Genomic DNA, 57,671 nt, shown 5'->3' with positions numbered 1-57,671 from the left:
TAATGGTGACAGCTACATCGTTTATGTTTTTTTCTCTTCAAAAGTTTGACCTAGTAGATATTTATGTAGTTTTCTTTACAGCCCCATTAATCGTTGCTTTACTTTCTGCTTATTTTTTAAAAGATATTTTGACTTTTAAAGGAATTCTTTTGATGCTTCTTAGTTTCAGTTCAATTGTTTATTCTTTAAGTCCTAGCATGAAAATATTTAGTGTAGATTTAATTTTTCCAATCGTTCCACCTATATGTTGGGCGCTTTACCAATTTTTTACAAAAGTTGTATCAAGTGATAACGATCCATTTGCAGCAATATTTTATACTTCTATTTTAGGAGCAATAATATTTAGTATTTATATTTTTTTTAACTGGGAACCATTAAGTAATAATATTTTTTGGTTATACTTAGCACTGCTTGGTATTGCAGGCTTTGTGAGCCACTCTTTAATTATATATGCAATTCAATTATCAAATTTATCTTTTGTAACAAATTTTCAATATTCTCAATTAGTTTGGTCTACAATTTTTAATTTTTTCATTTTTGGTGTACCTTTTGATGTAAATAAGATTGTGGGTGTTGTAGGTGTAATAATATTTGGTTTATTATTTATAAGAACTGAAGGTAAAAAAAGTTAAATTAGGAGGTTGGATGAAAAATATTGGTTTTATTGGTGTTGGTTATATGGGTTATGGAATTGCTAAAAACATCATTAAGCACAAAAATAATCTTTTTGTAATTGCTAACAAAAATCGTAAACCTATTGAAAAGATAGTAAGTGAGGGAGCTGAAGAAGTTAAGTCATTTGAAGATTTTGCGTCTAAAAATTTAGATGCTTTATTTATGTGTGTCACCAACACACCTATTGCAAAATCTATTTCAGAAAAATTATCTGATATATTAAATGATAAAACAATTGTGATTGATATTACTACTCACAATAAAACTGGCTCTATTGAAACTGAGGCAATTTTTAAATCAAATAATATTAACTATGTTGAATGCCCAGTAATGGGAGGGCCTGTTCAAGCAGAAGAAGGTGTTTTAGGAGGTATTGTCGGAGCGTCAGATGAGAATTTTAAAATAGCAGAGCCTTATTTTAATATATTTTGTAAAGATTATTTTCATTTTGGTCCAGTAGGTATGGGTGCAAAATCAAAACTTTTAAATAATTTTTTATCTTTAGGAAATGGAGCATTAGTAAATCATTTAGCTAAATGCGCTACAGGATTAGGATTAGATCTAAAAAAAGTCTTTGATGTTGCAAAGCTAGGATCTGGAAACTCTGCGGCTCTGAACAGAGTTTTTGATAATTTACTTAAAGGTGATTACACAGGATTTAAATTTACTGCAAGTAACTCTGTTAAAGATTTAACTTACATTCAGGATCTTTTAAAAGATTTTCCTGAAGCTGAAAAAGTTGCTGAACTAAATAAAAATTATTTTCAAAAAGCTGTTGATGATGGTTATGGAGAAAACTTTATTAGTGAATTAATTAATAAAAAATAATTGAAGGAAGTTAAATAAGATATCGGGAATCTACTAAAGCAGTAGGTTGTATTCAACTTATATATTTGCACTAAATGCAAATAAATTTATTGAAAATAATTTTGATATAATTACCTTTTTATATGAAGGAGGTTTATGTTAAAATTGCTACCACCTGATACTTAGCTGAAGATCTTTAGATATAAAAAAACTTAAAATAATAAAATCCGTTTGGATTTAATGCCAAAGAGGCGATAAAAAGGGAGCTCTTTAGGTATCAACTAAAGAGCGAACCCTTAAAAAAATTAATTTTTAGACTTTAATATTTCTAGCGGAAGTGGTGCTTCTGGATATTTTTTTTCACACAACTTTTCATAATTTTCACAAAATTTAAAAATTGTTTTTACAACTTCATTTTCATCTCTTGAGTTTAATTTTGTAATTAGTTTATCTCGATCTTTTTCTAACTCTTTAATTTGCTCACCTGAAAAAAATTCTCCAGTTTCTATTTCCCAGTAAGTATCCTCTAATTCCACTTCACTTAATTCCTTTAATTTTTTTTGTAAAATTATAATTGTTTCATCATCAGTTTCTGTATTTCTCATAGGAGAATTTTTTAATTTGCCCAAACATTTGTCTCTTAAACCATCAATAAAATGATCGTAAGGTTTTCCTAAACTTAATTCTTTAAAATGATTACTAACAAAATATTTTTTGATTGCTGAGTCTGTAGAAATTTTTTCTTTACCCTTAATTATTGCAACTTGAACATATATCTCTTGAGAAACGTATTCCTCTATATGATCTGTTACTGATACTGGAAGCATGGTTTATTTTAAGACTTTAGCCTATCGTTATTTGAATCAAAAGCAGGTTCGTCAATAACTTTTGATTTAACATCTTTTCCTTGGATTTTAATCAAAAACTCATTTCCAACTTTTGCAAATTTAGTTTCAACATATCCAAAGGCTAAACTTTTGTTTACTCTATACCCATAAGCTCCTGATGTTGTAAGACCAACTATATTGTTATTAGAGTAAATTGGTTCATTTCCATGAGCATCTGCATCTACAGCATCAACTTCCATATAAACTAGTTTAATTTTTGGGCCATTTTTTATTAAATTTGATACAATTTTTGACCCTTTAAATTCAGATTTTTTTTCAATATTAAAAAATCTTTCCAAGCCTGCTTCAACTACACTAATTTCTGGAGTTAATTCTGACCCCCAACCTCTGTATCCCTTCTCAATTCTCATAGAATTCATTGCATGAGCTCCAAAATCTATAATATCAAATTCCTTACCAGCATCACTTAATAACTCATATAGTTTTTCCATGTCTTTAAAGTCATGATGCAGTTCCCAACCTAGTTCACCCATATAGTTTACTCTTAAAGCTCCTACAGTAATGTTACCTAAACTTATTTCCTTACTTTTTAACCAAGGGAAATTTTCATTTCCTAAATCTGTATCTGTTAATTTTTGTAAAACCATTCTAGATTTTGGTCCTATAATACCAATTACACCTTTGTCTAAAGTTATATTTTTAATTTCAACTTTTTCGTTTTCTTTTTTATTCTGATTTAGCCAATCCAAATCTCTAATTTCTGATACTGCACCTGATAATGCGTAATAATGGTTATCTTTTAATTTAGTTAAAGTTAGTTCAGTTTGAATTCTTCCAATATCATTTAAAAGATGAGTTAAAACAATACTTCCATCTTTTTTTGGAACTCTATTAACACAAAGTCTTTCTAAAAAGTTATAACTATCTTCTCCAGTAATTTCATATTTTGAAAAAGTTGATAGATCTATCAAGCCTACATTGTTATGAACATGCAGACATTCTTTTTGAATTATAGGAAATAAATTATTTCTTTTATAACTTAATTCTTCTTTAATATTATCTTTATTAAACCAAGCTGGTTTTTCCCATCCATATAACTCAAAATATTCAGCACCTTTTTCTTTCAACTTTTGATAAATTGGTGTTGTTTTCATTGGTCTTCCAACCTCTACAACATCATTAGGCATCGGAGTTACATACATTCTTCGATATTGCTCTTTTGATTTTTCAACTGAATAATTTTTATCAACCCAACTCATGTATCTTCTTGGTTCAAATTCCATCATATTTATTTCTGAGTCACCATGCACAATCCACTGAGCCATATATTTTCCAGCTCCCCCTCCATGAGCAATTCCAATACTTGCTGCACAAAACATCCAAAAATTTTTAAGTCCAGGTGCAGGACCAGCTAAAAAATTATCATCAGGAGTATGTGTAATAGGACCACATATAATTCTTTTAATACCTACATCTTTAAACTGTGGAATACGATCCATTCCTTTTTCTAAATGTTCTGCAATTCTATCAAGATCTGGATCCAACAACTCCATATCAAATTTCCAATCCATTCCATCTAAAGCCCAAGCTGCCACATCTTTTTCATAAGGACCAATTAAAAGTCCTTTGCCCTCTTGTCTTAGATAAGAAGAAGAGTCTGGATCCCTTACAACTGGTAATTCTTTACTTAATTTTTCTATTTCAGGATGAGCTTCTGTAACTAAGTATTGATGGATCATATTTATACTTGGAACATTTTTTAAACCAACCATCTGTGCTACTTCTGGACAAAAACTTCCTGCAGCATTAACAACATGCTCACAAACAATATCACCCTTTTCAGTAATTACTTTCCACTCTCCTGAAGGCAATTGTTCAATATCAGTTACTCTATTTTTTCTATAAATTTTGGCTCCACCATTTCTTGCTCCTTTAGCCATTGCATTTGTTGTGCTAGTTGGGTCTGTGTAGCCATCTTCTGGAGTTAAAAAAGCACCTTTAATTCCATCTAACTTTATAAAAGGATGATATTGATGAATTTCTTCTGTTGATATAATTGAACATGGAGAACCAGCTATATCTAAAATTCCTTTAGTATAATCAAACCACTCGAGATCCTCTTTGGTATATGCTAACCTTAAACTTCCCGTTTCGTGAAATCCTGTTGGTTGTTCAGTTTCTTTTTCTAGTGACTTATAAAGGTTAGTTGAATGAAGATGAATTTTTGCAAGATTTAAACTCGTTAACATATGAGGACATTGACCTGCAGCATGCCAAGTTGATCCAGAAGTAAGTTCGCTTTTTTCAATTAAAACTACATCACTCCATCCTTCTTTTGTAAGATGATAGAGTAAACTAACTCCCATTATACCACCGCCAACAATTACAAGCTTTGCATGAGACTGAATTTTATCCATAAAAAAAAGAAACTACTTAGATTTTAAATTAATTAAACAAAATTAATTTTAGTTAACCAAAATGGGTATATGAATTTATTAATGTTGTTTTCTATATTTGGAATGACAGGCCTTACAATTCGCCCACATTAATTTTCCTAGAGTTCCTCTGATATCATCTGCATCTTCTATAATAGAAGTGAGTTTAATCATATCATCAGCAGATTTTTGCATTAATGCGTTGAAAGTATCTTTTTCTTCCCAAATTATAGGTAGTGCTTCTGTTTTAAATCCTTCTTTAGAATTTTCTGGAAATAGATCTAACAAAGTAATGTAATTTTCATTCATTTCTTTCATTAGTTCTATCGCTTCATCAAAATCTCCATTTGAAGAAAAAGATTGTACCCTCTTAGCAGTACTATAATTCTTACTAAATAGTGCTTTTCTACTTTTAATAATATCTTCTACTGACAACTCTGCATTAGCTAATGCGCCAGAAAACACCATAATTAAAGATAATATTATTGTACCAAAGATCTTCTTGGTATGTTTTAATAAGTTATGCATGTTAAGAACACCTTAACAGAATATGGACTGATTTCAAAGTTAATGCACTGGTTAAGTGCAATCTTGCTATTAATTCAAATTCCTCTTGGCTTTTATTTAGTTGGTTTAGATTTTGGTGAAGAAAGAATAACTATTGAAAATATTCATGTATTAATTGGTCTTGGGATATTTTATGTTATTATTTTTAGGTTACTAAATAATTTAATTAATCCTGTTCCAAAGTTAGGGCCTGCTACTTTTATGGGACAAAGGTTTATAGCTAAACTAAATCACTTATTGTTATACATCACAATCTTATCAATAACTATTTCAGGAATATTGAAGAAACTATTTAATGGTGAAACTTTAGCGATTTTTTTAAAAGAAATAAAAATAAAAGACAATTTTGAACTTGCTGATCAATTTTATAACATTCATATAATATCAAACTATGTACTTATTGGTTTAGTTGCTTTACATGTAAGTGCTGTAATAATTCATAAATTATTCTTTAAAGAAAATTTATTAAAAAAAATATTATAATAATTAATCATCAGACATGGAAAAATCATCTATTGGATATATCTTAAAATTATCTATTCCAATTTTTTTTGCTAACCTTGCAATTCCATTAGTGGCAATTATTGATACGTCTTTAATGGGTAACTTAGGTAATGTTTCTTATTTATCTGCAACTTCTGTTGCAGCAAATTTATTTTCAATGATTTTTTGGAGTTTTGGATTTCTAAGAATGGGAACTGTCGGTATGGTCTCTCAAGCTAATGGAGCTGAAAACTACAAAGAAATAATTAATATTATTTTAAGAAATTTGTTATTTGTAATTATCTTTTCTATTGTCTTATTTTTCGCTCAGAATTTAATTCTTAAGATAAGTCTACAAATATTTGATCTAAATTTGCAAACTACTATTTTTTATGAGAAATATTTTAAAATTAGAATTTATTCAGCTCCAGGGGAACTTACTCTTTATATTATAACAGGTCTCTTTGTTGGATTACAAAAAACTAAAATTTCAAGTATTGCTGTAGGATTTTTCTCAATATTAAATATTATATTGAGTATAATTCTCGTAACTCAATACAATTTAAATATTAAAGGTGTTGCATATGGAACTCTTTTTTCTGGGATAATTACCTCTACTGCTTTTTTAATTTATACTTTTTTTTATTTAAACAAGCTCACAAAAATTAATTTTATAATAAAAGAAATTATTGATCTAAATAAATTAAAAAATATTTTTAATATTAATTTTAATATTTTTATTCGAACTATATTGCTTACTTTTTCTTTTTTGTGGTTCACATACCTTGGATCAAAAATTGGAGAAGAGTATATTGCTGCTAACGCGATATTAATTAATCTTGTCTTTCTATCAGCATTCATTTTAGATGCTTATGCATTTTCAACTGAGGGAATTATTGGTTACTCTTTGGGCAAGAAAGATAAAAATTTATTCAGCTCTATTGTTAAAAATTCTTTTATTTTAAGTTCAGTTACAGGATTGGGTATTTCTGTTGTTTATTATTTTATTCATAAGAATGTGATTTATATGATGTCTGATATTGATTTAATAAGATCTTTAAGTTTAGATTATTCAATTTGGATGATTATCTTGCCTTTTTTTGCGTCTTTTTGTTATCAATTTGACGGTATTTTCATTGGGGCCTCTCAAACAAAAGAAATTAGAAATGCTATGTTTTTTTCGGTATCTTTATATTTGTTAATTTCTTTAGTTCTTACAAATTATATTTCAAATGATGGGGTATGGATATCTCTTACGATATTTATGATTTTGAGAGCTTTGTCTTTATATTATTATTTAAACAGGATTTATTTAAGATTTAATGACAGTTAATACCATATTTTTTTAATCTCCAATAATTATAGGGCCACGGAGTTAAAAAACCTACTATCAGCATAATTGGAATAACCCACCAAGTTAAAATGGCACCACCTGTTAAAACAAAGTCAGTCAAATTCATCATCACTTCCATGCTAATCATTGAAATCAAACTCATTCCAGAAGCTGTCTTCAAAGCATTATTAAATACAAAACCTTGTCTCATTAGGATTATTGTTTCTAATATTATACTTGTAATTAAACCGTTTATTATTGCTAGAATCATTATACCTAATACTGGAAAAGGAATTTGTGTAAGTTGAAAAAATAAAATTGTTCCAAAATCTCCGATGGCACAACCTAATAGACACCATGCTGTATTCTTTGCACTTCTTCTCCAAGTATGTTTACAAGACCAATGAAAAGTTGATGCTGTCATTAGTTAATTTCTAATCCTTTTTTTTTCCATTTTTCTAGCCCACCAATTAAGTGAAAGCAGTTACCAAAATTATATGATTTAGAAATCTGAACTGCCAAAGTAGATCTGTGTCCATGAGCACAGTAAAAAAGAATTTTTTTATTTTTTAAGCTATCTTTATTTTTTTCAATGTAATCATGCATGGAAGGAAATGGGACTATATTACTATTATCTAGTTTACCTTCTTTATCTATTTCATTTTGTTCTCTTAAATCTATCAGAACTGTGTCCTCCTCTTTTTTAATCTTGTTAAACTCCTCTGGCTCAATTCCATTGTTTACTTTTTGACGGTTTAAATCAATGCCCAGCTTAAGATTGCTTGGAACTGCAACATCCATCATTTTGGGATCTGGTAAATTTAAATTATTCATAATATCCACGTACTCTTCTACTGATTTTACCTGTAATCTTGGATTAAATTGTCTCTCTTCTAAAATGGTGCTTACCATTTCTCCTTTATAATCATGTGCTGGATATACTAGAGTTTGATCAGGTAGTTTTAATAATTTGTTAAATATTGAATTATAAGAGTCTTTAGGATCTCCGTTTTGAAAATCTGTTCTACCTGTGCCTCTAATTAACAATGTATCTCCTGTAAAAACTCTATCACCCATCAAAAAACTAAAGCTCTCAGAAGTATGACCAGGAGTATATAAAGCTTGTAGATCAATTCCATCTATTTTGATTATCTCTTCATCTGATACTCTCATTGCAACTACATCGGCAGGAGTTTTATTACCCATAACAGTTACACAATTAGTTTTATCTCTTAGTTCAGCAATTCCAGAGATATGATCTGCGTGAATATGGGTATCTATCACCTTTACTAATTTTAAATCTAATTGATTTAACAAATTAATATACTGATCAACTTTTTCTAAGACTGGGTCTATTATTAAAGCTTCACGTCCCCTTCCAGATGCAATTAAATAAGTATAAGTGCTAGAAACACTATCGAATATTTGTCTAAAGATCATTTTAGATAAATATCAAAAACCAATAAGAAATTAAACCAGACAAAATAGTTGCGATTATATTTCTTGAAAAATAACCAACAATTACAGCAATAATTGCAGCAAATATTTTAGGGTCATCCATTTCAATGAACTGACCGTAGTCATTTATAAAAATTCCTGGAAATATTATTGCAGGAAACACGGCTGATGGAACATAAGCTAACACAGCTTTTATTTTATCTCCCAACATGTCTCGACTTACTAGAGCTACCATCGTCATTCTAGTAAAGTAAGTTAATATTCCTGCAATAATAATTGATAACCAGGTCATTTTATTTTTTTAACCTCAATATTAAAGCCGCAACAAACAAAGCAAGTATAGGTGAAATAATTATATAAGATCTAAATGGAGCATCATAAAATAATAACGAACTCAATCCACATACAATCATTACAATTAAGTGATCAAGTTTTTTTAAATCTTGTATTACAATGGCTATAAAAGTAAGTGGTATTGCAAATTTTAATCCAAGTTCCTCTGGAACAAATGAACCTAAAATGATTCCTGATAATGTAGCAATTTGCCAACAAACCCACATCGTGCAACCTGTGCCAATCAAATGATAATGTAAGTATTGCTCTGATTTGTTTTTTTTAAAAAATTTATTAGACTCTGCAAAACCTTGATCGACAATAATATAAGAGATTAATAATTTTTTTATTAATGATAATTTTTCTAGGTACTCTGATAAAACTGCTCCATACAAAAGATGTCTTGAATTAATAACACCGACAGATGTTGCTGCTACCAATCCAGATGCACCACCTGATAATAATTGTAAAAAAACAATTTGTGATGCACCACCAAAAATAATAATAGACATCGCATAAACTAATAATGGGTCAAATCCCAATTCAACACCGATAGCTCCACAAATTATTCCAAATGGGATCACAGACAACATATGTGGAGAAATATCCAGCATACCCCTAGTAAATAATTGTTTTTTTGTAAGCATTTATTTGGGTTCTATTAAAAACAAACTATGTGATCAATATTTATCGGACGTTTAATCCCAAATTTTTCATCAATTTCATGTTGGTGGACGTGATGCGAATGAACAAAAACAGGAATTAATAAATCACTACTAGTTTTTAGAGTATATATAAAATTTGTCCCCCTAAACTTTCTATCAACCACTTCTAATTTTAAATTGCTTTTATCATCATGTTCTAGATCTTCTGGCTGTAACAATAACTGTACTTTAGATCCTTTTGGATAATGTTTTGTAAAATTACCTTTGATTGTACCTAAATCATCATTTTCTAAAGTATTTTCATCTGTAACTTTTGCTGGAATTAATATTCCTCTGTTTAAAAAATTAACTACATCAACAGAATTTGGGAAGTGATAAACATTATAGGGATCATCAAATTGTTTGAGTTCTCCGTCTAAAATAATTCCACATTTGTTACCTAAATAGAATGCTTCGTAAGAGTCGTGAGTAACAATTATTGTTGTAATTTTTAAGTCTTTTAAGATTTGCTTTAACTTTACCTGTATTTCTTCTTTGAAACTTTGATCTATATTCGACAAAGGTTCATCTAGTAGTAACAAATCAGGATTTGATAACAAAGATCTAGCTAAGGAGGCTCTTTGAGCTTCTCCAGAGCTAATTTCATGAGGATATTTTTCTAAGATTTTTTCTAAATGAAGAAATTTAACTATTTCTTTAAAATTTAGACCTTTCTTCTTTTTTTTATTTCTCTCAGCTCCAAAATTAATATTTTCCAAAACATTGTAATGAGGAAATAGAGAGTTGTCTTGAAAAGCCAAAGATATATTTCTATCCTCAGGTTCAACATGGCTTTCTTTAGATGAAATAATTTTATTTTTTAAAATAATTTTACCAGACTGAATTTTTTCAAGGCCAGCTATTGTCCTTAATATTGTAGTTTTTCCAATACCAGAGGGACCTAGCAAACAAACTATGTCTCCTTCATTTTCAATATTAAATGAAACATTGGTTACTTTATTTTTCGAGCTTGCAGCAAAAGTAACATTCTCAATTTCTAAAAAATTATTTCCCATTTTATTTATCTTTGAACATATACTTAGATGTAATTAAAATAAAAATACTTGCAATCATAATTAATAATAATGAAGGTGCGGCGGCAGCTTCTAGTAAATCTTGTGAAGCAAATATATAGGCCTGGGTGGCAAATGTTTCAAAATTAAAAGGACGCATAATTAATGTAATTGGTAATTCTTTGATTATTTCGATTGATAGCAATATAGCAATTAATAAGACCGAGTTTTTAAGATAAGGGATATGAATATTTAAAAAAGTTTTTAATTTTGAATAACCTAGCAGATATGCACTTTCATCAATTGAGTAATTAATTTTCAAATATCCAGATTTAATGCCGTTGTTAGCTAAAGAATAAAATCTTACAAAATAAACAATTACTAAACCAAGTATAGATCCAATAAAAATTTGTTTTATATCAAAAAAATAAAAAATATTTTCATCAAACCAAGAAATAAAAGTTATGAAGGCCACAGCCAATATTATTCCTGGTACTGCATAACCAGTAATTGAAAAAGTTGTTAGTATATTTAATAACTTATTTTTGCTAATTCTATTTCCATAATTTGATACGAAAGATAAAAAAATCAAAAGAAAGCCCGATAAGAAGACTAATATCAATGTGTTTGATAATAATTCTATAATATTTAAATCTATAAAATGTTTTGGAAATTTGATTGTCCAGTAAAGCATTTGCAAAACTGGGAATATAAAGCTTGCAAGAAAAACAAATGAGCAAAATATTATTGCCATTAAAGATTTATAACCATTTAATTGTTTCAAAGTTTTAGTCTTAAAATTTCCTTTGGTAGGAGAATGGTATTGTGCTTTTTTTCTAGATAAGTTCTCTAAATAAAATAATCCAAATATAAAAATGAGGAGAAAAAAAGATATTCTGTTTGCTAAAGCCAAATCATCAAAAGATATCCACGCATCATAAATTCCAGTAGTTAAAGTCGATATCCCAAAAAAAGATACTGCACCAAAATCTGATAAAGTCTCCATAGCAACTAAAGATAATCCAGCAATAATTGCTGGTCTTGCTGATGGTAAAATAATATTAAAAAATGTTTTTTTTGTTGAAAAACCTAGGTTTTTACCGAGTTCTAGCAAATTTTGAGACTGATAATGAAATGAAGTTCTTGTTAAAACATAAACATAACCAAATAGTGAAAATGAAATTGAAATTATAGCTCCTAGCATTCCGTCGAATTTAGGTAAAAAAAAATTATAATTTCCACCACCGAATAAGCTTTTCATAATTGAAAAAGCTGTTCCATAATTTTCAAAAAAAGCAGTTAATGAATATGCATAGATATAAGCTGGAACTGCAAAAGATAAAATTAAAACCCATTTAAAAAAATTAACTCCAGGAAATTTGTAAAATGAAACTAAATAAGCAGATCCTACACCGATTACAAAAGTTGTAATTAAAACTCCAATTACAAGAATTATTGAATTAGAAATGTATTCATACAAAAATGTATTTTTAACAATTGATAAATAGTCACTTGTTGGTTCAAAAAAACTACTAAATACAGTTACAATTGGTATTGCAACTATCATAGAAATGAGCAAAGAGCTCAAAAACCAAATATTAATTTTATTATCCATTTTAACGAAGTACTAATGGTATAAATTTGGGTAATAAACTTTATACCAAAAGTACTTTGTGTTAACCTCTTTTATTTCCAACCGGACGTCAACATTACCTCTAACGCATCAGCCTGATTTTTTTTATAGTCTCCAACTTTTGTTTTTAAATCCTGTTTAAAATTTTCACCCATTTTTTTTATAAGATGGTGTGGTTCAACACCTTCTATCATTGGATATTCAAATGTATTGTTTACTATATGTTGTTGCGCTTCCTTTGTTAAAAGAAATTCTAGTAATTTTTTTGCATTTTCGGGATTAGGAGAATTTTTTAAAATACCTCCACCACTTATGTTCATATGAGTCCCTCTATCATTTTGATTTGGGAAATAAGGTAATACCTTTTGAGTAGCTTCTTTTTGGTCTTCTCCTTTTTGACCAGATAACATCAAAGCATAATAATAAGTGTTTGCTATAGCTAAATCAGCTTCACCAGCGGCAACAGCTAAAATTTGAGCTCTATCATTTCCTTTAGGATTTCTTGCAAAATTTGAAACTAATTTTTTTGCCCATTCTAAAGTTTGTTCTTTACCATTATTTTTAATTAATGATGCAACAAGAGATTGATTGTAAATATTATTAGATTTTCTAATTACAATTTTCCCTTTCCATTTTGAATCTGACAAACTTTCATAAGTTATCCCTTTTAAATCTTTTGAACTTACTCTTTCTGGTGAATAATAAATAATTCTTGCTCTTTTAGCGATACCTGTCCAATTATCAGATCTAAAGTTTGCTGGTACTGAAGCTTCAATCTGCGCTGACATAGAGTTCTGAAACATTCCTTTTTCGTCAAATGCACCTAGTCTTCCGGCATCTGCTGTAATATATAAATCAGCTTTAGAATCTTTTCCTTCTTCAGTAATTCTTTTTTGTAATGCTTTGTCTTTACCTGAAACTACGTTAACTTTTATACCTGTTTTATTAGTAAACTTTTCATACAACTGAATGTCAGAGTCGTAATGTCTTGCACTAAAAACATTTACTTCACCTGCTAAGCTCATTTTGGCAAAGAAAAATAAAATTAATGCTAATAATGTTATTTTTTTCATTTGTATCCTTTTCTTTACCTTAATTTATTTGCGAATGAGAATTATTCTCAATGCGAATGATTATCAATCGCATATATTGACGCATATATCAATAATTTTTTTTACAATTGCTAAATGTAGGAAATTTTTATTTCCAGTCGCCGATTTTGCTAAATAAGAAATTTCTAAATGCTTGGACTCTAGCAGTATTTTTTAATGACTGAGGATATACAAAGTGTGCTTCTGTTATAGGCCCTTCTACTTTCGGAAGTACTTTAATTACGTTGTTTGAATTTGTTACTAAATATTCAGGAAGTGCTGCCAATCCTACCCCAGATTCTACAGCTAACAAAAGACCCATTACACTATTTACCTTCATGATTGATTTTCTTTTTTTACCGTCATGCATTCCAATTTTTAATGCCCAATCTGGATTATAAACTGGAGAAGGTGCTCCTTTTCCAAACGAAATAAATTTATGTTTATTTAGATCATTTATTGTCTTTGGCATTCCATTTTTTTCTAAGTACTTATTTGATCCATAAATATAATATTTAATATCAACTAGCTTTTTTTGAATATAATTAAGCTGTTTTGGTCTTCTCATGAAAATTCCAATATCAGCCTGTCTTGTGCTTAAATCTAATTCTTTATCATCAAAGACTAATTCAATCTCAATCTCTGGATTAAGTCTCATAAATTCTTGAATTCTAGGCGTTAACCAGTGAGTACCGAAACTTCTTACTGTTGTTATAGTTAATTTTCCTGTTGGTTTATTTTTTTGATCACCTAGAGATGTTTCGACTTCTTTTAACTTGCTTATTACTTCATGTGCAGTTTTAAAAACATATTCACCGTTTTCTGTAAGTGTTAATCCTCTTGCATGTCTTTCAAATAGTTGTACTTTCAAATCTTGTTCTAGGGACTGTATCTGTCTACTGATTGCAGATTGGCTAAGGTTTAAATTTACAGTAGCATTTGTAAAACTTCCAGCTTCTGCGACTGCATGAAAAATTTTTAATTTATCCCAATCCATTATTTATTTACATCCACTAATACTCTTCCAGAAATTTCACCTTTTAAAATTTTAGGATAAGTTTCAATTAGCTCCTCTAAACCTACTGTTAAAACTGATTTTTCAAGCAATTCAAAATCAATTAATTTTGATGCTTCACCCCACATAAATTCTCTTCTTTTTATACTGCAATTTGCAGAATCCATTCCCCAAACCTTAATACCTCGTAACATAAAAGGAAGTAAATTAGTGTTAAGTTCATTACTATTTGCATTTCCACATACAGCTATAATTCCATTAGGCTTTGTTTGTGCAATTGCGTTTGCTAAAATTTTTCCTCCAACGGTATCTACTACTCCATCCCATAAACCTTTATCTATTGGTCTTGGGTCTTTATCAAATTCAGCTCTATTTATAATGTTTTTTGCACCTAAAGATTTTAAATAATCTGACTTACTTTCTTTTCCAGATACCGCAGTTACATTGTAACCTAATTTTGTTAAAGCCATTATTGCAACACTGCCAACTCCTCCAGTCGCTCCTGTTACCAAAACATCATTAACTTTTTCTCCAAGCAAAATACTTTCTCTTGCTTGAATTGCAAAAGCACTCATTAAAGAAGTTAAGCCTGCTGTCCCTAAAATCATTGCCTGCTTGCTGCTTAAGTTATCAGGTTTTTTTACTAGGAAATCTGCATTGACTTTTGCTATCTGAGAATAACCACCAAAAAATACTTCTCCAACTCTAAAACCAGTTAATATTACTTCGTCTCCTGATTTAAATTTTGAATTTTCACTTTCAATTACTTTTCCTGAAAAATCTATTCCTGGTATGTGCGGATACTCTTTTACTAGTCTTCCACCATTCTTTAGAATCATTCCATCTTTAAAATTTAAATCAGAATATTCTACCTGAACAGTTACATCCCCATGTTTTAAAAAACTTTTATCTAAAGATTTTACTTCTCTAGAAAAATTCTCACCTTCTTGATTAAGAACTATTGCTTTGAATTGATCAGACACTTTAATCTTTTAGCGTAGTGCTAATAAATCGTAAATATCTATTTTGAAAACTTAAATCTTCTTTAAATTGACCTAAATAATAATTTGTTACTGTAGTTGCTTGTTCTTTTTTAATTCCTCTCATAGTCATACACTGATGAGTTGAATCTATTGTTACTGCAACACCTTTTGCATCTAATGATTCCATTAAAGTATTTGCAATTTGCATTGTAAGTCTCTCTTGAGTTTGAAGTCTTTTAGAGAATACCTCAACTACTCTTGCAAGTTTACTTAAGCCTACAACTCTTTCTTTTGGGATATAAGCAACATGAGCTTTTCCAATAATTGGTGCCATATGATGTTCGCAATGACTTTGAACAGAAATATTTTTTTGGACAACCATGTCATCATATCCCTCTACATCACCAAAAGTTTTATCTAAAATTTTATCTGGATCTTCTTTATAACCTTTAAAATATTCTTTAAATGCTTTAATAACTCTTTTTGGAGTTTCTAATAAACCTTCTCGATTTGGGTCTTCTCCCATCCATGTTAAAATTGTTTTAAAAGCTTCTTCAGCATCTTTGTCTGAAACTTGCTTGTTTTCATTTAACTTATCGTCAGTGTCTTTTACTAGTTTCATAGCGCCTTTTTATACAGTAATTACCTAATTTTAAAATATTTAATATATCTATATATGTGCTACATAATCACATTCTATGTTCAAAAAAAGAGAAAATATCTACGATATTGAGGAAGGAAATCTTCTTTCTCCTAAATTTGATAATGATGGCTTAATACCTGTCATTACCATGTGTTCAAAAACCAAAGATATTTTAATGCACGGCTATATGAATGTTGAAGCATTAAAAAAAACAATTGAAACCAAAGAAGCTCACTACTTTAGTAGATCTAGAAAAGCAATCTGGCACAAAGGTAAAACAAGTGGCTTTACCCAAAAAGTCACTGAAATAAGAATTGATGACGATCAAGACTCAATTTGGTTAACAGTTGATATAGGAGACGGCGCTAGTTGCCATGTTGGATACAGATCATGCTTTTATAGATCTATTCCTATGGGACCAATTGATAATGGACGTAAAGTAGAAATGGAATTTCTTGAAAAAGAAAAAAAATTTGATCCCGAAGTAGTTTATAAAGGAGAACCAAACCCAACTAAAATTTAATTGTTATGGAATTGAAATATCAAAATATAAAAGTGTTTGGTCCACCAGTGTTTAGAGTAAAAATTCCTATGGAAATTTTGGATAAACTAAACAAATATATAGACGATGTCGTAAAAGATAAAAGTCAATCTAAGAACCTAAATTATGGTGAGTCTTTGGTTGGAGATGTTACTCAGGAATTTGTTTTGGAAAAAGAATTTGCAAAATCCTCAGGTTGGTTAGATTTTTTAGCAAACTGTACTAAATCATACATAGAAATTAACGAGAGAAAAAAAATATCAAAATTTGCATTAATTGAAACTTGGATTGTGAGACAGTTTGAAAATGAATACAATCCTACTCATTGGCATTCAGGACATGTTTCTGGTGCTGGATTTTTAAAAGTTCCAAAAAATCTTGGGAAACATGTTCAAGACAAAAAATCAAAAAAATATAGAGGAGGAGATCTTCAGTTGATACATGGCTCAAAAATGTTTATGTCTGCTTCAACACTTAATATCATACCAGAAATAGGAGACTTTTATATTTTTCCAAACTATTTAATGCATACTGTTTTTCCTTTTAAAGAAACTGATGAAGAAAGAAGATCTATTTCTTTTAATGCATTAATTGATGAAGAAATCTATAATGTTTATGGGAAATAAGTTTCAAAAATTCTTAGGATAAAAAGTATTTGATCCTAGATAAGCTTATGAAATAAAATAAGAAAAAAATTTAAATTATTTTATGAAAGATATCCAGGCAAATATTATAAGACCATTTGGACCTTCAATATTAAAAGTAACTATACCAGAAAAAATTGTAAAAGATTTAAACACTTACATTGATAAAATTGTTGAAAACGAAAAAAAATCAAAGGAACTTGATTTTGGAAAACAATTAATTGGAGATGTGACACAAGAATTCAAGCTTGAAAAAGAATTTGTGAACGAAATAGGATGGCTTCAATTTTTAGCCAACTGCAGTGCCAAATGGATTGAGATGGAGACAAGAAAAAAAATTCAAAATTTTAATCTTTTAGAGTCATGGATAGTCAGGCAATTTAAGAACGAATATAATCCTGCTCATTATCACAATGGTCATATTTCAGGAGCTGGTTTTTTAAAGCTTCCAAAAACTTTTGGTAAACATGTACAAAATAAAGATAAAGAAAAAGATTATTTTGGAGGTACTCTAAATTTAATTCATGGATCTAGAGCATTTATATCTGAATCAATTTTCACAATAAAACCAAAAGTAGGCGATTTTTATTTTTTTCCACATTATTTAATGCATACTGTTTATCCTTTTAAAGAAAGCGATGAAGAAAGAAGATCTATTTCTTTTAATGCATTAATTGATAGAGAAATCTTTGAAAAAATATAATTTTAAAATTAAATTAGCCATGTAATGAAAAATATTAACAAACAGAAAAATGTTTTAGGTGAAAACTTAGAAGAATGCTCCAATGACCCATTAACAGGTTGGTTCAGAGATGGGTGTTGTAATACAGATGAAAATGACCACGGTTTACATACTGTTTGTGCAAAAGTTACAACTGAATGCTTAGAGTGGATGAAAGAAGCAGGTAATGATTTAATTACTCCACATCCTGAATTTGGATTTCCAGGTTTAAAAGATGGAGATGGATGGTGTCTGTGTGCTAGTTGGTATGCAAGAGCAGTTGAAGCCGGTAAAGGATGTCCAATATTTTTGAAAAGAACTCACGAAAACACTCTTAAATATGTGTCTATTGAAACTTTAAAAAAGTTTGCAATAGATTTGTCCTAATTTACATATTTCCATATCTTGGTCCGCCACCACCTTCTGGTGTCACCCAAGTTATGTTTTGTGAAGGCTCTTTAATATCACAAGTTTTACAATGAATACAATTTTGCGAATTAATTACAAACTTATTAACATCATTTTCTTTCTGCACTTCATATACTCCAGCAGGACAATACCTTTGTGCAGGTTCATCAAATTTTTCTAAAGTATATTTAATTGGTAAATCAGGATCTTTAAGTTGTAAGTGGACAGGTTGATTGTCAGCATGGTTAGTTCCTGTAAGATAAACTGAACTAGTTTTATCAAAAGTTATTACATTATCGTACTTTGGATAATCAATTTTGGGCATTTGACTTGCAGGTTTTAATGTTTCATGATCTGCATGTTTGTGTTTAAGAGTGAACGGAAGCTTTCCTCTAAACAATATTTGATCAATACCCGTAAAGATAATACCCAAAATTAATCCCCAACTAAAACTTGGTTTTACATTTCGAGCCTCAAATAACTCTCTATATAACCAGCTATTTTTAAATTTATCCTCATAAATTGATAAATCCTTATTTTCTTTAAAATGTTCATTAATAGTTTCAGCTGCAATCATTCCACTTTTCATTGCAGTATGAGAGCCTTTAATTTTAGGCATATTTAATGTACCAGCATCACATCCTACTATTAAGGCACCTGGCATAAACATTTTAGGTAAACTTTGAAATCCTCCCTCGATTAATGCTCTTGCGCCATATGAAATTCTTTTTCCTCCCTCTATTATTTTTTTAATTGCTGGATGAGTTTTAAATCTTTGAAATTCATCATATGGAGATAAATGCGGATTTTTGTAATCCAATCCTATTACATAGCCTAAAAACACTTGTTTATTTTCAGCGTGATACATAAAACTTCCGCCATAAGTGTTGTTATCAAGTGGCCATCCAGCTGTATGCATTACTAGTCCTTCTTCATGATTTTTTTCTTCTATTTCCCAAATTTCCTTAAAACCAATTCCATATTGCTGGGGATCTTTTCCTTTACTCAATTCAAATTTTTGAATTAATTGTTTTCCTAGATGACCTCTGCAACCTTCAGCAAAAACTGTTACTTTTCCTAATAGCTCAATGCCTGGTTCAAAACTATCTTTTTTGTTGCCCTCTTTATCTATACCCATATCTTGGGTAGCTACTCCTTTAACAGACCCGTCATCATTATATAAAATTTCACTTGCTGGGAAACCTGGAAAAATTTCTACACCCAAAGCTTCTGCTTGTTCAGCTAACCATCTACATAAGTTAGCTAAACTAATAATATAATTTTTATGATTTTGTTGAACTGCTGGCAAAAGCCAGGTCGGCCAACTCAAAGATTTGGTTTTTCCTAAAAATAAAAATTTTTCTTTTAATACTTTTGTTTTAATTGGCGAGTTAAGTTCTCTCCAATTAGGTAACAACTCATCTAGAGCTCTTGTTTCAAAAACATTCCCGCTCAAAATATGAGCTCCTATTTCTGAAGCTTTTTCAAGCAAACAAACATTCAAATTTGAATCTAATTGTTTTAATTTAATTGCAGTCGCTAATCCTGATGGGCCACCACCAATGATTACAACATCATATTCCATAGATTCTTTAGACATAATCTAGTTTTTAACTGTAAGGATTATTTTTGTATAGTGTTTAATTTGTTCAGCTCTTCCATGAGCTGAGGTAAGGCTTCAAAGAGATCTGCCTCAAGACCATAATCAGCCACACTAAAAATGGGTGCTTCACCATCTTTATTAATTGCAACAATAACTTTACTTTCTTTCATACCTGCTAAATGCTGAATTGCTCCTGATATTCCAACAGCTATGTATAAATCTGGCACAACAACTTTTCCAGTTTGTCCAACTTGATGATCGTTGCTTATATAACCTGCATCAACTGCAGCTCTTGATGCTCCAATAGCTGCTCCAAGCTTATCAGCAATTTCTGTAATTAATTTAAAGTTATCTCCACTTTGCATTCCTCTTCCGCCTGATACAACAATTCTAGCTGTACCAAGTTCAGGTCTATCAGATTTAATTTCTTCTCTTTTTACAAATTTTGTATTTGAAAATTCTTCACCAGCATCAATTTTCTCAATTGGTGCTGAGCCTCCTGAGCTTTCACAAGGTTCAAATGAAGTTGGTCTAATAGTTACACATTTTTTTGCATCATTACTTTTAACTGTTGCAAAAGCATTCCCGGCATAAATTGGTCTAACAAAAGTATCAGATGATATTACTTTTATAATGTCACTAACTTGCGAGGTATCAAGATGAGCTGCAATCCGTGGCATTAAATTTTTACCAAATGTATTTGCTGAACAAATGATATGAGAATAATTTTCTGCTAACTTAACCACAACTGGAGCAAAATTTTCTGCAGTGAAATTTTCATAGTGTGGTGCTTCAACACTTAACACTTTCTTAATTACCGGAAGTTCTGATAGTTGTTTTGATGCTTCTGCACTATTACTTCCAATTATCACTGCGTGAACTTCACTATCAATTTGTGAAGCAGCTGTAGCTGCATTTAATGTAAATGGTCTTAACTCTTTATTATTATGTTCTGCTATAAGTAAAACTGCCATTATATTACCTTTGCCTCATTTTTTAATTTTTGAACTAATTCTGCCACATTAGCCACTTTAATACCCGCTTTTCTTTTTGGTGGCTCTTCTACTTTAATTTGCTCTACTCTTGGAGAAGTATCAATACCTAGATCAGATGCAGAAATTTCTTCAATTGGTTTTTTCTTCGCCTTCATAATGTTTGGAAGAGAAGCGTATCTTGGTTCATTTAATCTTAAATCACAAGTTACAATAGCAGGAACATTTATTTCAATTGTTTCAAGTCCCTCATCAATTTCTCTAGTAACTTCTAGTTTGTTATCTTTTACATCAATCTTTGATGCAAAAGTTGCTTGTGGCCAATTTAATAATGCACTCAACATTTGACCTGTTTGATTACAATCATCATCAATTGCTTGTTTTCCCATAAAAACTAAATCTGGTTTTTCTTTTTCAACAACTTTTTGTAAAATTTTTGAAACAGCTAATGGCTCTAGTATTCCATCTGCTTTCACATGAATTCCTCTATCTGCTCCAACTGCTAATGCCTTTCTAACAGTTTCTTGAGCTTTTTCTTCACCTACAGTTATTGCAACCACTTCAGTTGCCTTTCCTGCTTCTTTAATTTTTACTGCCTCTTCGATTGCATTATCATCTGGTGGATTAGTTGACATTTTTACATTGTCTGTAACTACGCCAGTGCCATCTTCTTTAACTCTGATTTGAACGTTGTAATCAATAACTCTTTTTACTGCTACTAAGATTTTCATTAAGCTCTCAACAAATTATTTTCTGAATCGTATGGACTTTCATCTAATACGGTAGCGTCATACATTTCACCCAATATATCAACTTGTAATTTGTCGCCCACATTAGAACAATCAGGTTTTACCATTGCAAGAGCTATTGATTTATCTAATCTAAAACCAAACTCACCGCCTGTTGCTCTCCCAACCACCTTACCGTCTTTAAATATAGGATTATTTCCTAAAACATCGGCATCTTTAGTGTTGTGAACTTCTAAAGTTACTAATTTATTATCAAAACCTTTTTCTCTCCATTTATTAAGTGCTTCTAAACCAATAAAGTTTCCTTTATTTGGATGAATAAATCTATCTAGTCCTGATTCATATGGAGAATATTCAATCGACAATTCTGTTCCAACTAATTTGTAAGATTTTTCTACTCTTAAACTATTCATTGCTCTGATACCAAAAGGTTTAATTCCTAAATCTTTACCAGCTTCCATTAATTTATCAAAAATATGATTTTGATACTCGATTGGATGATGAAGTTCCCATCCGAGTTCACCAACAAAATTTACTCTCATGGCATTAACTGGTGCATATCCTACATTCACATTTTTTGCTGTAAGCCATTTAAAGTTTTCATTAGAAAAATCATCTGTTGAAACTTTTTGCATTAGTTGTCTTGCTTTAGGGCCAGCAACTACCAAGACACCTGTGCTATTTGTTAAATCTTCAAAAATTACAGATCCATCATTTGGCATCCATTTTTGAATCCAATCATGATCTAATCTTAAATTTGCTCCAGCTGATACTAAGTAATAACTATTCTCAGCTTCTTTCATAATTGTAAATTCTGAATGCACACCACCTTTGGTATTTAATGCGTGGCATAGATTTATTCTTCCAATCTTTTTTGGAAGCTTATTTGCAACTAAATAGTCTAAAAACTCTTCTGCTTTAGGTCCTCTTATTCTGCATTTTGCAAAGGCAGTCATATCTAAAAGACCAACATTTTCTTTTACGTTTTCACATTCCTTTTTAATTGCATCAAACCATTTTGATCTTCTAAACGACCAATCATCTTTTTGTTCCATTCCATCTGTTGCAAAAAAGTTAGGTCTTTCCCATCCAAATTTTTGTCCAAAAACTGCTCCTAAATTTTTCATTCTTTCGTAACACGGAGCTGTTCTTAAAGGTCTTGCTGCAGGTCTTTCCTCATCGGGATAGTGAACTATAAATACATGACTATAAGCTTCTTCATTTTTAGCCTTCAAATAAGATTTTGTTGCATAGTTTCCATATCTTCTTGGCTCAACACCCAACATATCAATTGTTGGTTCACCATCTACAATCCATTCAGCAAGTTGCCAACCAGCACCACCTGCTGCAGTTATTCCAAAACTATGACCTTCATTAATCCAAAAATTCTTAAGTCCCCAAGCAGGTCCAACAATTGGATTTCCATCAGGTGTATAACAAATTGCTCCATTATAAACTTTCTTAACTCCAACTTCTCCGAAGGCCGGAACTCTATGTATTGCTCCTTCGATATGTGGAGCTAATCTATCTAAATCTTCTTGAAATAATTCGTATTCAGAATTCTTTGATGGTCCTTCTACATAACATGCTGGTGCACCATCTTCATAAGGTCCTAAAATTAATCCACCTGCTTCTTCTCTCATATACCATCTACTATCGCTATCTCTTAAGACTCCCATTTCTGGTAAACCGTCTTTTTTTCTTTGTTGAATTAAAGGATGAGGTTCAGTCACGATATATTGATGTTCAACAGGAATAACTGGAATATCTAATCCAACCATTTCACCAGTTTGTCTTGCAAAATTTCCAGAACAAGAAATTACATGTTCACACTCTATTGATCCTTTATCTGTTTCAACAATCCATCCATCTTTTGTTTGTCTCATTGATAGAACAGTTGTGTTTCTATAAATCTCTGCTCCCCTATTTCTTGCACCAGTAGCTAAAGCTTGTGTTAAATCTGCTGGTTGGATGTATCCATCTTCTGGGTGTTGAATTGCTCCAACTAAATCATCTGTATGACATAGAGGCCAAATTTCTTTTACTTGTTGTGGAGTTAAAAATTTTACATCTACCCCAATTGTTCGAGCAACACCTGCGTACTGATGGTACTCATCCATTCTATCTTTTGTACTTGCCAAACGAATATTTGAAACAACACTAAAGCCAACATTTTTTCCAGTTTCTTCTTCTAAAGTTTTATAAAGATTTACCGCATATTTATGTAGCTGACCTACAGAGTAACTCATATTAAATAATGGCAATAAACCTGCTGCATGCCAAGTTGAACCTGAGGTTAATTCTTTTCTCTCAACAAGAACTACATCCGACCAACCTTTTTTTGCTAAATGATAAAGAGCACTGACACCAACTACTCCACCACCAACTACTACGACTTTAGTTTTTGTTTTCATTTCGTGATTCCTACTAAATTTTTATTAGTAACGAAACAAAAATGTATCTGTGGATAATCAAATTGAGCTGCCGAGTGGAATTGGACTTGATACCATTGTGGTCAACCAGCAATCTTTTAAAACTCCTTCGTCTGTATATTTTTCAACCTGCCAATTGAACTTGTGATAAATTTTGTCCTTGTCTAAAATGATGACCTCAAATTGGGCCCATTTGTCACTACTGCCAAGCTCTGTGATAGTGTGGCTTAGATGATTAATCATCATTTTATAGGAGGCTCCTTTGATCATTCGCTTAAAATTACCTAGGGGACCTGTTACTCTTTTATTGTTTGGGTGAGCAAAGGTCCAGGTTTGCTCTATCCCTCTGTCTTTATATTCTAAATCATTTTGTTTGAGACCATTAAGTTGAATTTCAACAACTTCTTTTGGAGAAATATTTTTGCTTGGGTTTATCAACTCTGAATATGAATAAACAGTAGTTAATAATAGAATTAATAAAGTGCTAAATATTATTCGCAGTTTTTCTAACATCTTCTAAGAACTCTTGTCTTTTTGAGTCGCTTACAAAAGGTACTGCAAAATATCTTCGATAGGTAATGTTATATATGCCACACATATGAAATACCCCTCTTTTAAGTCTTCTAATCGGTAAATTTAAAAAAAATGTAGTGATAGCTAGTCTTGGTGAACCATATGTACAAAAAATTACGGCTTTCTTTTTTCTTAAATTACCAATTGGATAACCATAGTTTCCAACTAGTTGCTTAAATCTAAATGCCCATGGTGGTGCCAACACTTTATCAATCCATCCTTCAACAATTGCTGGCATTCTAAAATTCCATATTGGTGCAACTAATACAATTGTATCACTCTCTTCTATTCTCTTACGATGATCTAAGACTTCAGCGCTTGGGTCCTCACCAGCAAATACAGGATCAAACTTTTCTTTGTATAAATCTACAACGTCTACTTTATTACCTTTTAATTCAGAGTGTTTGATAAATTCATTTTTAATTGCTGCATTAAATGAATTGTCATTATAATGACCGTAAACTAGGAAAATTTTTTTCATAATTTTTAATTAACAAAAAAAACCAAAAAAACTATAAAATTATTGTTTATTCTGAGGTTTTGTACTTACTATTGTTAATTATATAGACAAATAAAATAGGCAAAATTAGTGTAAGTAAAATTACCACAATTAACAATATCCCAAGCTCTGAGTAATCAGCAGTAGTTTGAATTTCACCTGAAACTTTATCTTTTACTTCTCTAGTAACTGTAAAAATTTGATTTAAATATTTTGTTCCTAAAGCACTTGCTGAAAGAGCCAAATTTGTAAAAGAAGCAAATACTGCAAAAAAAGTTGCTTTAAGATGTGAGGGGGCATTTTTAGCAATCCATGCCAATAAAGGAATCATTGATACCTGTCCCAATGGAGACTCTAAAGCTGTATTAAGTATCGCTATAAATTTAGCATCAACTACACCACCTGTTATTGAAGCGGTCCAATTATGAAATCCATAATACATTCCAACACTTGGTAAAAATAAAATCGCACTAGCTATACTTAATACAACAATAATTTTTGCAATCGAGTTATTGGCCATAAATGGTCTCAATAAAACAATTCCAGCCAATGTTAAAATTGATGCTAGTAAAGACAAAATTGAAAAAAATTGTTCATTAAAACCAAGTTCATCAATTTCAAACCACGTTAGACCAGGACCAGGCCCTGGCATCGCTCTAAATATAAATATAATTACTGCAGTACCAACAATTGTTAACCTTAAATTTTCTGGCAACTCTTTGATGAGCTTAAACATCAAAAATAAAATTATAATGACTGAACCAATGAAAACAATTTCTTGTGCAAAGGGAACTTTGAAGGATCCAATAGATAAAGTGAAAATAACAAAAATTAAGCTTCCTCCAAGGATCCACCAATTAATTTTAGTTTTCTCAGTTCCTCTTTCCTCTTTAAATTCAAGTACTTTAGATTTTAAATTTTGAATTTTCTTATTCCTTAAATATTTTGCTAAAAATACTCCTAAGATTGAAACAACTGGAATAACTAAAGCATACAAATAAATTTTACCGTATAGAGCAATTTTAGCAGCCTGTTCTAGGCTATCTACATCTCTAAATAAAATTACATTCACCAACGCAACTAAAACAGTACCTCCAATAATTGCAAAACGACCAAGGGTTTGCATTGTTGTATGCATAATTTTAACTTGATCTTTACTGTAATCATTTCCACTCTCATCAGTTAGTGGGACAGCTTCAACAGTCATAGCATCTGCAACAACATCTTGAATTACATAACCAACAGGTGCTAAGATTACGCTAATCACAAACCAAGTCTCAACTGAGAAAATTTCAGACATGTCTTCTGTATGAATTATAAGTCCATACATAATCAGCAAACTTAAAGCGATTAAAGATGCGCCAAAGTAAACCATATAATTTTTTCTATCCCATATAAGATCTACCAAATGTCCTAAAGGCATTTTTAAAGCCCATGGAATTCCAGCCCAAAACCCAAGTCCAGCTAAAAATGCTGCAGATAAATTTAAGTAGTCTTTAACAAAAAAAGTTCCAACTATTCCAGTTAATCCAGAAATACCAGCTGCAACATAAACCATCAAAGGAGGCAAATAAGTCCATTTAAATTGTCGACCCAAATCTAAAAAAGTGCTGTCTAAAAATTTTAAAATTTTATTCATTTAATTCATAAATATAAGCTAATTGTATAGATCCATCATTCAAATAAACGTTGGTTGTAGATCTTCTGTATTCTTTTCCTTCAAAATCATCCAACATTTTTAAATTATTTTGAAGATTATCTGATTCAAGTAACCAGCCACTAACTTTTTCTCCTGATTTATCCAATTGAATCACAGGAAAACCAATTTTATTTCCCCATCCTTTTTTAAATAGATTGCCTAAAACAAATCCCTGTTTCCAAGTACCTTCCAAATGTTTTAAATAATTTTCATTTGCTTCACCAGGTTGTAATGAACCATAGACAAATAAAGAATTGATGATCACGGTTAATTTAAGTTTTATAGTTACTTAGCTTTATTTAAATTCAAAGTTTTCACAAAATAAAAACCAACTAACATTGAAACAACAAAAGTTACTGAGTAAATATTCAATAAAGCAACAGAAGTTATAGCTGGACCAGGACATAATCCACCCAATCCCCATCCAGCACCAAATAAAGCTGAACCTAATATTAATTGATTATTAATTGTTCTGTTGTTTGAATAATTAAATTTCTCAGCAAATAATGGTTTTTCTTTTTTCTTAATTATGTGAAACAGGGGAGATGAAACAACCAAAGCTCCAATCATCACAAATGCAAGAGAAGGATCCCAATTTCCAAATAAATCTAAAAAGCCTAATACTTTTGCTGGATTAACCATTTCAGATATCACTAAACCAATACCAAATATTATACCTGAAAGAAGGGAAGCTAATTTGTTCATAATAAATTTTTTATAAATACAGTTAATATTCCAACAATCATAAATGTAATTGTTGCAATAATTGATCTTAAAGAAAATCTTCCAATACCACTTATACCGTGGCCACTCGTACAGCCACCACTGATCCGTGTTCCGATTCCAACCAACAAACCAGCTGCTATCATCAAGACATAAGAATTAGAAATACTAATGCTAATTTCTCCTTTAGAAAATAATGAGTAAATAAATGGTGCAATAATTAATCCCAATAAAAATAATAAATTATCAAATTTATTTTCTTTTTCTGTTAACGCATTACTTGCAATACCACTAATTCCCACTAAACGGCCGTTGAGTAAAAAAAATACCACTACTGCTAATCCAATTATCAATCCACCAGTAAAGGCAGGAATTGGTGTAAAATTTACTATGGTCATAAAATTAATTACTCAAAACAGGAAAAGCTTGTCTTACTTTTAAAAAAAATTTTTGATATTCCATTTTAGTACATTTGTTTTCTACGTATTCTATATTATTTCTTTCTACAAGTGACTTGGCATTTTCGTCTCTTATTCCAAGTTGTAACCATAATACTTTAGCGCCAATTTTTACTGTATCTTCAGCAATACCATATGCTTCTTTAGAAGGTCTAAAAACATCTACAATGTCTATAGGATCTTTAATTTCTGTTATCGAGGCAAACACTTCTTCACCTAAAATTTTTTTACCCTTAGCTGATGGATTAACTGGATAAACTTTATAACCATACTCTTGCATATATTTCATGACAATAGTTGAGGGTTTTTTTAAATCATTACTGACACCAATCATTGCTATTGACTTAGAATTTTCTAAAATCCTCTTTATGTCGCTCATTTTATTATTTGTTTTCTTTTTTAATTTGTTCCTCGCAGAATTTTCTTGCTTCTTCCAAATCAGTAATTTTAGTCTCAGATAATTTTTGACTTCCGGCAATACAAGCATCCACTGCTCTTTTAAAATTATGATCTTTAAAATTTAATACAAAGTACATTCCAAAAATAATAAATAAAATAATGAGTATATTTTTTTTATTCTTCATTATTATTATTTATGTTTCCAATTTGGTTTTCTTTTTTCTAAAAAAGCCGAAATACCTTCTTTGGCATCCATTGCCATCATATTAACAGTCATCATTTTGCTAGTGTAAGCATAAGCTTTTCTTAAAGGCATTTCTAATTGTTTATAAAAAGCTTGTTTTCCAATTTTAATGGTCAAATTTGATTTAGTTGCAATTTTTTTTGCTACTTTTAAAACTTCATCGTTTAATTTTGATTTAGAAAAATGATCATTTATTAAACCAATTTCTTTTGCATAATTTGCTTTGATAGGTTCTCCTGTTAAAAGCATCTCCATCATTGGTTTACGATTAATTTTTCTACTAACCGCCACCATTGGTGTGCTGCAAAACAATCCAATATTTACACCAGGTGTCGCGAATAAAGCGTCTTTGGTGCTATATGCAAGATCACAACTTGCAACTAACTGACAGCCTGCTGCAAAAGCTGCCCCATGAACCTTTGCAATAACTGGTTTTTTTCCTTCAACAATTTGCAACATAACCTTAGAGCAAAGATTAAATAACTTTTGATATTTATCTTTTTTTTTTAGACTTCTGACTTCTTTTAGATTATGGCCAGCACTAAATCCTTTTCCTGCGCCCTCTATGATTATTACTTTAGTTTTTTTATCAGCATCTAATTTTTTTAATGATTTTAATAAATCGGAAAGATTTTTAAATGAAAGAGAATTATATGTTTTTGGTTCATCAATTATTATTGATGAAATCTCAGAATTAATTCTCTTTATTTTAATATTACTAATCATTTAATCAGTTAATCCATCGGATCTAGCCTGATTTCTTTCTATATGAATTGGCAAAACTTTACCATAAATTGCTTTTGAGTGTTCTGGGGTATTTACTCTATAAGGATCTAAGACATAAGCAGGAATACACATATATCTAGATTTTTGACCTTCTACTTTTGTAACTCTATGTAGAGTAAATCTTCCTTTAAAAATTTGAAGATCTCCAGGTTCTAATTTAAGCTGTCTTACTCTTGATCGATCTCCTTCTAAAACTTTTTTAACCTCATCAAAATTTTCGTTTCCTGGCGCTCTAATATTTGGACAATATTCAAAAACACCTCCTTTTTCAGGTTTCTGTATCATCAAGCTTAGAGTGAATTCACAACTATCAAAATGCCAAGGAAGAATTCCATCAGGTTTTATAACATTATACGCATGACAAGCCAAAGGGTCTGCCCATCTATAAATAGGGGAAATACCTAAGCATGCAGAAACAAATTTTAAAAGTTCTTCTGTTTCATAAAGATATTTCATTTCTGAATTTTTTGGAAAGCAATCTGAATTTAAATATCCATTATACCTTTCCATAAAATTTCTTTTTGGATGTTTTGCAGGCAAACTTGGATCATCTTTAGCATAAAGATATGCATTGATGCTTTCTTTAGACATATAAACTTCATCAAGTTGTTTTTCTAATTCTGAATTCATTACCTCTAAAGATTTAGGTAAAATAAAATTTGGAATAGTTGAACAACTATATTGGTCTAATTCTTCCTTACATTTTTTTACTAAATTTTTAATGATTGGGGAATTTAAATCGTGAATAGGATATTTTTTTAAATCGACAATAGTGTTTAATCTATCGTTCATTAAAGGTTATTTTAATTTACCCTCTTCTCTCATTTGAGCTCTAATTTTAGTGGCTGAAATTTTTTGAGTTTCTTCATCTAAAACTATTTCCTCAATTTTGTAACCAACACCTCTTCCATAACAAATATTTGTAATATTGGGAACCAGCATAATTTTAAATTGACCTTCAAATTCAGGATTTAATCTTTCTTCGATATTTTTTTTTACGGTTTCAAAATCAAATGGATTGTCATCCACTCCTTGCACATCTCTTATTTGGATACAAACTTGTCCTGTTTTTTTAATTATCTCTTTAAACAGTTTATAGTGTCCGTCATGAAAGGGTTGCCATCTTCCCAACATTTGAGCTGTCGGTTTTTTATTATCCCATTGATATGTCATTTTTTAATCTCCTCAATTATTAAAGGTGCCCATTTCTTAGCATCCTGAGTTGTTACATGGTAGTCAAAGTTTTTTGGATTAACAAACATTTGATTGGTATCTTCAAATCTACTTTTCTTTATTGTATCGACCCAAATTCTAAAATCTGCTGGAAACATACTTCTTGCCTCCGGCGTAGGAGCAACAAAGTCTGCAATTACATAATGACCCTCTGCCTTTAATTTAAGAGCAAATTCAGCCATTCTTTTTGCTTGTCTTACTCTTCCTTCTTCTGAAAAATTCCAATCATCAGCAGCTTTTCTGACTTCATCTGCATTTAATCTTTTAGCGTTTAAATGAGGTGCCATTTCATTTGCTAAAGTTGTTTTACCTGCACCAGGTAAACCCATAACTAAAATAATTTTCATTAAATATCTTCTAACGGATGATGGGACATTAATTCAAGTCCATTTTCACCAATTAGGTATTGTTGCTCAAGCTTAACACCTTCTTTACCACCTACTTTTCCAATATAACTTTCTACTGTAATAGTCATATTTTTCTGAAAACAACCTTCCTTTTGACCACCATCTGTTGGGTATCTTATGAATGGCCATTCATCACAGAGTCCAATTCCATGAACCATACAAGAATATCTATTTCCATAATAGTCATCAGGCAAATTCCATGATTTTTCAATAAATTCCTTAAACGATAATCCTGGTTTAATTAAATTAGAATTGTAATCAATTTGTTCAACTGCCATTGAATATAGTTTTTTTTGATCATCATTAAATTTGTTTCCAACAACAAATGCACGAGATATATCTGCACAATAACCATAGGGGCCAACCATGTCAGTATCAAAAGAAACAATTTCTTTATCTTGGATAATTTTATTACTGCATTCTTGCATCCATGGATTAGTTCTTTCTCCTGAAGCTAACAATCTACATTCAATCCACTCACCATAATTTTCTATATTCGTTTGATGGAGTATTGACCATAATTCATTCTCGGTCATTCCTGGTTTTAATTGTTCCTTCATCTTAACAATACCCATTTCAGCGACATCAATCGCTGATCTCATACATTTAATTTCATCATTTGATTTTATTACTCTTGCTTGTTCTAAAATTAATTTAGCATCAACGACTTGGATGTTCTCTTTATTTAATGCTGAAACCGCAGGACCATTTAAAACATCAATAGCAATTTTTTTAGATTTAAAATATGAGTTTGATAAATCTTTAACTTCATTAACCCATTTTTTTAATTGTTGTTCTGATTGATCACCGTTACTAAAATAATCCCAAGTAATCACAGGTCTTAATTCATCAATAAGATTCAAATGCTCTGATAATTTCTCACAATTGAAATACTCATAAAGTATTGTAGGACCATTAACTGGAATAAAGCAATACCTTGTTAGGTTATGCATATTATAAACACTCATGTTTACACTATCTAATGCATATCGAACATTTACTGGGTCGAATAAAATACACGCTTCTAAATTATTTTTTTCTAATTCTTTTTTAACTCTATCTAAACGATAAGATCTTAGCTTATCAAAATCTATCTCGTCTTCTCTTAATCTTTTTTTGATAATAAAATTCTGTTTAGGTTTAAATTCTGGAACTATTTTTCTCTTAAATCTCATTTTGTAACTTTATAAATTCCTAACCATGCATTTACATTTTTACTAGCTATGTAATCTGATTTAAAGAAATCTTTTTCTTCCCATAATTCTTTGTTTTTAAATTCCTCTATTTTTGTATCAAAACTGTATTTCTTAAAAATACCCTCATTTATAGTGAAACCAATATAGCCGCCTGATTTGGTGATTCTTAAAAATTCATCTAAAGCATTATTTTTGACATGACCAAATGTGAAAGTTCCAACGCATAACACGCTATCATAAGTATTATCTGCTTCGGGAATTTCTTTGTTTAAGTCTAATTTACTTAGTTTTTTGTAAAGGTTTTTTGGAACTGAATTTAAAAGATCTTGGGATAAGTCTATTCCATGAAAATAATTAAATCCAAATTTCTCTAATTCTTGAGCAACTAACCCTGTACCGCAACCCGCATCGAGTATTAATGCATCTTTATTTTGCTGATGTTTATTAAAAGCTGCAGCTGTTTCTTTTGGACCTGTATAGTTCCAATCGATCATGTCTTTATTATATTTATTATTTTCTGCCCAATCTGCGTAATAACTCATCACGTCTTCTGTTTTGTCTAATTTATAAATATTTAAATTTTTAGATACGTCTTTATCTTGATCAGACATTAACTTCTCATTTTTTGACCACTTGGATCATAAAGTGGTTCTTTAATTATTGAGCAATTAAATAAATCTCCATTTATCTCTACTTGAACTTTATTTTCAGATTTAATTTTATCCTGATCAACAAAAGTAAAAGCAACACTCTTATTTACAAAATGTGCAAAACCACCTGAAGTAACATAACCTATACTTTGATCTCCATTCATAACGGCTTCATTATTTGTTACATCAATATCATTGGTTTCAACAATTAAAGGTGTAAGCTTGTGTGAGGAGTTTTCCTTTTGTGCGCTCTCTTTACCTATAAATTCTTTATCCCAATTTATAAAAGCATCTAATCCTGTTTCTTTAGCAGTAAAATCTGGTCTATAATCTAATGTCCAAGCTCCCCAATTTTTCTCAAGCCTCATCGACATTAATGCTCTTCCACCAAAAGGTTTGATGTTAAATTCTTTTCCAGCTTCAATTAGTTCTTCGTATAATTTTAGTTGATAATGAGGAGCTACATAAATTTCGTAACCAAGCTCTCCAGTAAATGAAATTCTATTTACTAATGCAGGAACTCCTCCAACAAACATTCTTCTAGAATCTCTAAATTTAAATTTTTCATTTGAAACATCGTCTCTTACAATTTTTTCTAAAACTTTCCTTGAGTTAGGTCCTGCAATAGACAAACCATGATACTCATCAGATCTATTAGAATAATTTAAATTAAATTTATCTAAGTGACTTTCAAACCAACGTCTGTGCATTTCTTGAGCAGCACCAGATCCAAATACCATAAATTCATTTTCATCCAAGCAAGCAACTGTTAAATCTCCACACAATTTCCCCCTATAAGATAACATTGGTGATAAAGATATTCTTCCAGGTTTAGGAAGTCTCCCAGCCATTATGTGATCTAAAAATTTTCTAGCATCCGGGCCTTTGAACTCATGTTTTGAAAAATTTGCAACCTCTACCAAACCAACATTCTCTCTTACATTAATAACTTCTTTTGAAACATAATCATGTGATCTTGATCTTTTAATTGTAGGTTCTTCATGAGCATCTTCTTTATTATTTGCAAACCACAAAACATTTTCTAATCCAAAACTATCTCCCATCACAGCTCCTTGATTAACAAATCGATCATAAAGTGCTGTTGTTTTTTGTTTTCTTCCTTTTGGTAAAGTTTCATTAGGAAATGTCATAATAAATCTTCTTTCATAGTTTTCTGAAGATTTTATTGTTCCATATTGTGGTGATGCATAATCTCCAAAACGAGCAACATCCATTGCCCAAACATCAATTGAAGGTTCACCGTCAATAATCCATTCAGCAATACATTTTCCAACACCACCCCCTTGGCAAAACCCAGCCATAACACCAACTGCAACCCAATAATTTTTCATTCCAGGTACTGGACCAATCAATGGACTTCCGTCTGGACCAAAAGTAAAAGGTCCATTTACAATGTTTTTTATTCCCGCTTTCTCTAAGGCAGGCATTCTCTCAAAACCAATTGCTAATCGATCTTCAATATTATCTAATTTTGGCTCCAGTAATTCATGTCCAAAATTCATAGGAGTTCCTTCTACTTTCCAAGGAGTTGATTTTGGCTCGTAAGTTCCAAGCAACATCCCTTTTCCTTCTTGTCTAAAATAAATATTTCCCTCAAAATCTGTTCCGATAGGTAATCGTTGATCTCCCATTGCTTCAATTTCTGGAATAGGTTCAGTGATTAAATAATGATGCTCCATGGGCTGAACTGGAAGATTTAATCCTGCTAATTTGCCAACTTCTCTAGCCCACAAACCACCTGCATTAATTACTATTTCAGCATTAATGTTTCCTTTTTCAGTAAATACATCCCAGGTTCCATCTTCTTTTTGTTTTGTGTCTTTTACGACTGTGTGAGTATAATATTTTCCTCCATGAACTTTTGCGGCTTTTGCAAAAGCATAAGTAACTCCTGATGGATCAACTTCACCATCAATAGGATCCCATAATGCTAGCAAGTATCTAGACGGATCAATTAACGGATGTTTCTTTTTTACTTCTTCTAGAGAAATAAACTCTTGATCAAGCCCCATGTATCTTGCTTTTGATCTTTCTCTCTTTAAATAATCAGCCCACACTTCATTTGAAGCTAAATAAAAACCTCCACTAGGTTTAAATCCTGTTGAATGACCAGATTCTTTTTCAATCTCTTTATATAAACCAATTGTGTAAGCCATCATCCGAGAGATGTTTGGGTCAGAAGAAATTACATGAACATTTCCGGCAGCATGCCATGAAGAACCTGATGTGAGTTCATTTCTTTCAAGTAAAATACAATCTTTTAATCCAAATTTTGATAAATGGTAAAGAATAGAACATCCAACTACGCCACCACCTATGATTACAACTTTGGCATGTTTTTCCATCAATATTTAATTTCCTTATTTACTTTTTTTAAAGATTTATCAGTACCATGATGAAAATGTTTACTCATATCTGGCATGTATTTCATTGAAATTGGTTTTTTACCAATTGCAACAGACATTTCTCTAACATGATGAGCTTCGGCACCACAACAAATCCCAATAAAATTTATTTTATTTTCAACACACTCTTTTGCAAATTCTGCCATTTCAAATCTGTTACAAAATAAATTATCTAAAGCTACAGGAAATGCATTCCCACCAGGAATACAATCACAACCATGATCAGTAATATTTAAAAAACCAGGTTCTTCCTCAGTAGTTCTGTATGGAACTGGAAGCCCTGATACGTGACAAGAAACTTTGTCTCTAACTTTTTTTAAAAGTTTCATTGTCATCTCTGGTCCTCTATAACAATTTAGACCAACTACATCGGCGCCTAGATCTTCCATCATCTTACATGCATCTTCAGCACTATGTCCTTCTCTCGTTTTATCGCCTCTAGGAATTGCAAAATTACACACTGCAATCAGCCCAGCGTCTTTGATTGCTTTCAAAGCAATTTTCATTTCATCAGTCCAACTAATTGTTTCAGCAATAACAAAATCAACTCCAGCCTCTTTTGCCCAAGCAACTTGCTCCTCATACATCTGCTGACACTGCTTATGAGTATTTGCATCACCTGGATCAAATACATTTGTGTTTGCAACATCTCCACAAACCATCAAATCTAAATCTTTAAATTCAGCTGCTGCATCTTTTGCAATTTTAAGAGCATTTTTTTGCATTGGTTCTAATAAATGTTCTTTGCCAATTATTCTTAGTTTTTCTCTATGTCCGTAATAAGTAAATGCTTGGACCACATCTGATCCAGCTCTGATAAATTCTCTATGTAATTGTGTTACTACCTCGGGATGCTCCAAAACGACTTCAGGAACAAATGGACCTGCTGAAAGATAACCTCTTCTTTCCATTGCAAAAAGGTATCCTTCTGCACACATGATAGGACCCTCATTTAACCTTGTAATTAAATCTTTTTTCATAATTTATCCTTTCATTTTGTTAAATTTGTTGCAACCCATTTGTGAAACATCAAAGTAGGCGTGTCCATTACAGGCGAAAAATTTCCACCATTATAAGCTGGGGAACTTCGCCCTTTTTGCATTCCTTCTATTGCAGTTACATCTTCATTCATAACTTCTTGCCAAAATGCAAAATTTTTTTCTCGTATACCTTTAAACTCTTTGCTCGAAGCACTTTCATCTCCAATATAATATAATTCAAAGTGTTCTTTTGTTTGGTTGTTGGAAATAGGTTCTAACCAAAATGCATAAAAATGATCTATATGAATTCCTAACATTACATTTGGATATAATGATACATATTCTGACTTTTCAGAAAGTTCTGCTGGCCAATTTGGAAAACATTTAAATTTTATATTTCCATCAAACTGCTGTGAATATTTATCACTTCCTTGTCCAGAGAAATTAAAATTTTCATCCTCTATATGATAATGATCTGCAATATTTGAAACTCTATTTAATTCTGGATGTATCCATGGCAAATGATAGCTTTCACAATAATTTTCAATGGCAAATTTCCAATTACTATTTACAGTCATATCAAAGTAACCGTTGTCAGATGCATGTCTTATTAATTGTTGGTCTTTTTTAGAAATAAACTTGGACCATCTATTTTCTAAAGGTTTAATAAATTCTTCAAATGGTTTTGCATTAGAATTAATATTTATGAAGATTAAATCCATCCAAACTTTTGATTTTATTTCTTTTAGGTTGCTATTATTTTTATCAAATCCTTCTACATCATGTTTGCCTAATCCTCCTATATGAGGAGTAACAGTTAATTTACCATTAAAATTGTAAGACCAAGAATGATAAGGGCATCTTATTACATTTTTTAATTTACATTCTTGATCAACTAATTTGAAACCTCTGTGACTACAAACATTATGAAAAACTTTTATCTCATTCTCTTTGTTTCTAACTATTAATATTGGAATATCTAAAAGATTAAAAGGCTTTGCATCACCAGGATTTGGAACTGAGCTTGCAACACCAACCATCGTCCAATTATTTTTAAATACTTTTTCTTTTTCAAATTCTAAGTAATCGTCATTCAAATAACACTCATTAGGTAATCCATGAGCTTTCTCTATAGGATTTTTAACAACTTCTATTTTTTTAGGATCTAAGATGTCTGATAATTTTTTATTTAAATTCATAAACCTCCTTTAATTAATTAATTAAAAAATTAATTTAGGGTTTAAAAATTACGACTCTCTAATAATGATTTGTTGAAAAACTGTTTTGCAATTTAAAATGTAAACAAACTCTTTGAAAAAAAAATTTGCTGAAAATTTCATAATAAAACCTTAACTAAATTTATTGCATAATTAAAGACAATTTGACTTCAACTTACAATTGAATTTAATTTGCAATATTTCTCTCAATATGTTCAATTTGATTTTAAATGAATCAAATATTGGGAGATATAATGAAAATTAAAAGAATACTTCTTTTCCTAGCTGTTGTTTTTGGTCTTACTTCTTTTGGAAGTGTGGCTAATGCTGCTTGTGGAAATATTACTATCGCTAATATGAACTGGGCTTCAGCAAACTTTATGGCTGAAGTTGATAAAATTATATTAGAAGAAGGTTATGGATGTTCTGTAGAATTGGTGCCAGGTGCAACAATGCCTACTTTTACATCTATGCAAGAAAAAGGTGAGCCAGATGTTGCTCCAGAATTTTGGGCTAACGCTGCAATAGTTGCTTTGAACAAAGCAGTTGATGAAGGCAAAATGCATTCTATTAACAAAGCTCCAATCACTGGTTTAGGTGAAGGTTGGTGGGTATTACCTGCTACTTTAGAAAAGCATCCTGAGCTAACAACTGCCGCTGCAATTTTAGAAAGACCTGATCTATTCCCTCACCCTGAGGATCCTTCAAAAGGTGGCTTCCACATTTGTCCTCCAGGTTGGGCTTGTGAATTAATTAACAAGCAACACTTTAAAGCTTGGGGCATGGAAGAAAAAGGTTGGGCAATTGTTGAAACTGGTTCTGCTGCAGGACTTGATGGTTCAATTGCTAAAGCTGCTGAAAGAGGAGAAAACTGGTTTGGTTATTACTGGTCACCAACTTCTTTAGTAGGAAAATACAATCTTCAGTCAGTTGACATGGGAGAATGGGGTGGAAAAGAAAATTGGGATAATTGTCTTGTAAAACCTGAACAAGAATGTGGTACTCCTAAAAAATCTTCATGGGTAAAATCTGAAGTTTTTACTATCGCTACTGACAACTACAAAAAAACTGCTGGTGCAGAAGGTATGAGTTACTTAGAGAAAAGAACATACCCAGGCCCAGTTATGAACTCAATGTTAGTATGGATGGGAGAAAACCAAGCTGAGGGTGCAGATGCTGCAATTGAATTCCTAAAAACACAAGAAGGTGTTTGGTCTAAATGGGTTTCAAGCGATGCTGCTGCAAAAATCAAAAAAGCACTTTAATTAAATAAAATTATCGAACCCGTTGTCAAACGGGTTCGATTTTAATAAAAAGATTCATGGATTTCTTTACTAAAATTCCAGTAATGGATAGAACAGCTCTTAGAGAGTTTAAGAAAGGAATCGACTTTAGTTTTAAAGAATTTTCAAGAGCCTATGGCGAAGGTATAGAAAGTTTTTTTGATCCACTTTTATATTTTTTAATCTGGTTAGAAAAGTTACTAATCAATAGTCCTTGGCCTGTAGTAATCGGTGTCTTTGCATTATTAGCTTGGATAGGTTCTAGAAGTATAAAATTAACTATAGGTACAGTGGTATGCTTTTTGATTATCGGTTATTTTGGAATGTGGAAAAATTGCATGGCAACTGTAGCCATAATATCTGTATCTACTCTTGTTTGTATATCAGTAGGAATCCCAATTGGTGTTGTTATGTCTAAATCTCAAAGAGCAGAAAAAGCAATTTTACCAATACTTGATATGATGCAAACTATTCCAAGTTTTGTGTATCTAATTCCTATCATTATGCTTCTAGGGATCGGTAAAGTGCCAGGACTACTAGCTGTCTGTATTTATGCTTTACCTCCAATTGTAAGACTAACCAATTTAGGGATTAGAGAAGTAGATAAAGAAACTCTTGAAGCGAGTGAAGCATTTGGAGCAACCCCAATGCAGAAATTGAGATCAGTCCAAATTCCATTATCACTTCCAACAATTTTTGCTGGAATTAATCAAACTATCATGATGGCTTTAGCAATGGTGGTGATTGCATCTATGATCGGTGTAAAAGGCCTTGGAGTACCTATTTTACAGGCAATTTCTAACCAATATTTAGCCTTAGGAATGATGAATGGTTTAGCAATTGTAGCCTTAGCAATTATCTTCGATAGGGTCACTCAACAGTACGGGCAAAGAATTCAAAAGCACAGAGGTCAGCTGAAGAAGTAACTTTAGCTCAAACGAATTTTCTAGACTCATATTTCAAAATCAATAAAGATCCGAATTATGAATTTTTCTTTGGAGATAGGTCCTAAAACAGATCTTGAAACTGTACCTCCATTAAGTGATGTCTATATCACTATGCTTCCAGGAGGAGATTATAAAGAAACTGCAGATAAAGCAGCAGAGCTTGTAAAAAAAGGATTTAATCCAGTTCCACATTTTCCAGCAAGATCTATGGGAGATGAAAATGAGCTAAAGGATTATGTTACACGATGTAAAGATGCAGGAGTTAAACAAGCTTTAATTATTGGAGGAGGAAGAGAGCCTCTTGGAAAATTTGATAGTTCATTTCAACTTTTAGAAACAGGTTATTTTGAAAAAATGAAAATAGGAATAGCTGGACATCCTGAAGGGAGTCCTGATATATCCGACACAGATTTAGAAAAAGCAATGATAGATAAAAAGCCTTACGCTGATTATATAGTAACTCAATGGTTATTAGATCCTCAGCCTATTATTGATTTTATTTCTAAACAAAGCGTACCAGTGCATGTTGGAATCACTGGGCCCTTAAAAATATCTAGCTTAATTAAATTTGCTAATATTGTTGGGGCAAAAAATTCCTTAAACTTTCTTAAATCTAATTTTAGTAAGGCGTTAGATTTATTGAAACCTAAAGACCCTAATGATTTAATTGGGAAAGTTAAATCGCACACTGATAACTTCCACATTTATACATTCGGCGGCTTGAAGGAAACTAACAAGTGGTTGAGGGAGAATAGTTATGTCTAATGAATTTGACTATACTAAATTAAAACATGTTACTTCTGTTGATCAGTCAGACAGAGAAGTACCATACAACTTAAGACAAAGTGGGCCAACAAAAGTTGAAATGTTAATTTCAACAAGGGTAAGAAAATCACCTTATTGGCATTTATCAATGCAGGCAGGTTGTTGGAGAGCAACTGTATACAATCGTATTTATCACCCAAGAGGTTATGTAAAACCTGAAGATGGTGGTGCTATGGTTGAATACGATGCTATCGTAAACCATGTAACTATGTGGAACGTTGCTGTTGAAAGACAAATAAGAGTTAAGGGTCCAGATGCAGAAAAATTTACTGATTATGTGATCACTAGAGATGCAACTAAAATTTCACCAATGAGAGCAAGATATGTAATTCTATGTAATGCATATGGTGGAGTTTTGAATGATCCAATTCTTTTAAGAATTTCTGAAGATGAATTTTGGTTTTCATTATCAGACTCTGATATTGGTTTATATCTTCAAGGTGTAAACGCAGATGGAAGATTTGATTGTAAAATTGAAGAAATTGATGTGAGCCCAGTTCAAATTCAAGGTCCTAAATCAAAAGCATTAATGAAAGATTTATGTGGAGATCAAGTAGATTTCGATAATATGCCTTTCTATGGATTAGCTGAAGCAAAAGTTGGAGGAAGAGATGTTGTGATTTCACAATCTGGTTTCTCAGGAGAAGCTGGTTATGAAATTTATCTAAGAAACTCTACTTTATATGCTGAGGATATGTGGAATGCTGTACTTGAAGCTGGAAAAAAACACAGCTTAATGGTTATTGCTCCTGCTCACCACAGAAGAATTCAAGCAGGAATTCTTTCATGGGGACAAGACATGGATCAACAACACAATCCGTTCCAATGTAATTTAGGTTATCAAGTTTCTTTGTCTGGAAAAGGAGAATGGAACAAAACCGCTGATTATGTTGGTAAGGCTGCACTAGAAAAGATGAAAGAGGAATTAAAAGCAGGTAAAAAACCATACAAACTCCAACTAGTTGGTATGGAATTAGGTGGTAAACCTATTGATAATTATGCACCTGACTTTTGGTTAGTTTCTCCTGAAAGTGGTGGAGATCCGGTAGGATTTTTAACGTCACCATGGTGGCATCCTGAGAAGAAAACAAACATTGCAATGGGATATGTTCCTTTTGATGGAACATTAAATGCAAATGGTTTTCCAAAAGGAAAAGTAGGAACTAAATATAAAGTTCATCTACCTACAGAATATTCAGAAACTCCAGGAACACCTGTTGATGCTGTAGTAGTGGATATTCCATTCAAAGAGTCTTTCAACGCAAACACAAGAGAAGTTGTAAAAGGCTAAATTTATTTAGGGGGAGTTTTTTAAACTCCCCCAAATTTCAATGACAAAAGGGTTTTTAATAGCAATTTGCATTATTATTGCGATTGCTTTAATAGTATTTCCATTAATTGTTTCTTATAAAGCTCAAAAAAATAAAAGAGATAAAAATTAATGTTTGGTGAATTTTTAAATATAGTTTTCAAATCAATAAAATTAGATAAAACACTTTATTCTGATAACAGAAATTATGGTGAAGCTTCCATATATTTTGCAGGCTTAATAATGATTTTAGATGGAGTTGCTGGCGCAGTAGCAGCTAACACTGTCATTAAAACTGCAATAGGAATGTCGGGTCTAACAGCAATTGTTACTTGGTTAATATGGGCGATCTTTATTTTTGTGATAGGTGTTAAACTTTTTCCAGATAAACAAACCAAAGTATCATTTAAAAAAGTTTTAACTGCAGTTGGTTTTGCTCATGCTCCTGGTTTATTAAGATTTTTTGCAGTAACTCCAGATTTAATGATACCTATTATTTTTCTTACTCAATTTTGGATTTTTGCAGGTTTAATCATTTCAACAAAAGAAATTTTAAATTTAAAATCTAATTTTAAATCTTTTGGTATAGTCTTATTATCTTTTTTGATAATAGCTTTTCTGTCAATTACATTCGTAATGAGCAGAATGAACATGCTTCCAACTAATCAGATTAGCTAGATTGGAAAAATAGTTTTTGAAACTCTACAAGATTTACAAATTTTAAAACCAGTTAAGATTAAATTTTGAGATACACTCTCATCCTCTTCTTTACACTCATCACAAATATTATTTAAATCTTCACTGTTATCTTGATCCTTAATTTCATCAAAATTATCAGTCATTATCTGTTAGGCCTGCACCTGCCCCACCTTGTTTTAAACTCTCGGATTCTTCAACAAAAATATCTTCAGACAATTTGTATAAATCCTTCCACTCTTCCTCAGAAAAGTTATCAATATTTTCTAAAAAACTGATCTCTAAATGATTTGCAATAGACGGAAATTCGTTATTAGGAATATTAGAATAGATATTTAAATTTAGATTTAAAATAATTTCTTTTTTATCAAGATTTATATGAATTTTTTTACCAATAATTTCTGATGCCCTACTTACAAAAGCTAAAAATATTGAAGGGTAAGCAACATTATTTAATTCAATTTTTTTTAAGAATTCTAGAGATTTTGATTGATCTAAAAAACTAACTCCAAGAATAATTGGACAATAAGATTTTGCTGGAGGTTGATTTTTTTCTAATATTAAATTTAAATTTTGAAAACTATTTTCTTTCCTTTGAGAAAAATATTTATTTATATGCTTAATACCTGGAAGACCAAAGGATTCTAATAGTCTTACGCACTTTGCTGTTTCTTCAGCAACTCCCCATGAATATCCGCTAGCTTTAGTTGCTCTTTTAACAGTGGTTTCAATTTCACTTAATGATTTCATGTTAAATTTTAGTTTTATATACCCACTGCTCATCGTAATTTTTTAATTCATGAGGTAATGGTGCTCCTTGAAACATACAAATTCTTAACCATTTGTCAGATCTTGGGTCAAATTTTAACGCCCCAAAGAAAGATAGCTTCAATCTCAACATATCAATAGGCATTATGTTTTTACCAATTGTATTATCTTGAATTTCTGAATAAGGAAATTTTTCAACTATAAAAACCCTTCTAATAACATGTCTTAAATCAGAGTTTTTTATTAAAAAGTCAGATACGGTTTGACTATTTTTAGAAACCAATAATATTTCGTAGAGCTTTTTTATATCCCTAGCTATTGCTAAAGGTTGTTCTAATTCTGAACCATGTTCTTCAAATCTATCAGCTAGTCTTGGCTCTTCTTTATTTTTTGAGATAAACCAAAAATTTTGATTATTTTCTTTTTTTTCAAAATTTATTTCTAATATATTTGGATATTTTTTCTCAATTATACTTCTTAAATCTTCAACAGTCCTATGAGTTGGTATATTAAAAAATTTTTCTTCATCAGAGCTCATTTCTTTTACTAAAGGTTCAGTTATTTCACTATATGGTTCCATCATAATGGATACTATGTATTCAATACATTCTTCACATGTTTCTTTCTCAAGCCACTTATAAATACTGTTGAAGGGATATTCTTTTGTAAAATCAAAATCATTCTCAATGAATTTCAAAAATTTTTGAACATCTTTTAGTAGATTATTAATTTTATTTTTTTGATATTCACTATCAGTGTTCCAACTTGTAATGTTTGTTAGTGATTTTTTTACACAATCAATAAAAAGTTCACTATCCTTTTTATTTACATTTTGAATTTCTCTAATTTTTTTTAAAGCTATTTCTCTACTTAAAATCCAGTTATTTAAAAGTGTTGGATGATTAACAATAAAGGGGGCCATTCCTAATCCGGTAGAATTTCCAATACCTAGATTTTTAGAGATTTGCTCATCTAGTTTTACTGCTTTTTTTGGGTTCCTATGAAAAGCAACATGATTAACTTGGTCAAAAGTAAACTGTCTTACAAGATAAACCAGCATCATTTCTAATCTAAATGGTCCATTAATTTCCTCACGATTTTTTATTCTAAACCTATCTGCTAAACCGAATTTACCAGATCCATAAACAGCAGTAGTTCTGTATAAATAACCAACTTTTGACAATAAATTTAAATCTGGTTGTAATCCTTGACTTAAACTCTCTGTTACATGATTAAATAATCGTACAGATTTATTCGCTCTTGATAATGTAAGTTCTTTATAAGAAAGTCTTCCAACTTCTTGTTTGGGAACTTCATTTTTCAATCTTTCAATATCTTTTTTACCTGGCACTCCATCATGAAGAGTAAAAGCCGCATCCCATTTAGTAGCTATAACTCTGTCTGATCTTTCCTCATCTTTAATATGATTTGCAAAACAAACTAAAGAATAAACTCTTTTGTCTTTTTTAAATGAATAAACTGCCTCACCATAACCATTTTCATCTAAATTAAACAAATCTTGTTTATATTCCCAGTCTTTAAATTCATTCAAAAAACTTCTTAAAAAAGATAATTTTGATTGATGAAAAGATCCTAAACGAGATAATTTCATAATAGTGTTTGGATCTCTTAGTTCTACTTGCATAAATTAAATTGATTTATAAAAATTGTACCAATTATTTCCTAGTATCCCATGTGTCTCATCATCTGAAAATCCAATCTTTTTGAGACCTTTTTCTATATTTGAAAATCCTCTTGTGTCTTCAAACCAATTAGGTTGTTTTGGAAAACCTGGTTTATTTTTTGATCCTTCTCCGTAATTTTTAGTTTTGGTCCAAGTACCATTTCTCATCCACTCAACTACGCTGTCAGGTTGATCAAGACAAAGATCAGACCCTATACCAATTTTACTTGCTCCCATAATTTCTGCAGTCTTTGCTACCATTTCACAAAAACTATCAAGAGTACAATTGGTATTTTCTTTCAAGTGATGTGGATATAAAGATAAACCTAACATTCCTCCACTATCACTTAGCATCTTAAGCAAATCTGAAGACTTGTTTCTTTTCGCAGCATGCCAAAAAGAAGGGTTTGCATGTGTGATCGCAATTGGTTTTTCACTTATTTCAATTGCATCCATTGTGCTTTTTTCTGCAGAATGAGACATATCAACAACGATTCCTACTCTATTCATTTCTTTTATTGCTTCTCTTCCAAAATTAGTTACTCCGCTATCAATTTTTTCATAGCAACCGGTAGCAAGAGGAGATTGATTGTTGTAAGTTAGTTGCATAAATCTGCATCCAAGTTCATGAACTTTTTCAACCAAACCTATGTCATCCTCAATTGGTGAACAATTTTGAAAACCAAAAAATATTGCAGTTTTGTTTTCAAGCTTTGCTTTTTCAATATCTTTAAAATCTTTTCCTAGAAATATAAGATCAGAATTTGCTTCAAAAATTTTTTCCCACTTATTTAATTCTATTAGTAGCTCATCATAATCTTCATGATAAACTATAGTTACATGAACTGCATCTAAACCTGCAGCTCTGTTTGTTTCAAAAATTTTTCTAGACCAATTGCAATATTGCAAATTATCGATTTTAAAATTCATAACAAAATAAGATTAATCAATCTAAATTGAAATACTATTAATTTTATTGAAATTTTTGATTAATTTTGAAATAAATAAGAGAGCCATTTTCATGAAAAAAAATACTAATAAAAAAGTTTCAATAGTTATGGGTAGTCAATCAGACTACAAAACTATGCAATTAGCAGAAAAAACTCTTAAACAATTAGGTGTCTCGTTTGAAACTAAAATTGTTTCTGCTCATCGTACCCCAAAGAGAATGTACGATTTTGCATTAAAGGCAGAAAAAAATAATATCGGGGTAATTATTGCTGGAGCTGGTGGATCAGCACATTTGCCAGGAATGATTTCTGCATTAACTCAAATTCCAGTTTTGGGTGTACCGATTGAAAGTAAAAAATTAAAAGGTTTAGATAGTTTGCTTTCGATTGCTCAAATGCCAAAAGGGATTCCTGTGGGTACTTTAGCAATTGGAGAAGATGGCGCTATTAATGCTGCATTACTTGCAGCTGAAATAATGGCTATTAATAATTCATCGATCAAAAATAAGTTAAAAAGTTGGAGATCAAACCAAACTAAGTCCGTTAAAAGAGCTCCAAAATAAATATGTCTAATATTACTCTTGGGATTATTGGGGGCGGCCAATTAGGAAGTATGCTTGCAATTGCTGCAAAAAAATTAGGGATAAAGATAATAATTTTTTGTGATGATTTGGAAGCACCAGCTCAGAATTTTTGTGACGAATTTATTGGTGCAAAATATGACGATAAAGAAAAAATAAATGAATTTGTAAACAAAGTTGATATCGTAACTTATGAATTTGAAAACATTCCATATGATACATTAAATGATATCAACAAGTTAAAACCAGTTTTACCAAAACCTTCGGTAAATAGATTAATTCAACATAGGCTAGCAGAAAAAGATTTTGTAAATAAATTAAATATAAGAACAACTAGATATGTCTCAGTTGAAAATCAATCTGATATTGATGTCCTTGAAGATTTTTTACCAGGTATAATTAAAACTACAACATTAGGTTATGACGGTAAAGGGCAACACCCTGTCTCATCATCAGAAGAATTAAAAAATCTTAAATTAGATTTATCAAGAGGATATATTTTAGAAAAATTAGTCAAACTTAAAAAAGAGATATCAATTATTATAACTAGGTTTAGTAATAATAAATATGAAATCTATGAACCTATAGAAAATACCCATGAAGATCAGATCTTAAAACATTCTAAGATACCTGCAGATATAAATGAAAAAATATTTAATCAATCTAAAGATTGGGCAATACTTATTGCTGAAGAACTTAAATATGTTGGCACTCTATGTGTAGAATTTTTTATAGATAGAAATGATAATCTTTATGTAAATGAAATTGCTCCAAGGGTTCATAATTCTGGACATTTAACAATTAATGCTTTTAATGTAAGTCAATTTGAAAATCACATCAGAGCTGTATGTGGACTTGAACAGATACCTTTAAAAAAATTATCAAATGCAAAAATGATAAATTTACTAGGAGATCAAATATCTCACTATAGAAATTCTCCAAAACTTAAAGATAATGAATTCTTTTTTGATTATTTAAAAAAAGAAATTAAAGATAAAAGAAAAATGGGTCATATCACTATTCTGGAATAATATGTTAAAATCAATTGAAGGAAATTTTGATGATCCAGAAGTTCACAAGCTTTTAACAAAGCATTTTGTTGAACTTAGAGCTGCCTCACCAGAGGGAAGCGCTCATGTTTTAGACATTCCAGGTCTTAAAGTTCCATCTATAAAATTCTGGAGTTTATATAATAACGATCAACTAATGGGATGTGGTGCGTTAAAATTTTTAGAAAAAGGACATGGAGAATTCAAATCAATCAGAATTCATGATAATTTTAGAAAAAAAGGACATGGTGTTATTGTTATCAATCACCTTATTAGTGAGGCAAAAAAATTAGATATTAAAAAATTAAGTATTGAGACAGGTGCTGGAGATTTTTTTATTCCAGCTAGAAAACTCTTTAAATCTTGTGGTTTTGAGCCTTGTGAACCATTTGCTCATTATAAAGAAGATCTTAATTCTGTTTATTTGACTAAATTGATTGCTACAGATTGACAATAAGATCGGATAATTTCTCTATTTTGTTGACAAAACCCATTAAAATCTAAAGAAAGCCAAAATTACTTAATTATAAATTTTAAGTAATAATTAATATAACAAAAAGTAAGAAGAAATAATATGAGTCTAACAGGTAAAGTAAAATGGTTCAATCCAACCAAAGGTTTTGGTTTTATTGAAAGAGAAGACAAAGAAAAAGATGTGTTTGTACATGTTTCAGCAGTAAGAGATGCTGGTATGAACGGTTTAGATGAGGGTCAAGCTTTGACTTTCGATGTTGAAGATGGTCCCAAAGGTCCTTCAGCAGTTAACTTAAAAACTGCATAATTTCACACTTCCTATTGGCTGAAAAAATTTTATTTTTTAATAAATAATTTTATTCAGCCAATACCAAATCTTATAAAAAACAACTTTTAGTCAAAAAATTTAATTATATAAGTTGTATATAAGATAATAAGAATTTTATGATCGGAATTTTAGGTGGAATGGGTACTCAGGCTGGTCTTGATTTTTGCAATAAGCTTGCAGTGCTAAATAGAGGTAAAATTGATCAAGAATATCCTTTATTTGTTTTGTATAACAAATCAAATATTCCAGGAAGACCAGAATCTATAGGTACTCAAACGAAAAACTTATCAAATCTAAATACAAATAAATCCAATAAAACAAAATATAATAAAGTTTTAAAAAGTCTTCTTGAAGGTTGTAAGTTATTAGAAAAGAATAAATGCAAATTTATTGTTATCCCATGTAATACAGCTCATTACTGGTTTGATGATCTACAAAAAAAAATCAATATCCCAATTATAAATATGCCAAAAGAAGTTTTTAAATTTACAAAAAAGAATTGTAAAAAAAATTCAAAAGTTGGTTTATTGGCCACTGAAGGTACTTTAAAAACTGGAGTGTATAATAAATTTTTTGATCAGAGCTATCAATTAGTTAACCCATCTGAAAATCTTCAAAAAAATTCAGTAAATAAAGCAATCAAGTTTGTAAAAATGGGTAATGTTAGAGCTGCTGAGAAAGCTATCAAACCAACTATAAAATATTTGCTTAAAATGAAATGTAAAAAAATAATTTTAGGTTGTACTGAGTTGCCAATTGCAATATTCGCTTTTAAATCATTTAAGAATATTAAATCTTCAAAGATATTTTTGGATCCAAATTTAATTCTTGCTCACTCTGCAATGCAGAAACACAAAAGATAAACAGTGACATCCAAAATTGATAAGCCATATGTTTTAAGAGTTGCAGAACTAATATATTCTAAAATTATTGAGATAAAAAAACAAAATCCTGAAGTTAATAACATCCAAGCATTTGAGATTTTCATGACAACAAAAGATTATGATTTTATTAGCTCAGGAGAATTTCATGAAAATTGGATATCTGAATTAAAAGATAACAATTTTGTTGATAAAATTACTGGTAAGAAAATTAATGAAGAAACATTAAGACTTTTAGACATTCAAAAAGATTCTATGGTTAAATTTTTGCTTAAAATACCAAAGCTGTATTATACAAAAACTCATTTCCCTTTGGAATTATCTCAAAGAGCCTTTAATCATCTTTGGAGAGTTTGTGAAAGTTATGAAATGTGGTGTAAAGAAACTAAGCAAAAAAATTTGATTAAATTAAATTTAATTGATTAAATTTAAATTTATTAATTACAGTGATTAAAGTATTCCCATTTATATTTATTTTACTTTGGTCATCAGCATTCATAACTACAAAACCAATCATTGATTACAGCGATCCTTTTGCTGCATTGGCCTTTAGATTTGCACTAGTAGCATTTGGTTTTCTAATTTTTTCTATCTATTCAAGGCAGAAAATAATTGTAAATAAAAAAAATTTTTTACAATCTTTTTTCAGTGGAGTTCTTTTTCATGGATTTTATTTGGGAGGTGTTTTTTATTCAATTTCTATTGGAATGCCAACTGGTCTTGCTGCTTTAATTGTAACTCTTCAGCCAATACTAACTAATGCATTAAGTGGACCAATACTTAAAGAGAAGGTTTCTATTAAACAATGGATAGGTGTTTTACTGGGATTTATTGGAGCATCATTAGTTCTTGGTTTTGAAATTGGATCAAAAATTCCAACTGCTGGATTAATTGCAACTATTATAGCTTTGATAGCAATAACAAGTTCAACTCTTTGGCAAAAAACAATAAGCAACAACCTACCCTTATCAGTAAGTAATATGAATCAAGCACTTGGAGGTTTTTCATTTCATTTATTAATTATAATTTTTTTTGCTGATCCTTACATTGAATTTTCAAAAACATTTATAATTGCAATGAGTCATCAAATTTTTTTAGTGTCCTTTGGAGCATTCACAATACTCATGTTCTTAATTAAAAAAAATTCTGCAAGCAAAACAGTTTCAATATTTTTTTTAATTCCTCCTACATCTGCATTCATGGCATGGTTATTTTTAAATGAGAAATTATCTAATTTAGATCTTTTAGGATTTTTTATAGCTACTATTGGTGTTTATATTGCTACTAGAGAAAAATAATTACTTTGCAATATATCCAAATTCTAAAGATGCATCTGTTATTGAGTGATAAAGAGATTCACCAAAACTTCTTAATCCAAATATTCTAAATTTATCTGGATCATCATCAAGCATATCAATAGTGACTGACATTCCGTTATAAGTAGAATTTAAACATTGATTTTTTTCTAGCTCACCAAAATTAAATGGGCATCCTTTTTTTAAAACTTCCTTGGCTTCCTTACCTTCAATTTCAATTATTGCTTTTGAGTGAGATATGTCTGTTATTGCAAATTCATTATCATTAAATTTTTGCTCTATTTCATTTAAAATATCCCTTTTCTTAGAAACTAAAATCCAATTTCTTGGACCATTCCAAAGTATTCTTGTGTTATCATTTGAGCTAACTAAAGATGAATTGTCTCTTAAATTTAGACCATCTACCTGCATATTGTCTAATGATGAGTTTGAACTTTTATACTGAACTATCTGTACAATTAATAAATTAGTAGTTTCAGATATTGAAAGTAAATTTTTATCATCTTTACCTTCTAAATCTCCAAATTGACCTTTTGCATGCACATTATTTAAAGCTGAAATTAAACTCATGATCTAACTCTCTCTCCTTTTGGATCAACATAATGTGATGAAACTATTTCTACTGGAATAACTTTGTTTTTTAATGGAGACATTACAAATAATTTTTCTCCAATCATATTTTTTCCATCTTTTAATATTGCTAGTGAAAATGGATTATCATGCTCAACACTCCAACAAGAGGCTGAGATATGACCTAATTTTTTATTCGGTAAAGGAGCGTTAGCGTCTTTAACTAAGTGTGAACCTTCTGGAATACTAGTTTTTTTATCCAATGGAACAACGCCTACAATTCGCTGTCTATCCTCAGCTACAAAAGCTGATCTCTGTAGTGATCTTTTTCCAATAAAATCTTTCTTTTTACTCAATAGCCCTTCTAAAGCATTGTCGTAAGGAATTGTTCTTCCATCTAATTCAGAACCCGCAACATGTCCCATTTCAATTCTAAGTGTAGACAATGCTTCAGTTCCATATGGTTGAATTTGAAACTCTTCTCCAATTTCAATTATTTTTTCCCACATAAATCTTCCGTTATCAGACTCAACATTAACTTCGTAAGCTAATTCACCTGAGAATGAAATTCTGAAAATTCTTGCTTTAACACCAAATAAATCGCCTTCTACATATCCCATAAATGGAAGACCTTCATTGGATACATCTGTTTTAGGAAACAATTTCTGTAATAAATCTCTTGATTTAGGGCCAGCTATAGCAGCTCCTGCCCATTGCTCAGTTGTTGAAACTACATTTACATTAAGTTCAGGCCAAACAAGTTGCAAATAATACTCTAAATGCGAAAGCACATTAGCTGCTTGAGCCGTAGTTGTTGTCATGTGATAGTGGTTTTCTGAAATTCTAGTAGTTGTACCATCATCCATCACTATCCCCTCTTCTCTTAACATCACTCCATATCTTGCTTTTCCAATAGGTAACTTCAACCATGCATTTGTGTATACTCTGTTTAAAAATTCAGCAGCATCAGGACCCTTAACGTCAATCTTGCCAAGAGTTGTTACATCACAAACACCAACGTTTGTTCTTACATTTTTTGCTTCTCTTTTTGATGCTTCAAACAAAGTTTCGTTTCCTCTTTTATAATATCTTGGTCTTAACCAAACTCCTGCATCAACAAAAACAGCGTTATGCTCTTCATGCCAATTGTGAATTGGAGATTTTCTAGTTGGTTTTGAATGCTTTCCTACTTCTCTACCAACAATAGCACCTATAGAAATAGGTGTATAAGGAGGTCTAAAAGTAGTGTGGCCAACGGAAGGAACAACTTTATTTTCAATCTCAGAAACTAATTGCAATCCATTTAAATTACTTGTTTTTCCTTGGTCTGTTGCCATACCTAAAGTGGTATATCTTTTTACATGTTCAATTGATCTATAACCTTCTCTTAATGCAATCTCTACATCAGAAACAGCAACATCATTTTGGAAATCTAAAAATCTTTTATAACTTTTACCTTTTGGTAATGGAACACACCAAAACTTATCGTGTTTAGAATATTTTTTTTCAACTACATTTGGAATAGATATTTCATTATCTTTCTCAGTAATTTTTTTTGATAATTCTTTTCCTTTTTCAAAGGATGTTTTTAAAGTTTCTTCTAGTGTAAATACACCATTAGCAGCTCCCAAAGTTGTTTCATTTTGTTTTGAAACTCCTGGAACAAACGCGTCTATCTCTTCATTAAATTTAGTTTTATTTCCTGATTGTGATGCCAAATGAATTGTAGGTGTCCAAAATCCAGAAACACATATACAATCACAAACTATATTTTCTATTTTGCCAAGTGTTTTCTTATCTTCAGAAATAGTTGCTACATCAGCTGATTTTACTTTTTTATAACCTTGTGCTGCAACTACTACATATGAATTTTTAATATTAATTCCTAAATTTTTTGCTTCATCTATAATTTCTGATTGTGGATTTAATCTTGAATCTAAAACTATAGGCTCAACTCCATGTTTTTTAAATTCAATTGCAGTTTCATAGCCACTATCATTGTTTGTAAATACTAAAGGTTTTTTTCCAACCAAGACACCATAAACTTTTAAATATTCTTTAGCTGCAGATGAAAGCATCACTCCAGGAGTATCATTATTTCCAAAAACAATTGGTCTTTCAATTGAACCAGATGAAATTAGAACTTCTTTTGCTCTAATGTACCAAAGTCTTTTGTTTGGATGATATTTTTTAGTTTTAGGTAAATGATCACTAACTTTTTCAGACATTACCAACATATTGTGATCATAGTATCCAAAAACTTGAGATCTATTTTTTACGGTTACATTTGGCATCTCTTTCAATTCTGAGATGATACCGTCTGCCCAATCTTTTCCAGATTGGTTACCGATATTCACATCACTCGTTAATAGTGAGCCACCATATCTTGGTTTATCTTCAGCTAAAATAACTTTGGCTCCATTTTTGGCAGCAGAATAAGCACTCGCTAAACCTGATGGTCCAGATCCAGCAATTAAAAGATCACAATACTCATATTTATGCTCATATCTCTCTTTATCATGTTTTGTTGATGCTACTCCTAATCCAGCTGCTTTTCTTATAAATGGCTCATAAATTTTATACCAAAAGCTTTTTGGCCACATAAAAGTTTTGTAATAAAATCCTGCAGGTAAAAATATTTTTAAAAAATTATTTATTGCTCCAATATCAAAGTTAACACTTGGCCAACAATTAACACTGTTTGCCTCTAATCCTTCAAATAATTCTTGTTCAGTTGCTTTAATATTTGGCTCCGTTTCACCATTTCTATAAAGTTGAACAACTGCATAAGGTTCATCAACTCCTGCACCAAAAAACCCTCTGGGTCTGTGATATTTAAAACTTCTACCAACTAAATGAACACCATTTGCGAGTAAAGCTGAAGCTAATGTATCACCCTCATAACCAAAATAAGATGTGCCGTTGAACTTAAAAGAAATTTTTTTATTTCTATTTATTAAGCCACCTGTTTCTATTCGATAACTCTGAGTCATTAAGCAATTTCTTCGTTAGCTTTGTAAGTTTTAAAAATTTCGTGTGTTGCAGTATCTCTTTCAACTTTAATCCACTGTCTGCAACCAGATAAATGCTGCCAAAGTTCTAAATGTTTTCCTCTGGGACTAACTCTATTGTATACGAAATTATCCCATTCTTGATCTGTAACTTCTTTATTTAGTTCTGGTCTTTTAACAGTAGCATCTCCACCATAAGAAAATTCATTTTGAGATCTCATTCCACAATGTGGGCATTTAATATGTAACATTTATGAAATCCAAGTTTTTGTACCAAGACCTTTTTCATCGATAAGATGACCAGTACTAAATCTATTCAAACTGTATCCTGCATTTAATTCATGAACTCTATCTTGAGCAATAGTATGTGCAAATGTCCATCCTGATGCTGGAGTTGCTTTAAAGCCTCCGTAACACCATCCACAATTTAAATACAAACCTTCAATGTGAGTTTTGTCTATTATTGGTGAACCATCCATTGACATGTCCATGATCCCGCCCCAAGTTCTAAGCATTTTTAATTTACTTAAAAATGGCATCATCGCAATTCCTTCAGTTAAAACGTGTTGTAATGTTGGAAGATTACCTCTTTGAGCGTAACTATTGTAACCATCGAGGTCTCCACCCATTACCATTTCACCTTTGTCTGATTGACTAATATAAAAGTGACCTGCACCAAAAGTTACAACTTTATCTAAAACTGGTTTCACTGGTTCAGAAACACAAGCTTGTAAAAGATGAGTTTCAATTGGCAAAGTCATATTTAATTTTTCTGCCAAAATATTTGTGCTACCAGCAACGCATAGACCTACTTTTTTTGCTTTAATATTTCCTCTAGATGTTCTGATCCCTTTTATTTTTCCTGCAGAAACATCAAAACCTGTGACTTCACAATTTTGAATTATATCTACTCCCATCGAGTCTGCTTGACGAGCGTACCCCCAAGCAACTGCATCATGACGAGCAGTTCCAGCACTTGGTTGCATCAATCCACCAAAGATAGGAAATCTTACGTTGTCTGAAAAGTCAGCCATTGGAATTAATTCTTTTACTTCTTCTCTGTTTAAAAGAACTGCATCAATTCCGTTTAATCTCATCGAATTTCCTCTTCTTGCATATGCATTCATTTGTGCATCTGAGTGTGCAAGATTAATTATTCCTCTTGGAGAAAACATCACGTTGTAATTTAAGTCCTGACTCATTTTTCTCCATAGATCCATTCCAAACTCACTGAAAAGACCATTTTCATCATGCATGTAATTTGATCTGATAATTGTAGTGTTACGTCCAACGTTTCCACCACCAATCCATCCTTTTTCAATGATGGCTACTTTTGTGATTTGATGTTCTTTAGCTAGATAATATGCTGTAGCTAGACCATGACCACCACCTCCGATGATAACAATATCGTACTCTTCTTTGGGATTTGGGTCTTTCCAAGCTAAATCCCAATTTTGATGACCTGTTAATGCATTTTTAACCAAGCTAAAAATAGAATACTTTTGCATATTAGAATTTTATATTAATGAATTTAAATAGTTCTTATTTTTTTTATATATATATTTTAGAAGTTTCGAAAAATCTCAAATAAGATAATTATTAGTTAAAAAATTTATAATAAAGGATAACGAATGAGCGAAGTAAAATCAGATATACAGATAGCTAGAGAAGCTAAAATGCAACCAATAAATGATATTTTAGCAAAGATAAATGTACCTGATGAAAGCTCTGCGTTTAGTCCTATGGGCAGACATATCGCAAAAATAAATTTAGAATATTTAGAGCAACTAAAAGACAAGCCAGATGGAAAACTAATTTTAGTAACTGCTATTACTCCTACTCCAGCAGGTGAAGGGAAAACTACAACTTCAGTTGGATTAAATGATGGTTTAAATAAAATTGGAAAAAAATCTATCGTATGTCTTAGAGAACCAAGCTTAGGTCCTTCTTTTGGTATGAAAGGTGGAGCAGCTGGTGGAGGTTATGCTCAAGTCGTTCCAATGGAACAAATCAATTTACATTTCACAGGTGACTTTCATGCAATTACATCAGCTCATAATTTATTATCAGCGTTAATCGATAATCATATTTATTGGGGAAATAAACTGGATATCGATGTTAGAAGAATTGTTTGGAAAAGAGTTATGGATATGAATGATAGATCATTAAGATCTATAAATATAAATTTAGGTGGTGTAGCAAATGGTTTTCCAAGAGAAGATGGTTTTGATATCACAGTTGCATCAGAGATAATGGCAATCTTTTGCTTATCAAATGATTTGGAAGATTTAGAAAAAAGAATTGGAAATATAACTATTGGGTACACTAGAGATAAAAAACCAGTTTATGCAAAAGACTTAAATGCTCAAGGTCCTATGACAGTTCTTTTAAAAGAAGCTATCAGACCTAATGTTACACAAACTTTAGAGAACAATCCTGCAATTATTCATGGCGGTCCATTTGCAAACATAGCTCATGGTTGTAACTCAGTTATTGCAACAAAGACTGGTTTAAAATTAGCAGACTATGTTGTAACTGAAGCGGGATTTGGTGCTGACCTTGGTGCAGAAAAATTCTTAGATATTAAATGTAGAAAATCAAATTTAAAACCAAGCTGTGTTGTAATTGTTGCAACTATAAGAGCTTTAAAAATGCACGGTGGTGTTGCTAAAGATGATTTAAAAAATGAAAATGTTGAAGCTTTAAAAAAAGGGTTAGTAAATTTAGAAAGACATATTCAAAATGTTAAAAAGTTTGGTTTACCTGTAGCTGTAGCAGTTAATCATTTTATAAAAGATACTGATAATGAAGTGAAAGCACTTATAGATTTTTGTGATAATTTAGGTGTTAAAGCTAGTCTATGTACTCATTGGGCAAATGGTGGTGAAGGTACAAAAGAATTAGCAGCTCATGTTTCAGAATTATGTGAAAAAGATGAAGCTAAATTTCAATTTTTATATGAAAGCAAAACACCTTTGTTTAAAAAAATAGAGACTATTGCAAAAGAAATTTATAGAGCAGATGAAGTAATCGCTGATACAAAAATTAGAGATCAACTTAAAAACTTTGAAGATGCTGGATATGGTGATTTGCCAATTTGTGTTGCTAAAACTCAATACAGTTTTTCAACAGATCCAAATCTTAAAGGAGCACCGACAGGTCATGCATTACCAGTGAGAGAAGTAAGACTATCATCAGGAGCAGAGTTCATTGTGGTTATTTGCGGTGCAATCATGACTATGCCCGGATTACCAAGGGTTCCTGCAGCAGATTCTATTAAACTAAATGAAAAAGGTGAGATTGAAGGATTATTCTAAATTAAGATAATCTAACCAATTCTCTAATTCTCTCATTCTGGAAATTTTATCTAATTTTTTGTTTTCTATTTCTATATTTTT

The 57,671-nt window shown here is 30.8% G+C and carries 64 protein-coding genes (2 of these 64 only partly in view); 21 read left to right on the top strand and 43 right to left on the bottom strand.

The genetic code is table 11. The features are described from left to right. Positions 1-632 carry the 3' portion of a DMT family transporter gene (locus VP90_RS07375; protein WP_262590468.1) on the top strand. It extends 232 nt beyond the left edge of the window, so 632 of the gene's 864 nt are visible here — the last part of the coding sequence; its start codon lies off the left edge, out of view; it ends in the stop codon at positions 630-632. Positions 633-645: 13 nt separating this feature from the next. Next, positions 646-1,503, top strand: a complete 858-nt coding sequence (locus VP90_RS07370; protein WP_262590467.1) for an NAD(P)-dependent oxidoreductase — start codon at positions 646-648, stop codon at positions 1,501-1,503. A 284-nt stretch (positions 1,504-1,787) separates the two neighbouring features. Here VP90_RS07370 and VP90_RS07365 read toward each other — a convergent pair whose 3' ends face one another. The 3 genes from VP90_RS07365 to VP90_RS07355 form a co-directional block, all read right to left on the bottom strand. Continuing rightward, entirely contained in the window at positions 1,788-2,309 is a 522-nt protein-coding gene (locus tag VP90_RS07365) for a hypothetical protein (protein ID WP_262590466.1), read from the bottom strand. 8 nt (positions 2,310-2,317) lie between these two features. Continuing rightward, entirely contained in the window at positions 2,318-4,747 is a 2,430-nt protein-coding gene (locus VP90_RS07360; RefSeq protein ID WP_262590465.1) for an FAD-dependent oxidoreductase, read from the bottom strand. Positions 4,748-4,825: 78 nt separating this feature from the next. Beyond that, complete coding sequence (locus tag VP90_RS07355) at positions 4,826-5,293, bottom strand: c-type cytochrome (RefSeq protein ID WP_262590464.1); 468 nt, start codon at positions 5,291-5,293, stop codon at positions 4,826-4,828. Here VP90_RS07355 and VP90_RS07350 point away from each other — a divergent pair. Both VP90_RS07350 and VP90_RS07345 read left to right on the top strand, forming a co-directional pair. Then, entirely contained in the window at positions 5,288-5,815 is a 528-nt protein-coding gene (locus tag VP90_RS07350) for a cytochrome b (protein WP_262590463.1), read from the top strand. The two genes, VP90_RS07355 and VP90_RS07350, sit on opposite strands and share 6 nt — an antisense overlap. Positions 5,816-5,831: 16 nt before the next feature. Beyond that, complete coding sequence (locus VP90_RS07345) at positions 5,832-7,148, top strand: MATE family efflux transporter (RefSeq protein ID WP_262590462.1); 1,317 nt, start codon at positions 5,832-5,834, stop codon at positions 7,146-7,148. Here the strand turns inward: VP90_RS07345 and VP90_RS07340 are convergent. From VP90_RS07340 to folE, 10 genes are all read right to left on the bottom strand, one after another. Then, a complete protein-coding gene (locus VP90_RS07340) occupies positions 7,135-7,572 on the bottom strand; it encodes a DUF4396 domain-containing protein (RefSeq protein ID WP_262590461.1) in 438 nt (145 codons plus the stop codon). The genes VP90_RS07345 and VP90_RS07340 overlap by 14 nt on opposite strands. Further along, complete coding sequence (locus tag VP90_RS07335) at positions 7,572-8,588, bottom strand: MBL fold metallo-hydrolase (RefSeq protein WP_262590460.1); 1,017 nt, start codon at positions 8,586-8,588, stop codon at positions 7,572-7,574. Before VP90_RS07335 ends, VP90_RS07340 begins: the two co-directional genes overlap by 1 nt. Before the next feature lies 1 nt (position 8,589). Beyond that, positions 8,590-8,898 (bottom strand): AzlD domain-containing protein, encoded by a 309-nt coding sequence (locus VP90_RS07330; protein ID WP_262590459.1) that lies wholly within the window; start codon positions 8,896-8,898, stop codon positions 8,590-8,592. A 1-nt stretch (position 8,899) separates the two neighbouring features. Continuing rightward, positions 8,900-9,586, bottom strand: a complete 687-nt coding sequence (locus VP90_RS07325) for an AzlC family ABC transporter permease (protein WP_262590458.1) — start codon at positions 9,584-9,586, stop codon at positions 8,900-8,902. A gap of 14 nt (positions 9,587-9,600) precedes the next feature. After that, positions 9,601-10,659 (bottom strand): ABC transporter ATP-binding protein, encoded by a 1,059-nt coding sequence (locus VP90_RS07320; RefSeq protein WP_262590457.1) that lies wholly within the window; start codon positions 10,657-10,659, stop codon positions 9,601-9,603. Between the two features lies 1 nt (position 10,660). Next, entirely contained in the window at positions 10,661-12,271 is a 1,611-nt protein-coding gene (locus VP90_RS07315; RefSeq protein ID WP_262590456.1) for an ABC transporter permease, read from the bottom strand. Between the two features lie 71 nt (positions 12,272-12,342). Continuing rightward, complete coding sequence (locus VP90_RS07310; RefSeq protein ID WP_262590455.1) at positions 12,343-13,362, bottom strand: extracellular solute-binding protein; 1,020 nt, start codon at positions 13,360-13,362, stop codon at positions 12,343-12,345. Between the two features lie 127 nt (positions 13,363-13,489). Further along, on the bottom strand, positions 13,490-14,377 hold the full coding sequence (locus VP90_RS07305) for a LysR family transcriptional regulator (RefSeq protein WP_075506134.1): 888 nt from the start codon (positions 14,375-14,377) through the stop codon (positions 13,490-13,492). Beyond that, a complete protein-coding gene (locus VP90_RS07300) occupies positions 14,377-15,378 on the bottom strand; it encodes an MDR family oxidoreductase (protein WP_262590454.1) in 1,002 nt (333 codons plus the stop codon). The genes VP90_RS07305 and VP90_RS07300 overlap by 1 nt, the downstream gene beginning before the upstream one ends. A gap of 1 nt (position 15,379) precedes the next feature. Beyond that, the gene (gene folE, locus VP90_RS07295; RefSeq protein WP_262590453.1) at positions 15,380-16,000 is read right to left on the bottom strand and encodes a GTP cyclohydrolase I FolE; all 621 of its coding nucleotides are present in this window, start codon (positions 15,998-16,000) and stop codon (positions 15,380-15,382) included. A gap of 76 nt (positions 16,001-16,076) precedes the next feature. Between folE and hisI the strand changes: the two genes are divergently transcribed. From hisI to VP90_RS07275, 4 genes are all read left to right on the top strand, one after another. Next, positions 16,077-16,544 carry a phosphoribosyl-AMP cyclohydrolase gene (gene hisI, locus VP90_RS07290; RefSeq protein WP_262590452.1) on the top strand — a complete coding sequence of 156 codons (468 nt, stop codon included), beginning with the start codon at positions 16,077-16,079 and terminating at the stop codon, positions 16,542-16,544. A 5-nt stretch (positions 16,545-16,549) separates the two neighbouring features. Continuing rightward, on the top strand, positions 16,550-17,188 hold the full coding sequence (locus VP90_RS07285; protein ID WP_262590451.1) for a 2OG-Fe(II) oxygenase family protein: 639 nt from the start codon (positions 16,550-16,552) through the stop codon (positions 17,186-17,188). 82 nt (positions 17,189-17,270) lie between these two features. Beyond that, on the top strand, positions 17,271-17,909 hold the full coding sequence (locus VP90_RS07280) for a 2OG-Fe(II) oxygenase family protein (protein WP_262590450.1): 639 nt from the start codon (positions 17,271-17,273) through the stop codon (positions 17,907-17,909). 24 nt (positions 17,910-17,933) lie between these two features. Beyond that, entirely contained in the window at positions 17,934-18,314 is a 381-nt protein-coding gene (locus VP90_RS07275; RefSeq protein ID WP_262590449.1) for a DUF2237 family protein, read from the top strand. A 1-nt stretch (position 18,315) separates the two neighbouring features. On the opposite strand, the gene VP90_RS07270 is transcribed toward VP90_RS07275, so the two are convergent. The 21 genes from VP90_RS07270 to VP90_RS07170 are packed head-to-tail and all read right to left on the bottom strand — an operon-like array spanning position 18,316 to position 37,583. After that, complete coding sequence (locus VP90_RS07270; RefSeq protein WP_262590448.1) at positions 18,316-19,935, bottom strand: electron transfer flavoprotein-ubiquinone oxidoreductase; 1,620 nt, start codon at positions 19,933-19,935, stop codon at positions 18,316-18,318. A gap of 23 nt (positions 19,936-19,958) precedes the next feature. Next, positions 19,959-20,912: an electron transfer flavoprotein subunit alpha/FixB family protein gene (locus tag VP90_RS07265; protein ID WP_262590447.1), complete on the bottom strand. Its 954-nt coding sequence runs from the start codon at positions 20,910-20,912 to the stop codon at positions 19,959-19,961. Then, positions 20,912-21,661 carry an electron transfer flavoprotein subunit beta/FixA family protein gene (locus tag VP90_RS07260; protein WP_075506140.1) on the bottom strand — a complete coding sequence of 250 codons (750 nt, stop codon included), beginning with the start codon at positions 21,659-21,661 and terminating at the stop codon, positions 20,912-20,914. Before VP90_RS07260 ends, VP90_RS07265 begins: the two co-directional genes overlap by 1 nt. Beyond that, the gene (locus tag VP90_RS07255) at positions 21,661-24,093 is read right to left on the bottom strand and encodes a GcvT family protein (protein WP_262590446.1); all 2,433 of its coding nucleotides are present in this window, start codon (positions 24,091-24,093) and stop codon (positions 21,661-21,663) included. Before VP90_RS07255 ends, VP90_RS07260 begins: the two co-directional genes overlap by 1 nt. Positions 24,094-24,150: 57 nt before the next feature. Beyond that, the gene (locus VP90_RS07250; protein ID WP_262590445.1) at positions 24,151-24,624 is read right to left on the bottom strand and encodes a DUF4864 domain-containing protein; all 474 of its coding nucleotides are present in this window, start codon (positions 24,622-24,624) and stop codon (positions 24,151-24,153) included. After that, positions 24,596-25,165, bottom strand: a complete 570-nt coding sequence (locus VP90_RS07245) for an NAD(P)H-dependent oxidoreductase (RefSeq protein WP_262590444.1) — start codon at positions 25,163-25,165, stop codon at positions 24,596-24,598. Before VP90_RS07245 ends, VP90_RS07250 begins: the two co-directional genes overlap by 29 nt. Before the next feature lie 46 nt (positions 25,166-25,211). Beyond that, complete coding sequence (locus VP90_RS07240) at positions 25,212-26,822, bottom strand: hypothetical protein (protein ID WP_262590443.1); 1,611 nt, start codon at positions 26,820-26,822, stop codon at positions 25,212-25,214. Next, positions 26,815-27,147: a gamma-glutamylcyclotransferase family protein gene (locus tag VP90_RS07235; protein WP_262590442.1), complete on the bottom strand. Its 333-nt coding sequence runs from the start codon at positions 27,145-27,147 to the stop codon at positions 26,815-26,817. The genes VP90_RS07240 and VP90_RS07235 overlap by 8 nt, the downstream gene beginning before the upstream one ends. Positions 27,148-27,167: 20 nt before the next feature. Next, a complete protein-coding gene (locus VP90_RS07230) occupies positions 27,168-27,587 on the bottom strand; it encodes a DUF6691 family protein (RefSeq protein ID WP_262590441.1) in 420 nt (139 codons plus the stop codon). Then, complete coding sequence (locus VP90_RS07225; protein ID WP_262590440.1) at positions 27,584-28,003, bottom strand: YeeE/YedE family protein; 420 nt, start codon at positions 28,001-28,003, stop codon at positions 27,584-27,586. Before VP90_RS07225 ends, VP90_RS07230 begins: the two co-directional genes overlap by 4 nt. A gap of 4 nt (positions 28,004-28,007) precedes the next feature. Further along, complete coding sequence (locus VP90_RS07220; RefSeq protein WP_262590439.1) at positions 28,008-28,442, bottom strand: CoA-binding protein; 435 nt, start codon at positions 28,440-28,442, stop codon at positions 28,008-28,010. 4 nt (positions 28,443-28,446) lie between these two features. After that, positions 28,447-28,647 carry a hypothetical protein gene (locus tag VP90_RS07215; RefSeq protein WP_262590438.1) on the bottom strand — a complete coding sequence of 67 codons (201 nt, stop codon included), beginning with the start codon at positions 28,645-28,647 and terminating at the stop codon, positions 28,447-28,449. Positions 28,648-28,652: 5 nt separating this feature from the next. Then, positions 28,653-29,432 (bottom strand): enoyl-CoA hydratase, encoded by a 780-nt coding sequence (locus tag VP90_RS07210; RefSeq protein ID WP_262590437.1) that lies wholly within the window; start codon positions 29,430-29,432, stop codon positions 28,653-28,655. After that, positions 29,433-30,284, bottom strand: a complete 852-nt coding sequence (locus VP90_RS07205; RefSeq protein WP_262590436.1) for a HalD/BesD family halogenase — start codon at positions 30,282-30,284, stop codon at positions 29,433-29,435. Positions 30,285-30,290: 6 nt separating this feature from the next. Further along, positions 30,291-30,665 carry a cytidyltransferase gene (locus tag VP90_RS07200; protein WP_075506148.1) on the bottom strand — a complete coding sequence of 125 codons (375 nt, stop codon included), beginning with the start codon at positions 30,663-30,665 and terminating at the stop codon, positions 30,291-30,293. After that, positions 30,662-31,072, bottom strand: coding sequence for an AAA family ATPase (locus tag VP90_RS07195; protein WP_262590435.1), 411 nt, complete (start codon positions 31,070-31,072; stop codon positions 30,662-30,664). The genes VP90_RS07200 and VP90_RS07195 overlap by 4 nt, the downstream gene beginning before the upstream one ends. Further along, entirely contained in the window at positions 31,072-32,307 is a 1,236-nt protein-coding gene (locus VP90_RS07190; RefSeq protein WP_262590434.1) for a M24 family metallopeptidase, read from the bottom strand. The genes VP90_RS07195 and VP90_RS07190 overlap by 1 nt, the downstream gene beginning before the upstream one ends. Then, positions 32,304-32,939 (bottom strand): class I SAM-dependent DNA methyltransferase, encoded by a 636-nt coding sequence (locus VP90_RS07185; RefSeq protein WP_262590433.1) that lies wholly within the window; start codon positions 32,937-32,939, stop codon positions 32,304-32,306. Before VP90_RS07185 ends, VP90_RS07190 begins: the two co-directional genes overlap by 4 nt. Continuing rightward, entirely contained in the window at positions 32,939-35,344 is a 2,406-nt protein-coding gene (locus VP90_RS07180; RefSeq protein WP_262590432.1) for a GcvT family protein, read from the bottom strand. The genes VP90_RS07185 and VP90_RS07180 overlap by 1 nt, the downstream gene beginning before the upstream one ends. Beyond that, on the bottom strand, positions 35,344-36,384 hold the full coding sequence (locus VP90_RS07175; protein WP_262590431.1) for a homocysteine S-methyltransferase family protein: 1,041 nt from the start codon (positions 36,382-36,384) through the stop codon (positions 35,344-35,346). Before VP90_RS07175 ends, VP90_RS07180 begins: the two co-directional genes overlap by 1 nt. 11 nt (positions 36,385-36,395) lie before the next feature. Next, positions 36,396-37,583: an aromatic ring-hydroxylating oxygenase subunit alpha gene (locus VP90_RS07170; protein WP_262590430.1), complete on the bottom strand. Its 1,188-nt coding sequence runs from the start codon at positions 37,581-37,583 to the stop codon at positions 36,396-36,398. A gap of 272 nt (positions 37,584-37,855) precedes the next feature. Here VP90_RS07170 and VP90_RS07165 point away from each other — a divergent pair, with 272 nt between their 5' ends. The 5 genes from VP90_RS07165 (at position 37,856) to VP90_RS07145 (ending at position 42,643) form a co-directional block, all read left to right on the top strand. Next, positions 37,856-38,866: a glycine betaine ABC transporter substrate-binding protein gene (locus VP90_RS07165; RefSeq protein WP_262590429.1), complete on the top strand. Its 1,011-nt coding sequence runs from the start codon at positions 37,856-37,858 to the stop codon at positions 38,864-38,866. Between the two features lie 56 nt (positions 38,867-38,922). Continuing rightward, the gene (locus VP90_RS07160; protein WP_262590428.1) at positions 38,923-39,810 is read left to right on the top strand and encodes an ABC transporter permease; all 888 of its coding nucleotides are present in this window, start codon (positions 38,923-38,925) and stop codon (positions 39,808-39,810) included. 57 nt (positions 39,811-39,867) lie between these two features. Further along, positions 39,868-40,596 (top strand): methylenetetrahydrofolate reductase, encoded by a 729-nt coding sequence (locus VP90_RS07155; protein ID WP_262590427.1) that lies wholly within the window; start codon positions 39,868-39,870, stop codon positions 40,594-40,596. Then, positions 40,589-41,947, top strand: coding sequence for an aminomethyl transferase family protein (locus VP90_RS07150; RefSeq protein ID WP_262590426.1), 1,359 nt, complete (start codon positions 40,589-40,591; stop codon positions 41,945-41,947). Before VP90_RS07155 ends, VP90_RS07150 begins: the two co-directional genes overlap by 8 nt. Positions 41,948-42,097: 150 nt before the next feature. Continuing rightward, the gene (locus VP90_RS07145) at positions 42,098-42,643 is read left to right on the top strand and encodes a hypothetical protein (RefSeq protein WP_262590425.1); all 546 of its coding nucleotides are present in this window, start codon (positions 42,098-42,100) and stop codon (positions 42,641-42,643) included. On the opposite strand, the gene VP90_RS07140 is transcribed toward VP90_RS07145, so the two are convergent. The 4 genes from VP90_RS07140 to VP90_RS07125 are packed head-to-tail and all read right to left on the bottom strand — an operon-like array spanning position 42,640 to position 46,043. Then, entirely contained in the window at positions 42,640-42,807 is a 168-nt protein-coding gene (locus VP90_RS07140) for a hypothetical protein (protein WP_262590424.1), read from the bottom strand. The two genes, VP90_RS07145 and VP90_RS07140, sit on opposite strands and share 4 nt — an antisense overlap. Then, positions 42,800-43,411, bottom strand: a complete 612-nt coding sequence (locus tag VP90_RS07135; protein ID WP_262590423.1) for a DUF3726 domain-containing protein — start codon at positions 43,409-43,411, stop codon at positions 42,800-42,802. The genes VP90_RS07140 and VP90_RS07135 overlap by 8 nt, the downstream gene beginning before the upstream one ends. Before the next feature lies 1 nt (position 43,412). Next, positions 43,413-45,074, bottom strand: coding sequence for a hypothetical protein (locus tag VP90_RS07130; protein WP_262590422.1), 1,662 nt, complete (start codon positions 45,072-45,074; stop codon positions 43,413-43,415). Between the two features lie 3 nt (positions 45,075-45,077). Beyond that, positions 45,078-46,043 carry a dipeptidase gene (locus tag VP90_RS07125; protein ID WP_262590421.1) on the bottom strand — a complete coding sequence of 322 codons (966 nt, stop codon included), beginning with the start codon at positions 46,041-46,043 and terminating at the stop codon, positions 45,078-45,080. Positions 46,044-46,134: 91 nt separating this feature from the next. Between VP90_RS07125 and purE the strand changes: the two genes are divergently transcribed. The 7 genes from purE (at position 46,135) to VP90_RS07090 (ending at position 50,674) form a co-directional block, all read left to right on the top strand. After that, positions 46,135-46,626, top strand: coding sequence for a 5-(carboxyamino)imidazole ribonucleotide mutase (gene purE, locus VP90_RS07120; RefSeq protein ID WP_262590420.1), 492 nt, complete (start codon positions 46,135-46,137; stop codon positions 46,624-46,626). A 2-nt stretch (positions 46,627-46,628) separates the two neighbouring features. After that, positions 46,629-47,675, top strand: a complete 1,047-nt coding sequence (locus VP90_RS07115) for a 5-(carboxyamino)imidazole ribonucleotide synthase (protein ID WP_262590419.1) — start codon at positions 46,629-46,631, stop codon at positions 47,673-47,675. Position 47,676: 1 nt separating this feature from the next. After that, positions 47,677-48,144, top strand: a complete 468-nt coding sequence (locus VP90_RS07110) for a GNAT family N-acetyltransferase (protein ID WP_262590418.1) — start codon at positions 47,677-47,679, stop codon at positions 48,142-48,144. 123 nt (positions 48,145-48,267) lie between these two features. Then, positions 48,268-48,474 (top strand): cold-shock protein, encoded by a 207-nt coding sequence (locus tag VP90_RS07105; protein ID WP_075506166.1) that lies wholly within the window; start codon positions 48,268-48,270, stop codon positions 48,472-48,474. Between the two features lie 137 nt (positions 48,475-48,611). After that, a complete protein-coding gene (locus VP90_RS07100; protein WP_262590417.1) occupies positions 48,612-49,358 on the top strand; it encodes an aspartate/glutamate racemase family protein in 747 nt (248 codons plus the stop codon). Between the two features lie 3 nt (positions 49,359-49,361). Next, positions 49,362-49,802, top strand: a complete 441-nt coding sequence (locus tag VP90_RS07095; RefSeq protein WP_262590416.1) for a hypothetical protein — start codon at positions 49,362-49,364, stop codon at positions 49,800-49,802. A gap of 20 nt (positions 49,803-49,822) precedes the next feature. Further along, positions 49,823-50,674 carry a DMT family transporter gene (locus VP90_RS07090; protein WP_262590415.1) on the top strand — a complete coding sequence of 284 codons (852 nt, stop codon included), beginning with the start codon at positions 49,823-49,825 and terminating at the stop codon, positions 50,672-50,674. On the opposite strand, the gene VP90_RS07085 is transcribed toward VP90_RS07090, so the two are convergent. The 4 genes from VP90_RS07085 to VP90_RS07070 are packed head-to-tail and all read right to left on the bottom strand — an operon-like array spanning position 50,675 to position 55,781. Then, complete coding sequence (locus VP90_RS07085) at positions 50,675-51,262, bottom strand: sarcosine oxidase (protein ID WP_262590414.1); 588 nt, start codon at positions 51,260-51,262, stop codon at positions 50,675-50,677. Beyond that, positions 51,259-54,255, bottom strand: a complete 2,997-nt coding sequence (locus tag VP90_RS07080) for a sarcosine oxidase subunit alpha family protein (RefSeq protein WP_262590413.1) — start codon at positions 54,253-54,255, stop codon at positions 51,259-51,261. The genes VP90_RS07085 and VP90_RS07080 overlap by 4 nt, the downstream gene beginning before the upstream one ends. Continuing rightward, positions 54,255-54,524, bottom strand: coding sequence for a sarcosine oxidase subunit delta (locus VP90_RS07075; RefSeq protein WP_075506172.1), 270 nt, complete (start codon positions 54,522-54,524; stop codon positions 54,255-54,257). The genes VP90_RS07080 and VP90_RS07075 overlap by 1 nt, the downstream gene beginning before the upstream one ends. Continuing rightward, on the bottom strand, positions 54,525-55,781 hold the full coding sequence (locus VP90_RS07070; RefSeq protein WP_262590412.1) for a sarcosine oxidase subunit beta family protein: 1,257 nt from the start codon (positions 55,779-55,781) through the stop codon (positions 54,525-54,527). Between the two features lie 123 nt (positions 55,782-55,904). Between VP90_RS07070 and VP90_RS07065 the strand changes: the two genes are divergently transcribed. Next, the gene (locus VP90_RS07065; protein ID WP_262590411.1) at positions 55,905-57,590 is read left to right on the top strand and encodes a formate--tetrahydrofolate ligase; all 1,686 of its coding nucleotides are present in this window, start codon (positions 55,905-55,907) and stop codon (positions 57,588-57,590) included. Here the strand turns inward: VP90_RS07065 and VP90_RS07060 are convergent. Further along, positions 57,582-57,671 carry the 3' end of a type 1 glutamine amidotransferase gene (locus VP90_RS07060; protein WP_262590410.1) on the bottom strand. Its footprint extends 699 nt past the window's final position, so the window shows 90 of its 789 coding nt (coding positions 700-789); the start codon falls outside the window, past its right edge — the gene reads right to left on this strand; its stop codon occupies positions 57,582-57,584. The two genes, VP90_RS07065 and VP90_RS07060, sit on opposite strands and share 9 nt — an antisense overlap.

The organism is Candidatus Pelagibacter ubique HIMB140 (assembly GCF_025558165.1).
Taxonomy (GTDB): Bacteria; Pseudomonadota; Alphaproteobacteria; order Pelagibacterales; family Pelagibacteraceae; genus Pelagibacter; species Pelagibacter ubique_T.
Note: the sequence above shows the minus strand (reverse complement) of the source record. Positions and strands in the feature narration are given on the sequence as shown.

Excerpts from the sequence above, each read along its gene's own strand:
- VP90_RS07370 (WP_262590467.1), top strand. The coding sequence starts at position 646 with ATGAAAAATATTGGTTTTATTGGTGTTGGTTATATGGGTTATGGAATT.
- VP90_RS07365 (WP_262590466.1), bottom strand. The coding sequence starts at position 2,309 with ATGCTTCCAGTATCAGTAACAGATCATATAGAGGAATACGTTTCTCAA.
- VP90_RS07360 (WP_262590465.1), bottom strand. The coding sequence starts at position 4,747 with ATGGATAAAATTCAGTCTCATGCAAAGCTTGTAATTGTTGGCGGTGGT.
- VP90_RS07350 (WP_262590463.1), top strand. The coding sequence starts at position 5,288 with ATGCATGTTAAGAACACCTTAACAGAATATGGACTGATTTCAAAGTTA.
- VP90_RS07355 (WP_262590464.1), bottom strand. The coding sequence starts at position 5,293 with ATGCATAACTTATTAAAACATACCAAGAAGATCTTTGGTACAATAATA.
- VP90_RS07345 (WP_262590462.1), top strand. The coding sequence starts at position 5,832 with ATGGAAAAATCATCTATTGGATATATCTTAAAATTATCTATTCCAATT.
- VP90_RS07340 (WP_262590461.1), bottom strand. The coding sequence starts at position 7,572 with ATGACAGCATCAACTTTTCATTGGTCTTGTAAACATACTTGGAGAAGA.
- VP90_RS07335 (WP_262590460.1), bottom strand. The coding sequence starts at position 8,588 with ATGATCTTTAGACAAATATTCGATAGTGTTTCTAGCACTTATACTTAT.
- VP90_RS07330 (WP_262590459.1), bottom strand. The coding sequence starts at position 8,898 with ATGACCTGGTTATCAATTATTATTGCAGGAATATTAACTTACTTTACT.
- VP90_RS07325 (WP_262590458.1), bottom strand. The coding sequence starts at position 9,586 with ATGCTTACAAAAAAACAATTATTTACTAGGGGTATGCTGGATATTTCT.
- VP90_RS07320 (WP_262590457.1), bottom strand. The coding sequence starts at position 10,659 with ATGGGAAATAATTTTTTAGAAATTGAGAATGTTACTTTTGCTGCAAGC.
- VP90_RS07315 (WP_262590456.1), bottom strand. The coding sequence starts at position 12,271 with ATGGATAATAAAATTAATATTTGGTTTTTGAGCTCTTTGCTCATTTCT.
- VP90_RS07310 (WP_262590455.1), bottom strand. The coding sequence starts at position 13,362 with ATGAAAAAAATAACATTATTAGCATTAATTTTATTTTTCTTTGCCAAA.
- VP90_RS07305 (WP_075506134.1), bottom strand. The coding sequence starts at position 14,377 with ATGGATTGGGATAAATTAAAAATTTTTCATGCAGTCGCAGAAGCTGGA.
- folE (WP_262590453.1), bottom strand. The coding sequence starts at position 16,000 with ATGAAACTAGTAAAAGACACTGACGATAAGTTAAATGAAAACAAGCAA.
- hisI (WP_262590452.1), top strand. The coding sequence starts at position 16,077 with ATGTTCAAAAAAAGAGAAAATATCTACGATATTGAGGAAGGAAATCTT.
- VP90_RS07285 (WP_262590451.1), top strand. The coding sequence starts at position 16,550 with ATGGAATTGAAATATCAAAATATAAAAGTGTTTGGTCCACCAGTGTTT.
- VP90_RS07280 (WP_262590450.1), top strand. The coding sequence starts at position 17,271 with ATGAAAGATATCCAGGCAAATATTATAAGACCATTTGGACCTTCAATA.
- VP90_RS07275 (WP_262590449.1), top strand. The coding sequence starts at position 17,934 with ATGAAAAATATTAACAAACAGAAAAATGTTTTAGGTGAAAACTTAGAA.
- VP90_RS07270 (WP_262590448.1), bottom strand. The coding sequence starts at position 19,935 with ATGTCTAAAGAATCTATGGAATATGATGTTGTAATCATTGGTGGTGGC.
- VP90_RS07265 (WP_262590447.1), bottom strand. The coding sequence starts at position 20,912 with ATGGCAGTTTTACTTATAGCAGAACATAATAATAAAGAGTTAAGACCA.
- VP90_RS07260 (WP_075506140.1), bottom strand. The coding sequence starts at position 21,661 with ATGAAAATCTTAGTAGCAGTAAAAAGAGTTATTGATTACAACGTTCAA.
- VP90_RS07255 (WP_262590446.1), bottom strand. The coding sequence starts at position 24,093 with ATGAAAACAAAAACTAAAGTCGTAGTAGTTGGTGGTGGAGTAGTTGGT.
- VP90_RS07250 (WP_262590445.1), bottom strand. The coding sequence starts at position 24,624 with ATGTTAGAAAAACTGCGAATAATATTTAGCACTTTATTAATTCTATTA.
- VP90_RS07245 (WP_262590444.1), bottom strand. The coding sequence starts at position 25,165 with ATGAAAAAAATTTTCCTAGTTTACGGTCATTATAATGACAATTCATTT.
- VP90_RS07240 (WP_262590443.1), bottom strand. The coding sequence starts at position 26,822 with ATGAATAAAATTTTAAAATTTTTAGACAGCACTTTTTTAGATTTGGGT.
- VP90_RS07230 (WP_262590441.1), bottom strand. The coding sequence starts at position 27,587 with ATGAACAAATTAGCTTCCCTTCTTTCAGGTATAATATTTGGTATTGGT.
- VP90_RS07225 (WP_262590440.1), bottom strand. The coding sequence starts at position 28,003 with ATGACCATAGTAAATTTTACACCAATTCCTGCCTTTACTGGTGGATTG.
- VP90_RS07220 (WP_262590439.1), bottom strand. The coding sequence starts at position 28,442 with ATGAGCGACATAAAGAGGATTTTAGAAAATTCTAAGTCAATAGCAATG.
- VP90_RS07215 (WP_262590438.1), bottom strand. The coding sequence starts at position 28,647 with ATGAAGAATAAAAAAAATATACTCATTATTTTATTTATTATTTTTGGA.
- VP90_RS07210 (WP_262590437.1), bottom strand. The coding sequence starts at position 29,432 with ATGATTAGTAATATTAAAATAAAGAGAATTAATTCTGAGATTTCATCA.
- VP90_RS07205 (WP_262590436.1), bottom strand. The coding sequence starts at position 30,284 with ATGAACGATAGATTAAACACTATTGTCGATTTAAAAAAATATCCTATT.
- VP90_RS07200 (WP_075506148.1), bottom strand. The coding sequence starts at position 30,665 with ATGACATATCAATGGGATAATAAAAAACCGACAGCTCAAATGTTGGGA.
- VP90_RS07195 (WP_262590435.1), bottom strand. The coding sequence starts at position 31,072 with ATGAAAATTATTTTAGTTATGGGTTTACCTGGTGCAGGTAAAACAACT.
- VP90_RS07190 (WP_262590434.1), bottom strand. The coding sequence starts at position 32,307 with ATGAGATTTAAGAGAAAAATAGTTCCAGAATTTAAACCTAAACAGAAT.
- VP90_RS07185 (WP_262590433.1), bottom strand. The coding sequence starts at position 32,939 with ATGTCTGATCAAGATAAAGACGTATCTAAAAATTTAAATATTTATAAA.
- VP90_RS07180 (WP_262590432.1), bottom strand. The coding sequence starts at position 35,344 with ATGGAAAAACATGCCAAAGTTGTAATCATAGGTGGTGGCGTAGTTGGA.
- VP90_RS07175 (WP_262590431.1), bottom strand. The coding sequence starts at position 36,384 with ATGAAAAAAGATTTAATTACAAGGTTAAATGAGGGTCCTATCATGTGT.
- VP90_RS07170 (WP_262590430.1), bottom strand. The coding sequence starts at position 37,583 with ATGAATTTAAATAAAAAATTATCAGACATCTTAGATCCTAAAAAAATA.
- VP90_RS07165 (WP_262590429.1), top strand. The coding sequence starts at position 37,856 with ATGAAAATTAAAAGAATACTTCTTTTCCTAGCTGTTGTTTTTGGTCTT.
- VP90_RS07160 (WP_262590428.1), top strand. The coding sequence starts at position 38,923 with ATGGATTTCTTTACTAAAATTCCAGTAATGGATAGAACAGCTCTTAGA.
- VP90_RS07155 (WP_262590427.1), top strand. The coding sequence starts at position 39,868 with ATGAATTTTTCTTTGGAGATAGGTCCTAAAACAGATCTTGAAACTGTA.
- VP90_RS07150 (WP_262590426.1), top strand. The coding sequence starts at position 40,589 with ATGTCTAATGAATTTGACTATACTAAATTAAAACATGTTACTTCTGTT.
- VP90_RS07145 (WP_262590425.1), top strand. The coding sequence starts at position 42,098 with ATGTTTGGTGAATTTTTAAATATAGTTTTCAAATCAATAAAATTAGAT.
- VP90_RS07140 (WP_262590424.1), bottom strand. The coding sequence starts at position 42,807 with ATGACTGATAATTTTGATGAAATTAAGGATCAAGATAACAGTGAAGAT.
- VP90_RS07135 (WP_262590423.1), bottom strand. The coding sequence starts at position 43,411 with ATGAAATCATTAAGTGAAATTGAAACCACTGTTAAAAGAGCAACTAAA.
- VP90_RS07130 (WP_262590422.1), bottom strand. The coding sequence starts at position 45,074 with ATGCAAGTAGAACTAAGAGATCCAAACACTATTATGAAATTATCTCGT.
- VP90_RS07125 (WP_262590421.1), bottom strand. The coding sequence starts at position 46,043 with ATGAATTTTAAAATCGATAATTTGCAATATTGCAATTGGTCTAGAAAA.
- purE (WP_262590420.1), top strand. The coding sequence starts at position 46,135 with ATGAAAAAAAATACTAATAAAAAAGTTTCAATAGTTATGGGTAGTCAA.
- VP90_RS07115 (WP_262590419.1), top strand. The coding sequence starts at position 46,629 with ATGTCTAATATTACTCTTGGGATTATTGGGGGCGGCCAATTAGGAAGT.
- VP90_RS07110 (WP_262590418.1), top strand. The coding sequence starts at position 47,677 with ATGTTAAAATCAATTGAAGGAAATTTTGATGATCCAGAAGTTCACAAG.
- VP90_RS07105 (WP_075506166.1), top strand. The coding sequence starts at position 48,268 with ATGAGTCTAACAGGTAAAGTAAAATGGTTCAATCCAACCAAAGGTTTT.
- VP90_RS07100 (WP_262590417.1), top strand. The coding sequence starts at position 48,612 with ATGATCGGAATTTTAGGTGGAATGGGTACTCAGGCTGGTCTTGATTTT.
- VP90_RS07085 (WP_262590414.1), bottom strand. The coding sequence starts at position 51,262 with ATGAGTTTAATTTCAGCTTTAAATAATGTGCATGCAAAAGGTCAATTT.
- VP90_RS07080 (WP_262590413.1), bottom strand. The coding sequence starts at position 54,255 with ATGACTCAGAGTTATCGAATAGAAACAGGTGGCTTAATAAATAGAAAT.
- VP90_RS07075 (WP_075506172.1), bottom strand. The coding sequence starts at position 54,524 with ATGTTACATATTAAATGCCCACATTGTGGAATGAGATCTCAAAATGAA.
- VP90_RS07070 (WP_262590412.1), bottom strand. The coding sequence starts at position 55,781 with ATGCAAAAGTATTCTATTTTTAGCTTGGTTAAAAATGCATTAACAGGT.
- VP90_RS07065 (WP_262590411.1), top strand. The coding sequence starts at position 55,905 with ATGAGCGAAGTAAAATCAGATATACAGATAGCTAGAGAAGCTAAAATG.